Source organism: Arthrobacter rhizophilus (genome assembly GCF_026241105.1).
GTDB lineage: Bacteria > Actinomycetota > Actinomycetes > Actinomycetales > Micrococcaceae > Arthrobacter.
On sequence record NZ_JAPFFT010000025.1, the window covers coordinates 1 to 55,415 of the forward strand.

The 55,415-nt window shown below is 64.5% G+C and carries 54 protein-coding genes and 1 pseudogene (1 of these 55 running past the window's edge); 32 read left to right on the forward strand and 23 right to left on the reverse strand.

The genetic code is table 11. The features are described 5' to 3' along the window. Nucleotides 1–133: 133 nt before the first annotated feature. Both OOZ51_RS17695 and OOZ51_RS17700 read right to left on the reverse strand, forming a co-directional pair. Complete coding sequence (locus OOZ51_RS17695) at nt 134–826, reverse strand: SRPBCC family protein (RefSeq protein ID WP_265981085.1); 693 nt, start codon at nt 824–826, stop codon at nt 134–136. Next, entirely contained in the window at nt 819–1,460 is a 642-nt protein-coding gene (locus OOZ51_RS17700; RefSeq protein WP_265981086.1) for an ArsR/SmtB family transcription factor, read from the reverse strand. The genes OOZ51_RS17695 and OOZ51_RS17700 overlap by 8 nt, the downstream gene beginning before the upstream one ends. Before the next feature lie 104 nt (nt 1,461–1,564). On the opposite strand from OOZ51_RS17700, the gene OOZ51_RS17705 reads away from it, so the two are divergent. Both OOZ51_RS17705 and OOZ51_RS17710 read left to right on the forward strand, forming a co-directional pair. After that, the gene (locus tag OOZ51_RS17705; RefSeq protein ID WP_265981137.1) at nt 1,565–2,512 is read left to right on the forward strand and encodes an RluA family pseudouridine synthase; all 948 of its coding nucleotides are present in this window, start codon (nt 1,565–1,567) and stop codon (nt 2,510–2,512) included. A 362-nt stretch (nt 2,513–2,874) separates the two neighbouring features. Next, on the forward strand, nt 2,875–3,315 hold the full coding sequence (locus OOZ51_RS17710) for an SRPBCC family protein (RefSeq protein ID WP_265981087.1): 441 nt from the start codon (nt 2,875–2,877) through the stop codon (nt 3,313–3,315). Nucleotides 3,316–3,364: 49 nt separating this feature from the next. On the opposite strand, the gene OOZ51_RS17715 is transcribed toward OOZ51_RS17710, so the two are convergent. Continuing rightward, nucleotides 3,365–3,796: an ester cyclase gene (locus tag OOZ51_RS17715; RefSeq protein WP_265981088.1), complete on the reverse strand. Its 432-nt coding sequence runs from the start codon at nt 3,794–3,796 to the stop codon at nt 3,365–3,367. A gap of 116 nt (nt 3,797–3,912) precedes the next feature. Beyond that, nucleotides 3,913–4,431 carry an O-acetyl-ADP-ribose deacetylase gene (locus OOZ51_RS17720; protein ID WP_265981089.1) on the reverse strand — a complete coding sequence of 173 codons (519 nt, stop codon included), beginning with the start codon at nt 4,429–4,431 and terminating at the stop codon, nt 3,913–3,915. Between the two features lie 57 nt (nt 4,432–4,488). On the opposite strand from OOZ51_RS17720, the gene OOZ51_RS17725 reads away from it, so the two are divergent. Beyond that, a complete protein-coding gene (locus OOZ51_RS17725; RefSeq protein WP_265981090.1) occupies nt 4,489–5,112 on the forward strand; it encodes a DedA family protein in 624 nt (207 codons plus the stop codon). A gap of 18 nt (nt 5,113–5,130) precedes the next feature. Here OOZ51_RS17725 and OOZ51_RS17730 read toward each other — a convergent pair whose 3' ends face one another. Next, the gene (locus tag OOZ51_RS17730) at nt 5,131–5,436 is read right to left on the reverse strand and encodes a hypothetical protein (RefSeq protein WP_265981091.1); all 306 of its coding nucleotides are present in this window, start codon (nt 5,434–5,436) and stop codon (nt 5,131–5,133) included. A 126-nt stretch (nt 5,437–5,562) separates the two neighbouring features. Continuing rightward, nucleotides 5,563–6,678, reverse strand: a complete 1,116-nt coding sequence (nicT, locus tag OOZ51_RS17735; RefSeq protein WP_265981092.1) for a Nickel transporter NicT — start codon at nt 6,676–6,678, stop codon at nt 5,563–5,565. Between the two features lie 138 nt (nt 6,679–6,816). Between nicT and OOZ51_RS17740 the strand changes: the two genes are divergently transcribed. From OOZ51_RS17740 to OOZ51_RS17785, 11 genes are read left to right on the forward strand one after another with little or no spacing between them, the layout of a single operon-like run. Continuing rightward, entirely contained in the window at nt 6,817–7,146 is a 330-nt protein-coding gene (locus tag OOZ51_RS17740) for a hydrogenase maturation nickel metallochaperone HypA/HybF (RefSeq protein ID WP_265981093.1), read from the forward strand. Between the two features lie 3 nt (nt 7,147–7,149). Next, nucleotides 7,150–7,998 carry a hydrogenase nickel incorporation protein HypB gene (hypB, locus tag OOZ51_RS17745; RefSeq protein ID WP_489667154.1) on the forward strand — a complete coding sequence of 283 codons (849 nt, stop codon included), beginning with the start codon at nt 7,150–7,152 and terminating at the stop codon, nt 7,996–7,998. A 30-nt stretch (nt 7,999–8,028) separates the two neighbouring features. Next, entirely contained in the window at nt 8,029–9,087 is a 1,059-nt protein-coding gene (locus OOZ51_RS17750) for an NADH-quinone oxidoreductase subunit B family protein (RefSeq protein ID WP_265981095.1), read from the forward strand. A 30-nt stretch (nt 9,088–9,117) separates the two neighbouring features. After that, complete coding sequence (locus OOZ51_RS17755; RefSeq protein WP_265981096.1) at nt 9,118–10,911, forward strand: nickel-dependent hydrogenase large subunit; 1,794 nt, start codon at nt 9,118–9,120, stop codon at nt 10,909–10,911. Nucleotides 10,912–10,918: 7 nt separating this feature from the next. Next, a complete protein-coding gene (locus OOZ51_RS17760) occupies nt 10,919–11,863 on the forward strand; it encodes a NifU family protein (RefSeq protein WP_265981097.1) in 945 nt (314 codons plus the stop codon). A gap of 1 nt (nt 11,864) precedes the next feature. Next, the gene (locus OOZ51_RS17765) at nt 11,865–12,563 is read left to right on the forward strand and encodes a DUF5947 family protein (RefSeq protein ID WP_265981098.1); all 699 of its coding nucleotides are present in this window, start codon (nt 11,865–11,867) and stop codon (nt 12,561–12,563) included. Beyond that, nucleotides 12,560–13,213 (forward strand): DUF6084 family protein, encoded by a 654-nt coding sequence (locus OOZ51_RS17770; protein WP_265981099.1) that lies wholly within the window; start codon nt 12,560–12,562, stop codon nt 13,211–13,213. Before OOZ51_RS17765 ends, OOZ51_RS17770 begins: the two co-directional genes overlap by 4 nt. A 2-nt stretch (nt 13,214–13,215) precedes the next feature. After that, nucleotides 13,216–14,712 carry a hypothetical protein gene (locus OOZ51_RS17775; protein WP_265981138.1) on the forward strand — a complete coding sequence of 499 codons (1,497 nt, stop codon included), beginning with the start codon at nt 13,216–13,218 and terminating at the stop codon, nt 14,710–14,712. Then, nucleotides 14,712–14,831, forward strand: coding sequence for a DUF6893 family small protein (locus tag OOZ51_RS22555; RefSeq protein ID WP_416346406.1), 120 nt, complete (start codon nt 14,712–14,714; stop codon nt 14,829–14,831). Before OOZ51_RS17775 ends, OOZ51_RS22555 begins: the two co-directional genes overlap by 1 nt. Before the next feature lie 26 nt (nt 14,832–14,857). Then, a complete protein-coding gene (locus OOZ51_RS17780; RefSeq protein ID WP_265981100.1) occupies nt 14,858–15,403 on the forward strand; it encodes a hydrogenase maturation protease in 546 nt (181 codons plus the stop codon). Nucleotides 15,404–15,415: 12 nt separating this feature from the next. Further along, nucleotides 15,416–15,691 (forward strand): HypC/HybG/HupF family hydrogenase formation chaperone, encoded by a 276-nt coding sequence (locus OOZ51_RS17785; protein ID WP_265981101.1) that lies wholly within the window; start codon nt 15,416–15,418, stop codon nt 15,689–15,691. A gap of 6 nt (nt 15,692–15,697) precedes the next feature. On the opposite strand, the gene OOZ51_RS17790 is transcribed toward OOZ51_RS17785, so the two are convergent. The 3 genes from OOZ51_RS17790 to OOZ51_RS17800 all read right to left on the reverse strand — a co-directional run bounded on the left by OOZ51_RS17790 (nt 15,698) and on the right by OOZ51_RS17800 (nt 17,673). Further along, nucleotides 15,698–16,264: a hypothetical protein gene (locus OOZ51_RS17790; RefSeq protein WP_265981102.1), complete on the reverse strand. Its 567-nt coding sequence runs from the start codon at nt 16,262–16,264 to the stop codon at nt 15,698–15,700. Next, on the reverse strand, nt 16,261–16,824 hold the full coding sequence (locus OOZ51_RS17795) for a hypothetical protein (protein WP_265981103.1): 564 nt from the start codon (nt 16,822–16,824) through the stop codon (nt 16,261–16,263). Before OOZ51_RS17795 ends, OOZ51_RS17790 begins: the two co-directional genes overlap by 4 nt. Nucleotides 16,825–16,899: 75 nt before the next feature. Continuing rightward, complete coding sequence (locus OOZ51_RS17800) at nt 16,900–17,673, reverse strand: DUF6390 family protein (RefSeq protein ID WP_265981104.1); 774 nt, start codon at nt 17,671–17,673, stop codon at nt 16,900–16,902. Nucleotides 17,674–17,676: 3 nt separating this feature from the next. Here OOZ51_RS17800 and OOZ51_RS17805 point away from each other — a divergent pair, with 3 nt between their 5' ends. Genes OOZ51_RS17805 through OOZ51_RS17815 form a run of 3 tightly spaced genes read left to right on the forward strand, consistent with a single transcriptional unit; the run spans nt 17,677 to nt 20,891 of the window. After that, on the forward strand, nt 17,677–18,966 hold the full coding sequence (locus tag OOZ51_RS17805; protein WP_265981105.1) for an ABC transporter substrate-binding protein: 1,290 nt from the start codon (nt 17,677–17,679) through the stop codon (nt 18,964–18,966). Then, nucleotides 18,959–20,122, forward strand: coding sequence for a FecCD family ABC transporter permease (locus OOZ51_RS17810; protein ID WP_265981106.1), 1,164 nt, complete (start codon nt 18,959–18,961; stop codon nt 20,120–20,122). Before OOZ51_RS17805 ends, OOZ51_RS17810 begins: the two co-directional genes overlap by 8 nt. Next, entirely contained in the window at nt 20,115–20,891 is a 777-nt protein-coding gene (locus OOZ51_RS17815; RefSeq protein ID WP_265981107.1) for an ABC transporter ATP-binding protein, read from the forward strand. Before OOZ51_RS17810 ends, OOZ51_RS17815 begins: the two co-directional genes overlap by 8 nt. A 178-nt stretch (nt 20,892–21,069) precedes the next feature. Here the strand turns inward: OOZ51_RS17815 and ppc are convergent, their stop codons facing one another. The 6 genes from ppc to OOZ51_RS17845 all read right to left on the reverse strand — a co-directional run bounded on the left by ppc (nt 21,070) and on the right by OOZ51_RS17845 (nt 30,074). Beyond that, complete coding sequence (gene ppc, locus OOZ51_RS17820; RefSeq protein WP_265981108.1) at nt 21,070–23,868, reverse strand: phosphoenolpyruvate carboxylase; 2,799 nt, start codon at nt 23,866–23,868, stop codon at nt 21,070–21,072. 165 nt (nt 23,869–24,033) lie between these two features. Beyond that, nucleotides 24,034–25,203 carry a hypothetical protein gene (locus tag OOZ51_RS17825; RefSeq protein WP_265981109.1) on the reverse strand — a complete coding sequence of 390 codons (1,170 nt, stop codon included), beginning with the start codon at nt 25,201–25,203 and terminating at the stop codon, nt 24,034–24,036. Beyond that, entirely contained in the window at nt 25,200–26,477 is a 1,278-nt protein-coding gene (locus tag OOZ51_RS17830; RefSeq protein WP_265981110.1) for a glycosyltransferase family 2 protein, read from the reverse strand. Before OOZ51_RS17830 ends, OOZ51_RS17825 begins: the two co-directional genes overlap by 4 nt. Continuing rightward, a complete protein-coding gene (locus OOZ51_RS17835; protein ID WP_265981111.1) occupies nt 26,478–27,383 on the reverse strand; it encodes an ATP-grasp domain-containing protein in 906 nt (301 codons plus the stop codon). It lies immediately after the preceding gene. Continuing rightward, on the reverse strand, nt 27,383–28,297 hold the full coding sequence (locus OOZ51_RS17840; protein WP_265981112.1) for a PIG-L deacetylase family protein: 915 nt from the start codon (nt 28,295–28,297) through the stop codon (nt 27,383–27,385). Before OOZ51_RS17840 ends, OOZ51_RS17835 begins: the two co-directional genes overlap by 1 nt. Nucleotides 28,298–28,418: 121 nt before the next feature. Next, nucleotides 28,419–30,074 (reverse strand): zf-HC2 domain-containing protein, encoded by a 1,656-nt coding sequence (locus tag OOZ51_RS17845; protein ID WP_265981113.1) that lies wholly within the window; start codon nt 30,072–30,074, stop codon nt 28,419–28,421. Nucleotides 30,075–30,273: 199 nt separating this feature from the next. On the opposite strand from OOZ51_RS17845, the gene OOZ51_RS17850 reads away from it, so the two are divergent. The 3 genes from OOZ51_RS17850 to OOZ51_RS17860 all read left to right on the forward strand — a co-directional run bounded on the left by OOZ51_RS17850 (nt 30,274) and on the right by OOZ51_RS17860 (nt 34,983). Next, complete coding sequence (locus tag OOZ51_RS17850) at nt 30,274–31,596, forward strand: Ig-like domain-containing protein (RefSeq protein ID WP_265981114.1); 1,323 nt, start codon at nt 30,274–30,276, stop codon at nt 31,594–31,596. Nucleotides 31,597–31,873: 277 nt separating this feature from the next. Beyond that, nucleotides 31,874–32,710 carry a DUF1684 domain-containing protein gene (locus OOZ51_RS17855; RefSeq protein ID WP_265981115.1) on the forward strand — a complete coding sequence of 279 codons (837 nt, stop codon included), beginning with the start codon at nt 31,874–31,876 and terminating at the stop codon, nt 32,708–32,710. Nucleotides 32,711–32,871: 161 nt separating this feature from the next. Further along, a complete protein-coding gene (locus tag OOZ51_RS17860; protein ID WP_265981116.1) occupies nt 32,872–34,983 on the forward strand; it encodes a DUF6807 family protein in 2,112 nt (703 codons plus the stop codon). 54 nt (nt 34,984–35,037) lie between these two features. Here OOZ51_RS17860 and OOZ51_RS17865 read toward each other — a convergent pair whose 3' ends face one another. From OOZ51_RS17865 to OOZ51_RS17875, 3 genes are read right to left on the reverse strand one after another with little or no spacing between them, the layout of a single operon-like run. Next, nucleotides 35,038–35,877, reverse strand: a complete 840-nt coding sequence (locus OOZ51_RS17865; RefSeq protein WP_265981117.1) for a sugar phosphate isomerase/epimerase family protein — start codon at nt 35,875–35,877, stop codon at nt 35,038–35,040. Next, nucleotides 35,874–37,088: a dihydrodipicolinate synthase family protein gene (locus OOZ51_RS17870; protein WP_265981118.1), complete on the reverse strand. Its 1,215-nt coding sequence runs from the start codon at nt 37,086–37,088 to the stop codon at nt 35,874–35,876. The genes OOZ51_RS17865 and OOZ51_RS17870 overlap by 4 nt, the downstream gene beginning before the upstream one ends. After that, nucleotides 37,088–38,257 carry a Gfo/Idh/MocA family protein gene (locus OOZ51_RS17875; RefSeq protein WP_265981119.1) on the reverse strand — a complete coding sequence of 390 codons (1,170 nt, stop codon included), beginning with the start codon at nt 38,255–38,257 and terminating at the stop codon, nt 37,088–37,090. The genes OOZ51_RS17870 and OOZ51_RS17875 overlap by 1 nt, the downstream gene beginning before the upstream one ends. Nucleotides 38,258–38,426: 169 nt before the next feature. On the opposite strand from OOZ51_RS17875, the gene OOZ51_RS17880 reads away from it, so the two are divergent. The 3 genes from OOZ51_RS17880 (at nt 38,427) to OOZ51_RS17890 (ending at nt 41,524) form a co-directional block, all read left to right on the forward strand. Beyond that, nucleotides 38,427–39,512: a LacI family DNA-binding transcriptional regulator gene (locus tag OOZ51_RS17880; RefSeq protein WP_265981120.1), complete on the forward strand. Its 1,086-nt coding sequence runs from the start codon at nt 38,427–38,429 to the stop codon at nt 39,510–39,512. 216 nt (nt 39,513–39,728) lie between these two features. Then, complete coding sequence (locus OOZ51_RS17885) at nt 39,729–41,123, forward strand: MFS transporter (protein WP_265981121.1); 1,395 nt, start codon at nt 39,729–39,731, stop codon at nt 41,121–41,123. A 68-nt stretch (nt 41,124–41,191) separates the two neighbouring features. Next, the gene (locus OOZ51_RS17890) at nt 41,192–41,524 is read left to right on the forward strand and encodes an L-rhamnose mutarotase (protein ID WP_265981122.1); all 333 of its coding nucleotides are present in this window, start codon (nt 41,192–41,194) and stop codon (nt 41,522–41,524) included. Between the two features lie 182 nt (nt 41,525–41,706). Here OOZ51_RS17890 and OOZ51_RS17895 read toward each other — a convergent pair whose 3' ends face one another. Beyond that, nucleotides 41,707–42,930 (reverse strand): acyl-CoA dehydrogenase family protein, encoded by a 1,224-nt coding sequence (locus tag OOZ51_RS17895; protein WP_265981139.1) that lies wholly within the window; start codon nt 42,928–42,930, stop codon nt 41,707–41,709. Between the two features lie 47 nt (nt 42,931–42,977). Then, nucleotides 42,978–43,769: an SDR family NAD(P)-dependent oxidoreductase gene (locus OOZ51_RS17900; RefSeq protein WP_265981123.1), complete on the reverse strand. Its 792-nt coding sequence runs from the start codon at nt 43,767–43,769 to the stop codon at nt 42,978–42,980. A gap of 110 nt (nt 43,770–43,879) precedes the next feature. On the opposite strand from OOZ51_RS17900, the gene OOZ51_RS17905 reads away from it, so the two are divergent. Together OOZ51_RS17905 and OOZ51_RS17910 are read left to right on the forward strand one after the other, a co-directional pair. Beyond that, a complete protein-coding gene (locus OOZ51_RS17905) occupies nt 43,880–45,061 on the forward strand; it encodes a glycoside hydrolase family 76 protein (protein ID WP_265981124.1) in 1,182 nt (393 codons plus the stop codon). A gap of 169 nt (nt 45,062–45,230) precedes the next feature. Then, nucleotides 45,231–45,758 carry a hypothetical protein gene (locus OOZ51_RS17910; RefSeq protein ID WP_265981125.1) on the forward strand — a complete coding sequence of 176 codons (528 nt, stop codon included), beginning with the start codon at nt 45,231–45,233 and terminating at the stop codon, nt 45,756–45,758. An 8-nt stretch (nt 45,759–45,766) separates the two neighbouring features. Here OOZ51_RS17910 and OOZ51_RS17915 read toward each other — a convergent pair whose 3' ends face one another. Further along, entirely contained in the window at nt 45,767–46,369 is a 603-nt protein-coding gene (locus OOZ51_RS17915) for a YdeI/OmpD-associated family protein (RefSeq protein WP_265981126.1), read from the reverse strand. 87 nt (nt 46,370–46,456) lie between these two features. Between OOZ51_RS17915 and OOZ51_RS17920 the strand changes: the two genes are divergently transcribed. The 6 genes and pseudogenes from OOZ51_RS17920 to OOZ51_RS17945 all read left to right on the forward strand — a co-directional run. Further along, entirely contained in the window at nt 46,457–47,125 is a 669-nt protein-coding gene (locus tag OOZ51_RS17920) for a VOC family protein (RefSeq protein ID WP_265981127.1), read from the forward strand. A 222-nt stretch (nt 47,126–47,347) separates the two neighbouring features. Next, nucleotides 47,348–47,887: an NUDIX hydrolase family protein gene (locus OOZ51_RS17925; RefSeq protein ID WP_234754938.1), complete on the forward strand. Its 540-nt coding sequence runs from the start codon at nt 47,348–47,350 to the stop codon at nt 47,885–47,887. 90 nt (nt 47,888–47,977) lie between these two features. After that, a complete protein-coding gene (locus tag OOZ51_RS17930) occupies nt 47,978–49,042 on the forward strand; it encodes a DUF6707 family protein (RefSeq protein ID WP_265981128.1) in 1,065 nt (354 codons plus the stop codon). Between the two features lie 61 nt (nt 49,043–49,103). Beyond that, nucleotides 49,104–49,829 carry an SRPBCC family protein gene (locus tag OOZ51_RS17935; protein WP_265981129.1) on the forward strand — a complete coding sequence of 242 codons (726 nt, stop codon included), beginning with the start codon at nt 49,104–49,106 and terminating at the stop codon, nt 49,827–49,829. A 96-nt stretch (nt 49,830–49,925) separates the two neighbouring features. After that, a complete protein-coding gene (gene tgt, locus OOZ51_RS17940; protein ID WP_416346407.1) occupies nt 49,926–51,215 on the forward strand; it encodes a tRNA guanosine(34) transglycosylase Tgt in 1,290 nt (429 codons plus the stop codon). Between the two features lie 148 nt (nt 51,216–51,363). After that, nucleotides 51,364–52,287 (forward strand): annotated as a pseudogene (locus OOZ51_RS17945) (type IV toxin-antitoxin system AbiEi family antitoxin domain-containing protein); the annotation flags it as partial. 104 nt (nt 52,288–52,391) lie between these two features. Here the strand turns inward: OOZ51_RS17945 and OOZ51_RS17950 are convergent. Then, a complete protein-coding gene (locus OOZ51_RS17950; RefSeq protein ID WP_265981141.1) occupies nt 52,392–53,918 on the reverse strand; it encodes a DUF6297 family protein in 1,527 nt (508 codons plus the stop codon). Nucleotides 53,919–53,920: 2 nt separating this feature from the next. Next, entirely contained in the window at nt 53,921–54,607 is a 687-nt protein-coding gene (locus tag OOZ51_RS17955; protein WP_265981130.1) for an ABC transporter ATP-binding protein, read from the reverse strand. Between the two features lie 303 nt (nt 54,608–54,910). Here OOZ51_RS17955 and OOZ51_RS17960 point away from each other — a divergent pair, with 303 nt between their 5' ends. Beyond that, a protein-coding gene (locus OOZ51_RS17960) for a queuosine precursor transporter (RefSeq protein WP_265981131.1) crosses the window boundary here: on the forward strand, nt 54,911–55,415 show its 5' portion. It continues 197 nt past the right edge of the window; 505 of the gene's 702 nt are visible here — the first part of the coding sequence; its start codon is at nt 54,911–54,913; its stop codon lies off the right edge, out of view.

The following is a 55,415-nucleotide window of genomic DNA, read 5'->3' on the forward strand; positions in this document are numbered from 1 at the left end:
CGGCCCACCCCCGGAAGCCTGGATCAATCAACCAACCCAAACCAACGAACTGTCACAGACAGCTTGATAAATTCCGAGTTCCCGCGTCGCCAGACCATCCGCGCGTCGCCCGGCGTTTTGAGCGTCGAAGCCTTTACGCGTACACCTTCTCCAGGAACCCACCCCAGCCCTTGGCGGTCAGTTCGGTGTCGCCGTTGCCGCTGAAATCGTGCACGGTCATGCCCACGGGGGCGCCGAAGGAGTTGCGGCCGAAGAAGCGGTAGAGCGCGTCGGCCGTCCGCAGGCCCAGGAAGTGCTGGTTGGAGAAGTCAACTTCCCCGCTCAGCCGCCCAACGCCGTCGACGTCCACCTCAACAGCGGAACCCTGCGGAACGCCGTCGACGCCGAGCGCCTTCTTCAGCTGCACGAAGCCGTCGGAGGTCTGCGAGGCCGCCGGGCCCTGGATGTCCGTGAAGACCACGGGCTTGCCGTCGAAGAACTGCAGGTACTGGCCCAGGGTGTGCAAGTAGAACTCGGTGTGCTTGCTGGCGCCGTCGTACTGTTCTTCCCAATTGTCCGCGAAGATCCCGCTGTGGACATAGTGCAGTTTGGCCCGGCCGCCGTCGAGCGGTTCGAGTACGTGCTCCAGTTGGTTGAACCAGCCGTCCGGCCCGTCCATCCGGGTGACAAGGTGGCTGGGGTATTCGTCCACGGTTTTCACGGCCGGCCATTCATCGGTGGGGAACATCCATGCCGAGGTGTCCTGGGCGACAGCCTGCCAGACCCGTTCAGGAGTGCCGGGCAGTTCGGTGTCGGCCACGATTTCGAATTCACGGTTGTCAGTCATTGTCCTGTTCCTTTTCTGGAGAGTGCTGTGTGTTTGTTTTGAGTGCGGGATGAAGTACGACGACGAGGCGGTGCTTGCGTGCGCCGCTCACCGTTCCCCCCGAAGCAGCGGCTCCGCCGTCGTGGTACTTGTCCACGAGGCGGGTCACCGCGACGCCGAGCTCCTCGGCAAAAGCGGCGCGGTCCGAGGCCGAGCGGAAGGTGATTTCGCCGTCGATCGCGAAGCTCGCAAGCTTCTTCTTGGCCGCGGCGGCGCCCGCTATCAGCTTGCCCATCTCCTGGACCGTCCGGGCCGCGAGGGCCAGGAGCCAGAAAGCGGAAAAGCGATCCGAGAAGCGTCCGGGATCCGGCGCCACAGACGCGAGCGCCACTGGCGAGATCAGGTACGACGCCGCCGTCGCGCGCAAAACGCGTTCGGTGACGTTGCCCTTCTTCCGTTCCTCCACAAGCTCGACGAGCCCATGCCGCTCAAGGGCCTTGAGATGGTAGTTGACCTTCTGCCGGGGCAGGCCCACCTTGACCGCCAGCTGCGTGGCGGAACCGGGCTCGGCCAGCTCCTGCAGAATGCGGGTGCGGATCGGGTCCAGCGAAGCTTCCGCCGCGGCGGGGTCCTCGATCACTTCGATGTCCAACATGCTTCCATTGTGCTTACCGACAACTTTTATTGTCAAGAACTTTTTTTTCGTCGGATGCTCACGGGAGTTCCGCACTTAGCGGCCGCCGGTAGAATGGATCGGTGATGCAATCCCCCCTTCCAGTGCGCGACGGCGTCAACGCCACCCGTCTGCGCCTCCCGGACGGGGGGCCTTGGGACACCGCGATGGACTACATGATGCACCGCTGGGGCCACATCGATCCCCAAGGCATCGAGGACAGGTTCGACGCCGGTGAAATCGTCGGCGAGGGCGGCGCACCCCTTGACCGCCAGACTCCCCTCGAAGAACACACCTTCATTTGGTACTACCGCACCCTCCCGCCGGAGACTCGCATGCCGGTGGAGATCGACATCCTGCACCAAGACGAGCATCTCCTGGTGGTGGACAAGCCCCACTTCCTGCCCACCACCCCGGGCGGGACCTACATCCAGGAATCAGCGCTGGTCCGGCTCCGGAACCAACTGGACCTGCCAGACCTGATCCCGATGCACCGACTCGACCGCATGACCGCCGGTGTCCTGCTGCTCTCCACCAACCCGGAGACCCGCGGCAAGTACCAGGTGCTCTTCGAAAAACGGCAGGTGCAAAAGGAGTACGAGTGCGTCTCGGCGGCGGCACCCGCCGCAGGCTTTCCCGCCGTCGGGTTCCCCGCCGTCGTGCGCAACCGCATGACCAAATCCCGCAGCTACCTCCTCGCCGAAGTCGTCGACGGCGAACCTAACGCGGAAACCCGCATTGAGCTGCTGAGAACGTTCGACGGCGGCACTCACGACGCCGGCGTGGCTCGCCGAGCGCTCTACCGGCTTGAGCCCCACACCGGAAAGACCCACCAGCTTCGGGTGCACATGGCTTCGCTCGGACTGGGAATCGTGAACGACGCGTTTTACCCCGAGCTCCTGGACAAGGCCCCGGACGACTACTCCAAGCCCCTGCAGTTGCTCGCCCGCGGCATCCGCTTCGTGGACCCCATCAGCAAGCAAGCCGTGGAATACCGAAGCCGCCTCGAGTTAAGCGAAGACCGCCCGGCCTGACGCCACCCTCCCCCAACGCTCGCTCAGGTATGAGGGCCCAATCCCCAACGCTCGCTCACCTCTGGCGCCCTTTCCGCCAACGCTCGCTCACCTAAAATAAGGGACATGTCCATCTTGGGGTCATATCTGCAGAAGGGTTGACCGCACGGGCGGCCTATCTGCAGGAGGGTTGACCGCACGGGCGGAATATCTGCAGGAGCGTCCGGCCAAACACCCACATATGTGATCGAGGGTCGGCGTGGACACCCGGTGCGGCGCCGAAACCAAGGTGCGTTCCGCACCCAGAGCGAGCCCGGCGTATAAGCTCAATCTTGCCGGCCCGGCAACCGCTGGCGGTGTTCGATCTCGCGAAAAGGAACCACATGGCCCACGCTGAAAACGAAGTCTCGATCAACCGCCCCGCAAACGACGTCTACGCCTTCTTGGCGGACGGGCTGAACAACAAGCTCTGGCGTCCGGCCGTCAAGACTGTTGCCCTGGCGAGCGGCGAAGCAGGCGCAAAGGGTGCCGTGTACTCCCAGACCTTGGCAGGCCCCGGCGGCCGTTCGATCGATGGCGATTACGAAATCGTCACAGCCCAGCCCGGCAAGCGCCTCGATTTCCAAGTGATTGCCGGACCAGCCCGCCCGACTGGATCCTTCACCTTGGACGAAACCAACGGCCGCACCACGGTGCGCTTTGCCTTGGATCTTCAGCCCAAGGGCTTCATGAAACTCATGGGATCCATGATCACCAAGACCATGGAATCGGAAGTCGGACAGCTTGGACAGCTGAAGACTGTTCTTGAAGAGGGCCCCGCCTGACGCCCCGCCAACGCACATGCGGGGCCCAAAGTGAATAAGCAACGCGTGACTATGCCCCCGGCATCATGCCGAGCTGAACCATCATTCCGGCGACATCGGGGTGGGCACTGAACGAGGTGATCTTGCCGTCCCGGACTGAAACAAAGTAGGTCCCGGTGCCCTTGACGCTCTTTCCTGTTGCAGGCACTTCCATGCCTCCAACCACGAAGGGGCCGGTGTTTGTGCCTGTGAATTCTATTTCGCCGGCTACAGCGTCCTCGCTCACCACTCTATTGGTGCTTCGGACATGCATATCGGGAAACGCGGTGAACCATGTCTCCATGTATTGCCGCACTTGGTCCGTCGAATGTAGGGCCTCGGGCAGCGAAACGTCGGACAGCGTGAAATCATCCGCGAACATGCCAGCGAAGTCGTCGGCTTTGTGCTGGTCCCAGGCCGCTAAACCCTGTTCGTCCAGCTGCCGAACTTCTTCGATCAACATCACGCACCTCCCTAAACTCGGCCCCGGCAGGGAGAGCCGGGACTCTGTTTTTTGATCTTAGGACGGGCGCGTGACAGCGACAATGAGCTGCAGAAACCATTGGTCCCCGACGGCAGTCAGGGCCCAAACACGCTCCGAAACACTTCGGCAGTCTCGGCGCTGAACAGCACAAATTCCACGAGTTCCAACCCACTGGAGCTTTCGGCACCAACCCGGCCGACGGCGTCGAGCGCCACAGTGGCGACCTCCTCCGCGTCCCAGCCGTAGACTCCCGCGCTGATCGCGGGGAAGGCAACGGAACGCGCTCCGAGGGACACCGCCACTCCCAGGCTCTCGCGGAAACACGACGCCAAAAGTTCCGGATCGTTCTGGCCGGCGTGCCGGTTGGGGCCAACGGTGTGGATCACCCATCGGGCAGGCAATTTGAAGCCGGGAGTGGCCACGGCCTGGCCCACCGGCAGGCCATGCGGGTACCGCTCGCGCACCTCCATGCATGCCGCGAGGAGCTCCCGGCCGGCGGCGCGGTGGATGGCGCCGTCGACCCCGCCGCCGCCCATCAAAGACGAGTTGGCCGCGTTGACGATCGCGTCGACGTCGCGCGTGGTGATGTCACCTTGCAGGATCTCGAGCCGCATGGCGCCAGTCTTCCACGGCACTCAGGCGAATGCACCAAAGTGGGGTAATTTGAGGCCATGGACATGACCACCGCTGAAGGCTGGGGAGCTGCGATCTATTTCTGGATCATCCCCATGGTGGTGGGCAATGCGATCTTGCCACCCATACCCTCCGGAATGCTCGTGATCACCGGTGGCGCGCTGGCCGCTGAGGGCCGGGTGAACCCGTGGCTGTTGGGTTTGTTGGCCGCCGGCGCGTCCTGGCTGGGCGACATCCTCGTTTTCCAACTCTTCAAGCGCCGGCTGGGACATGTCCTGGACCGCTGGGTTTGGGGCCGCAAGGTCCACCGCGGCATCCATCAGGCCATCGCCAAGGCCGGCCGCTCCTCCACTTACGGCGCGATCATCGGCGGCCGGTTCATACTGGGAGGGCGGCTCGCGGCGTCGGCAGCCGCGGGAATCGCCGAGGTTTCCTCGCGCGGGTTCAGCCTCTGCGCCGGCTTGGGCGGGCTGTTGTGGGCGGCGTGGCAGACCGGACTGGGTTACTTTGCGGGCTCGACGACGAAGCTTCCGTTCTGGGCAAGCTCCCTGATCGGCGTCGGCGTGGGACTGCTGATCGGCATCGTCGTTGGCGTGATCGTCACGCGCAAACGGGGCGACCGCTCACCGGTGGACGAGCCGGGCGAGCCGCCGCACCTTTAGGCGCTGCCGCCGTCGGACTCAGATCGGCGACCATTTCCCCCGCTTGCGGCGCAGCACGGATAGGTTCCCTGTGAGCGCTACGCGTTCGACGGCGTCGCGCATCATGGCTGCCGACGTGCGGGCCTCGCCGTTCTCACCCGGATAGTCGCGCGGCTCCACGAGGAAGCGAAGGCTGATCTGGGCGACGCCACCAACAATGTCCAGCTGATTGGATTCGACATGGTGCCGCGTTTCCAAGGCCTCGAGCGCAGCGGCCATCACCGACTCCGGCGGATTGCCTAGCTTGAGCCCGGTGATCTTCAACTTGGTCTGGAACGAAGGCATCCCTCAACCCTAAACGCTCACTCACGTGTGGCGCCCCCGCCGGAAACGCTCGCTCACTTGGTGTTAGCGAGCGTCGCGGGAAACACCCACAAAAGTGAGCGAGGGTCCCAAGGAACCAACCCTCGCTCACATATGAGCCTTTCCAGACCAACGCTCTTCGATGTGAGCCCACCTCCAGATGCCCAACGCGAGAATCCACGTCACGATGAACAGCCCCACGATCAGGTATCCGACGGCGTTGAGGTCCAGTCCGCCGACCGCGGCCAGCGGGCCGGTGCTGATCCCGGTCCTCTTGACGAGGATCGAAACGAGCTCGACGGAACCGATGCCCAGCGCCACGGCGACGGACAGTCCTGTGATCACGATGTTGTAATAGGCCCTGCGGACAGGCCTGGACAACGCCCATCCGTAGGCGAAATTCATGAAGACGCCGTCAATGGAGTCCAACAAGCTCATTCCAGCGGCAAACAGCACCGGCAGCGTCAGGATCGCGTACCAAGGAAGAGTGGAGGCCGCCGCCCCACCCGCAAGAATCAGCAGGCTCACTTCCGTAGCGGTATCGAATCCGAGGCCGAACAGCAATCCCACGACGTAGACCTGCCAAGGCCGGCTGATCAGGCGCGTGACCCTGCGGTACACCCTGTTCAAAAGTCCGCCGTTGGCTGACAACGCCTGGTCAAGCTCGACGGCGGTGTACTCACCTCGCCGCATGCGGCGGACAGTCTTGACGATGCCCAGGAGCACTCCGAGGTTCAAGATGCCGATGGCGTAAAGGAATATCCCCGAGACAGTTGTGCCGAACAACCCGAAGAAAGAGTGGAGTTCCGTGCCGGCCGTGCTCGTGTTGTCCGCAAGGTTTCGGATGCCCGCGGCAAGCAAGGCACACATGCCGAAGACAATGCTGGAGTGTCCCAAGGAAAACCAGAATCCCACGGACATCCGCCGCCGGCCATCGTTGCAGAGTTTCCGGGTGATGTTGTCGATCGCGGCAATGTGGTCCGCGTCGAAGGCATGGCGCAGGCCGAGGGTGTATGCGGCCACGCCGAGGCCTACGCCGAAAGCCCCTGCAGGAACACCGTGGACGCTTCCTGATGCAGTCACCGCGACGAGCATGCCCCAGCCCACCGCATGCAGGAACGCGACAAACACGGCCATGCCACCGATCGACGCCCGCTCGGGTCGCGTGAGGCCGCGGTGGAAGCCGCTCATCCTGGCTGGTCGCGTAGCTGCCGTTTGCTTCATGGTTCGAGCCTCGGGTCCCACATGCGATGCAGAGCGATTGAATGGCCTGCCCTAGCTAGCGGAAGTATACGCCGGAGTCAAGTTGAGTGGTTGCGCTTTGTCCGGAGCAAGCCTATCTTGGCAACAAGGAGTGCCAGCATGCACGAACTCTCAATCACGCAGAGCCTTGTTTATGCCGTTCTGGAATGTACCGGAGAACGGCCGGTCACCGGCGTGAATCTTCGAATTGGACCGCTTTCCGGCGTGCTACCTGACGCCATGCGTTTTTGCTTCGACATAGTTTCCGCAGGCACCTCGCTCGCCGGAGCACAACTGAAGATCGATGAACCAAAAGGCCAGGCTCGATGCAGGAGCTGCGGCACGGAATTTGAACTAGAGGACCTAATCCTGCTGTGTCCCTGCGGAAGCGCCGACGTCGAAGTGCTCAGCGGCCGCGAACTCATGGTGATGTCTGTGGAGGTGGCTTGAGGTATGTGTACTACATGCGGATGTGGCGACGAGACTAACACCAGGGTCTCCACCCTGGATGGGACTCAACCCATCTTGGAGCACCAACACCCGCATGAGCACGAGCACCCGCACCCCCACGAACACCCCCACACCCACGAGCACCCCCACACCCACGAGCACCAGCCGGTAACCATCACGCTTGAGCAAAACCTGCTCGCCAAGAACGATCTGCTCGCAGCGAGGAACCGCGGCTGGTTGGCGGGACGCGGAATCCGGGCGCTGAATGTCATGAGTTCCCCGGGCGCCGGCAAGACCACCCTCCTGGTCCGGACGCTGACGGACCTCGGCGGGCAACTCCAGGCCGGCGTCATTGAGGGGGATCAGGAAACGTCCTTGGACGCAGACCGGATCCGGGCCGTAGGCCGCCCGGTCATCCAGATCAATACAGGAGCCGGCTGCCACCTCGACGCCGATATGCTCCAGCGCGGCCTTGACGCCCTGGATCCTCAGCCCGGTTCCACGGTTTTCGTTGAGAACGTAGGCAACTTGGTGTGCCCTGCGCTCTTTGACCTCGGCGAAACGGCCAAGGTCGTCATCATTTCAGTGACGGAAGGCGATGATAAACCGCAGAAATACCCGCACATGTTCATGGCAGCGGATCTGGTGATCGTCAACAAATCGGACCTGCTCCCCTATGTTGACTTCGACGTCGACGATTGCCTGCGGCAGATCCGGCAGATCAACCCGCGTGCCGATTTCCTGGTCCTCTCCGCCACCACCGGTGACGGCCTCGCCGCTTGGTATGACTGGCTAGACGGCTCAACATCCCGGTCAGATTCCTTGACTGAATCTCTATCAGACGCACATTGAGCCCGATTCGGGCCGCTGAAAGAGGCAACGATGCCTACTGAAACTTCCCTCAAGGCCGAAGAAGCCCTTATTCACGTGCTGTGGATCAACGCCGGACTCAGTTGCGACGGCGATTCGGTCGCCTTGACGGCGGCCACGCAACCAAGCGTCGAGGAGATCGCGCTCGGCGCCCTGCCCGGCCTGCCACGCATTGCCATGCATTGGCCCTTGATCGACTTCGAATGTGGCCCCCAGGAGGGAGCCGACGACTTCCTGGAGTGGTTCCGGAAAGCTGACCGCGGTGAGCTGGAGCCGTTTGTCCTGGTGGTTGAGGGGTCCATCCCCAATGAAAAACTGCACGACGACGGCGGCTACTGGTGCGGGTTCGGAAACGACGTCAATACTGGCCAGCCGATCACTACAAGCGAGTGGTTGGACCGCCTCGCGCCGAAGGCCACCGCGATCATCGCCGCAGGAACATGCGCAACGTACGGCGGCATCCATGCCATGGCGGGAAACCCAACGGGCGCCATGGGGGTCCCTGACTACCTGGGCTACGACTGGAAGTCCAAGGCCGGAATCCCGATCGTTTGCGTCCCGGGTTGCCCCATCCAACCGGACAACCTTTCCGAGACCATCACCTACTTGCTGTACCAGGCCACTGGACAAGCTCCCATGATTCCTCTGGATGACGCACTGCGGCCAACCTGGTTGTTCGGCAGGACAGTCCACGAAGGCTGCGACCGGGCCGGCTACTACGAACAGGGCGACTTCGCCACCGAGTACGGCTCCCCCAAGTGCATCGTCAAGCTGGGGTGCTGGGGTCCCGTGGTGAAGTGCAACGTGCCCAAGCGTGGCTGGATGAACGGCATCGGCGGCTGCCCGAACGTCGGTGGCATCTGCATCGGCTGCACCATGCCGGGCTTCCCGGACAAGTTCATGCCGTTCATGGACGAGCCTCCCGGCGGCAAGCTCTCCACCAACTCGATCAAGCCCTACGGATCCGCTATCCGCGCCCTTCGGCATATCACCACCCACACCCTGGACCAGGAGCCGAAGTGGCGCCGGCCCGGACGCGAGCTCCTCACTGGCGCGAAGCGCACTTGGTAACCACCTCCTCTTCCAGACAGGCGAAGCACAATGACCTCCACTATTCCAATGAATTCCGGGAGCGAAACGGGCAACAACAACCTGGTGGAGATGAACTGGGACCCGATTACCAGGATCGTCGGCAGCCTCGGCATCTACACCAAAATCGATTTCGCGAACAACCAGGTTGTGGAATGCAAGAGCACCTCCTCAATCTTCCGGGGCTACTCCATCTTCATGAAGGGTAAGGACCCGCGGGACGCCCACTTCATCACCAGCCGAATCTGCGGGATCTGCGGCGATAACCACGCAACCTGTTCCTGTTACGCACAAAACATGGCCTATGGCGTGAAACCACCGAACCTAGGTGAGTGGATAGTGAACCTCGGCGAGGCCGCCGAGTACATGTTCGACCACAACATCTTCCAAGAGAACCTTGTCGGCGTGGACTACTGCGAAAAGATGGTGTCCGAAACCAACCCCGGCGTCCTGGTCAAGGCTGAGAACACCCGCGCGCCGCACGAAGCTGAGCACGGCTACCGCACCATCGCGGACATCATGCGGTCCCTCAACCCGTTCACCGGAGAGTTCTACCGCGAGGCACTGCAGGTCAGCCGCGCCACCCGCGAGATGTTCTGCCTCATGGAAGGCCGCCACGTCCACCCTTCAACGCTCTACCCGGGCGGCGTGGGAACGGTTGCCACCATCCAGCTGATGACGGACTACATCACGCGGCTCATGCGGTACGTGGAGTTCATGAAAAAGGTCGTCCCCATGCATGACGATCTGTTCGATTTCTTCTACGAAGCACTCCCCGGTTACGAACAAGTTGGCCTGCGCCGCACCCTCCTTGGCTGCTGGGGCTCACTCCAGGACCCGGACTACTGCAATTTCGAGTACAAGGACATGACCCAGTGGGGCCGGAAGATGTTCGTCACCCCCGGAGTCGTCGTTGATGGCAAGTTGGTCACCACAGACCTGGTGCGCATCAACCTTGGCATCCGGATCATGCTCGGTTCCTCGTATTACGAGGACTGGGAAGACCAGGAAATGTTCGTCACGCATGATCCCTTGGGCAACCCGGTGGACCGCCGGCACCCGTGGAACCAGCACACCAACCCAAGGCCGCAAAAGCGGGATCTCTCGGAGAAGTACAGCTGGGTCATGTCTCCGCGGTGGTTCGACGGCCAGGACAACCTGGCGCTCGACACGGGCGGCGGACCGCTCGCCCGCCTCTGGGCAACCGCACTGGCCGGACTGGTTGATATCGGCTACATCAAATCCACCGGAAAGAGCGTGCAAATCAACCTGCCGAAGACGGCCTTGAAGGGCCCCGTATCCTTCGAGTGGAACATCCCGCAGTGGAGCAACACGATCGAGCGCAACCGCGCCCGCACCTATTTCCAGGCCTATGCCGCCGCGGCCGCCCTGCACTTCGCAGAAAAGGCGTTGGAGGAGATCCGCGCAGGCCGGACCAAGACCTGGGAAACCTTTACGGTCCCGGACGAAGCCATCAGCTGCGGCTTCACCGAGGCGGTGCGGGGTGTCCTGTCCCACCACATGGTGATCCGCGACGGCAAGATCGCCAACTACCACCCGTATCCCCCGACTCCCTGGAACGCCAGCCCCACGGACTCCTCCGGAACCGCCGGACCTTACGAGGACGCCGTGCAAGGGCAACCGATCTTCGAGGAGAACGATCGGGAGCACTTCAAAGGCATCGACATCATGCGCACGGTTCGCAGCTTCGATCCCTGCCTTCCTTGCGGCGTCCACATGTATTTGGGCAACGGCCAGACCCTGGACAAGCTGCACTCCCCCACCCAGACCCTGACCGGAGAGTAAGAACGCCATGCACGGCGGGGACCGGGCGCAGCAGGCGGGCGACAGAATCAGTACCCTCCTCGATGCCCTCGGCGCCGGCGGAGCTGTTGCCCGCGGACGCGCCGAGGACCTCGTGCGGGAGGTGACTGACCTCTACGGCGCCGGACTCGAGCGGATCCTGGAAATCCTCGATGACCAGGGAAAGCTCGACGACGACACCCTGGGCGTGCTGGCCGCGGACGAGCTCGTGTCCGGCCTCCTGATCATTCACGGGCTGCATCCGCAGAATCTGGAACAACGGGTGGCCGCCGCGCTCGACAGCGTCAGGCCGTACCTCGGTTCGCATGGCGGCGACGTGGAGTTGTTGGACATCAGCGCCGCAGGCGTCGTGCGGCTGAAGCTGCTCGGCACTTGCCAAGGCTGCCCGTCGTCGTCGGTCACGCTCAAGTACGCCGTCGAGGAGGCGATCGAAACCGCAGCCCCTGAAGTGACTTCGATCGAAGTCGTCGAAGAGGAAAAGCACGCCGCTACGCCGGCGCTTATCCCGGTGGAGGCGCTTATGGTGCGGGTCGCCGATCACGGGCCTGCCGCCGTCGGGCACGGGTCCCGCGGGCTTTCCGGATCGTGGGAGCCGGTGCCCGAGATCGCGGGCCTTGAACCTGGCGAGGTTGCGGGCTTCCTGATAGGCGATTACGCGGTGCTGGCCTGCCGGACCGGCCAAGATGTGTACGCCTACCGGGACTATTGCCCGCGCTGCATGGGCCCCATGAAAGGGGCGGCCCTCCAGCGGGCCCTCGCGGCACCCACCGGCGGAGGCCTGCTGCGTTGTCCCACCTGCCGCGGCCACTACGACGTTCGTCGGGCCGGCGCCTGCCTTGAAGACAAGGCCCTGCACCTGGATCCCCTGCCGCTGTTGGTCCGCGACGGAGTGATGTCAGTGGCCGTCCCGGCGACTTCCGGGCAGGGAGGCTGACGTGGCAGGCACGAACGCGAATGGCTTGCCGGTCGCCCTGCTGCGGAGGATCGCCTCCGTCAGGCCAGCTCCTATTGCCGGCGAGCGCTGCGAGATGTGCGGCGAACCCATCCCCGAAGAGCATCAACATGTGGTGGACATTGAGAGCCATGCCATGATGTGCACCTGCCGGCCCTGCTATCTCCTGTTCACCGACAGCACCGCCCACTTGCGTTACCGCTCCGTTCCGGACAGGTACCTCTCCTTCCCGGACTTCGAGTTGGGTCCGGGCCAATGGGATGAGTTGGAGATTCCTGTGGGATTGGCGTTCTTCTTCCGGAGTTCCACGCTTGACCGGACGGTCGCCTTCTATCCAGGTCCCGCTGGCGCTACGGAATCCGAGCTTCCCCTCGACGCTTGGGACGCGGTGCTGGCCCGCAATCCCGCGCTTTCCGCGGCTGCTCCGGACACCGAGGCCCTCCTGATCCGCGGCCCCGGCCCCGATCGACCGGAGGCCGACTGCCATTTGGTCCCCGTGGACGCCTGCTACGAACTGGTCGGGCACCTGCGGCGCGTCTGGCGAGGGTTCGACGGCGGACAGGAGGCCCGCGAGCAACTCGCCGAATTCTTCGAGCGGATCGGCAGGCGAAGCAAGCCCCTTCGCGAGGGCAACCGGGGGCACGAAAGCAGCCGCATGTCCGTCCCGGGAGGCCCGCAATGACGGGTCTCAATTTCACAGTGCTTGACCTTCAGCCCGAGCCCTACGCCGCCGCCCCGCAATTGACGGCCCGGTTGCGGGTGACCGAGTCCACGGGGGCCGTAGTGCATGCCATCGCGCTGCGCTGCCAGGTGCGCATCCTCCCCCAGCGCCGCGGCTACGCGCCGGAAGAGGAACCTGGCCTGCTTGACCTGTTCGGCGAGCGCGGCCGGTGGCCCACCACCCTGAAGTCTTTCCTCTGGCTTCAGTGCAGCACCCTTGTGCAGGGATTCACCGGTGCCGCCGACGTCGACCTCGCGCTGCCATGCACCTTTGACTTCGATGTGGCGGCCTCAAAGTACCTCCACGCACTACGCGACGGCGAGATCCCGCTCGAGTTTCTGTTCTCGGGCACCGTGTTCACCAAAGGCCTGACGGGATTCGGAGTGGAGCAGGTGCCGTGGGACCTTGAGGCGTCTTATCGTTTACCGGTCGCTGCGTGGCACCAGTTGATGGACCTGTATTTCCCTAACACGGGGTGGATCCGCCTGGACCGGGAGGTGCTGGCGGCCCTGTCGCAGTACAAATCGGCGCGGGGCTTGACCTCGTGGGACGCGACGGTGGAAGCGTTGCTTTCCGGCAACGCTGCGGTGGCGGGAGAGCCCCTGCCATGAATATGAGCTTGAGCCTTGCGCGCGCCGTCGCGGACGCCGTCCTCTACGAGGGCTACCTTTTGTACCCCTACCGCGCATCCTCGCAGAAGAACCAGTCGCGCTGGCAGTTCGGGATCCTGGGGCCGCCGGGGGCCGCTTTGGCCGGGGCGGGCGAAGAGCCGGACATGTTCGCCGACTGCCTCCTCAGCCCGGGCCCGCACGCCGAATTGGAGGTCCACCTCCGCTTCCTACAGCTCCAGACCCGCACGGCGGAAAAAGCGGACGACGGCGGAGGGTTCAGTCCCGTGGACGAGCTCACCATCGGGGCCAAGCGTTGGCTGAGTTGGGATGAGGCGATTGAGCAGGAAGTCACTCTTGGGCCGTTTTCCGTGGCTGGGCTGATCGGCGAGGATGGGCCCTTGGCTCTACCCATCGAGATAGCAGCGGGCATCGACGTCGAGGACCTGGACGCTTCCGGCTTGGACGGCGTGGTGCCGCTGCCCGGCCGCCTGGTGCGCCGCCGTCGTGCGCTCCAGGGGGAAGTGCGGCTGGAGGCCTCCGACGCAGGAAGGGGGCTTGTGCGTTTGCGGGTGGCCGCGTCGAACACCGCTGCGCTGCCGGAGCCGATAGGCAAACAAGATGCCATCGCCGTCTCGTTCATCGGAACCCACCTGCTGTTGAGCGCTCATGATGCCGATTTCGTTTCGCTGCTTGAGCCACCGGAAGGGGCCCTTCAGGCTGCGCAATCGTGTGCCCAGCACCGTTGCTGGCCCGTGCTTGCGGGTCCGGAAGGCCAACGTGATGTACTGCTGGTCTCACCGATCATCCTGTACGACCACCCCGCAGTGGCCCCGGAAAGTTCGGTGGCCTTGTACGACTCCACGGAGATCGACGAAATCCTCACACTGCGCGTGTTGACGCTCACCGAAGAGGAGAAGGCCGAAGCCCGCGCCACGGACCCGCGCGCGGCGGCGATCATCGACCGTTGCGAAGCGATGTCCCCGGAAGAGTTGCAGCAGCTCCATGGAATCCTGCGCAATCCCCATTCCCTGGCCGAACCGTCGCTCGCGGAACCGTCCTTTGACGAGCCTCTCTTTGATTGGCCGGCGGTCCAGACTCCGGAGGGCGCCCTTACCCCGGATCCCGCCGAGGACCTCCCGTGGTGGGAGCCCGAGGCGGAGGCAAGAGTCCAGCCGGAAGCGGACGCCGTCGTGATCAATGGTGTTCCGGTGGCGCGCGGCAGCCGGGTGAGGGTCACTCCCCGAAGGCGGGCCGACGCGCAAGACCTGTTCTTCGCCGGCCAAACCGGCAGGGTCACCAGCGTGCATTTCGACGTCGACGGCAGCACCCACGTTGGTTTGGTGCTTGAGCAGGACCCTGCAGCGGATCTCCATGAAGGCTACGGCAGGTCCTTCTACTACGCGCCCGATGAGCTTGAACCGCTGGAGGCGCTGGAACCGCTTGGTCCGCTGCCGCCCGGCGGCGACCCCGAAACGCAGGAGGGAAAGGAAGGCCCGTGATGAGGGTTATAGGAATTGCCGCCGTCTGGCTGCTGGCCGCTGTGGGTCTTGGGGCGGTCTATGTGGGACTTCGTTCGATCCCGGACATCCAGCGTTACATGAAGGTGCGCCGGATGTGAACTCCGTGCCTTCTGGAGCGCCCGCCGTGTCTGCTCGGCAGGCGGCAGCCCGGGTCTTGGTGGCAGGCGTGGGCAATATTTTCCTGCGCGACGACGGGTTCGGGCCGGAGGTGGCACGGCGGCTTGCGTCCGAGTCCGATCTATTGACGGCCGATGTCCGCGTGGTGGACTACGGCATCCGCGGTATGCATTTGGCCTACGACTTGCTCGATGGCGTGGAGGTCCTGGTCCTCGTGGACGCGGTGCCTTGTGAGCCTGAGCCGTCTTTGGAAAATGGGGAGCAGGCGCGTTGCGCGGCGGGAAGCATTCGCGTTATGCAAATCCGCTCTGAAGATCTTGACGGGCGCGCGGCTTTGGACCCTCACGGTATGAACCCCGCAGCCGTGCTTGGGCGGCTTCGCATCCTCGGCGGCGAACTGCCCACAACCTACGTCGTGGGCTGCGTGCCCGCGGATGTGAGCGAGGGAATCGGATTGTCGGACCCTGTGTCGGCCGCCGTGCCCGGGGCCGTTTCCGCGGTCGTATCCCTCCTCGCCCGCCACACACCCGTCAACCCATCCGTAACCGCTTAAGGGAGTACCGCCATGTGCCTTGGAATACCTGGTCAGGTCATCGAGCTTGTTGAGGGCTACGGCAACCAGCTCGCCCTTGTGGACGTTGCAGGGGTCCAGCGGAAGATCAACATCGGGCTCCTGGACGACGGTCCGCTGGAGCCCGGTACCTGGGTTCTCATCCACATGGGATTTGCCCTGGAACGGGTGGATGCTGAAGGCGCGGAACTCGCCCTCAGCGGCCTGGAGTTGATGGGCCAGCCACGGGAGCCGCAAGCGGGAGCCAGCCAGGCCGCCGTCGAGGGCTGACCGCCGTCATGGCTCGATGGACGGACCAGTTCCAAGCACCTCCTGCGTCACTTTCGCCAGTACTTGGGGTTCGGCAGCAACCTCAAGCTCACCCTTGGCCAGAGTCAGCCTCAGCACGCTCCAGCCCGGAAACAGATGGCGGTGGTGAGTGCGATCAGCTAGCTCTGGCTGTTGAGTGAGTTCCACGACGTCGAGCGTTTTGGGCCTGCCCAGCGGAACGTCGGTGCCGTCCATGGTCTCCTGGAAAACAATCTTTCCCGGACCGCAGCGGGCAATGCCACCTGCCCACAGGTCTCCCAACGATCCGGGTGCCGAACCCGGATAGCGTATATGCACGATGCTGATCCCTTGTTCGTCCAGTGCACTCTTCCTTTTCATTTGCGCGCGCATAAGGAGGAACCACACCGCAGCCCACCACCCGATATTAAATACGACCATGAAGAGTGCGCGAGGCCAGGGAACCCCCGTGGCCAAAGAGACAAGGAAGACCACCACGGCAGTGACGGCAAGGAACCAGGGTAAGAGAAGCTTCCTGTGGAGCCAGATCCAGTCCCTCGGGCTTGCGGAAGTCAAGGCCCTGACCTCGATTGACCCGTTCGGGCCCTCAGGAGCACCCATACGATGACTGAAAAGACTAGGGCCATGAGCCCGACTGGAATCAGGGCGGCCGACCAGTCCATTAGTCCGGTGAGGGCTGAGATTGCCGCACCTCCAGCGACGATGACGATACCCGCAACTAAGAGGGAAACCCCGATCCGTTTCCAGGTTTTCGCATCACGTTCGCTGAGTGACGCGGTCCTGAGGTTCGCCGCGGACGCCGGTTCGAATAGTTGGGACAATCCCATGCCAAGAAACATGCTGTAGAGGGTGGGAGTCGGACTCCGTCGCGGGCTGGCGATGCTGAGAATCAGGAGCACCAACCCCGTTCCGCCTAGGACAACGGAACTCGCGTACTTCCATCGACGGCGCGTCAACATCAGACGGTCTCGCCTGCTCCGACCGATCAAAATGACCACTCCGGTTGCCCCGAGAAACACGTGGGCGACGGCAACCAAGATTCGCGTGAGCGGGTCGACGGCCGGTCCAACCACCAGCCAAATCAGCGACGCCACGGCGATCCCGATGATCGTCACGCTGGCCGCGACTCTGACTATTGGCTGCCATCTTTGATCGCCAGCGGCAGCGTCAGGCCCGATTGAGTTCCGCATCTAGTGTTCTAGCGCGATCGCGGCGCCACGGTGTTCAACGCCCGTGTTGGCGATCTTGAGATGGCGCGCCGTGAAGTGCTTCAGCTGCTGGAGTTGATGCGGAGTGAGCCGGTCACACACCCAGTCCCAGTGCAACGAGACGGTGTCGCCAACGCTCAATCCGGCGATGAATCCGGTCCCATTCACGGCAAATTTGGCCGACTCCACCGCGGGTTCACCGACGCCTAGCGCCACTCCGTCCCACACAAGGGGCCTCGAACTGACCACGGCCTCGTCGCCGGTGATGGCCAAGACCTCACCCCACCGGATCCGGCACCGGTCAAGCACATTCAAAGCGGTTGCGTACCGTCGCTCGTCACGGAGCAGGCCCAGCCAAGGATAGATCTCAAAGACATGGAAGCTGTGGTGCGGCACTCCGCCTGCCAGTACGCCTTCAACCAAATGCGGGAACTGCAGGCCAGTGCGGGCCCGGAACCGATTTTCCATCGAGTTCCCGATGTTTGTGATGCCCACGGAATCCAACAGGCTGTTGCCCACCCAATAGGCCTCCACTACGCGGGCATCGAGCGGATCCGCTATCCCGGTGGAACCCGCGATGAGTTCAAGGTACGGCCACGCCCCCGCGAAGCCTTTGGCGAGTTGCCGTAGCCCTTGATCAGTGACGCCGGATTGGCCGTAGTGAAGCAGCGCATCACTGTCCGGAGGCCCGCAGCTGCCCCGGGCATTCGGCGGATAAGCGTAGCGGACAAACAACTGCGCACCATCGACGATCATCGCGTGGCCACCTTCTACAAGGGTCTCTTGAAAGTAGCACCGGGGCAGACCCGGGACAAGGGATTCGCGGTCCTCCGCAGCCGCAAAATCGTTGACACCCAAACCCTACGAGCGGATGCTGTGAAGACCGACGCACAGAGGGGTCAAACCATGGGAACCTCCGAGCTAGACCGCCGCACTGCCCTCCAGATCCTCGTGGCTGGCGGCTCCGCCACCTTCCTTGCCGGATGCAGCGGCCCAGCCGGCTCCGCACCGCCGTCGTCCGCTTCCGCAGTGTCGTCCGCATCCAGCATCAGCGTCACCGACCAGCGCGGCAAGACGGCAACCTTTGCCCGCCCGGTCACGCGGGTTGTGACCATTCCGATGCCGGCAGCATCGCTGCTTGTCGCCGTCGACCAAAGCTCGGATCACCTGGCCGCCATGCACAACGTTTCGTGGATGGCCATGCGCGACGGCGTCATGGGGACCATGTTTCCCGGCGCCCTGAACATCCCGCACGATATCGCCGCGCAGGACTTCACTCCGAACGTAGAGAGCGTGCGCGCCCTGAATCCCGACGTCGTCATCCAGTGGTCGGACGCGCAACTGGTCGAACCGCTCGAAAAAGCAGGGCTCACCGTCATTGGCCTGAAAAACACCGGCACCCAGCAGGACGTGGACGCCTGGATCACGATGTTTGCCGCAATGCTGGGAAAACCCGAGCGCGCCGTCCAGATCAAGGCGCGGAGCGACCAGGAACTGGCCGCCATCCAGTCGCAGGCGGCTGCACGTACCCCCAAAGGCCCCAGCGTCCTGTACTTCAACAGGTTCACGGGCGGCCTCAAAGTTGCGGGCGCCAACAGCTACAACGACTTCTACATCAAGCTCATCGGGGCTACCAACCCCGCCACCGGAAAGGACCCGCTGCCGGGCTCCGGGATGATCGGCCTGGACGTGGAACAGGTCCTGAAATGGGATCCGGAAGTCATATTGTTGGGTAACTTCGACAACGCCATGCCACAAGATATCTACTCGAACCCCGTGTGGCAGAACGTTTCCGCCGTGCGCTCCCGCCGGGTCTATAAAGTGCCCCTAGGCGGGTACCGCTGGGATCCTCCCGGGCAGGAGTCGCCGCTCATGTGGCATTGGCTCGCCGATATCGCCTTCCCCCAGGAAAAGTCTCCGCTCCGGAGCAAGGTCAGCGACTACTTCCGCTTCCTGTACAACCACGAGCCCACAGCCGACGAACTGAACAAGATCCTCTGGACTTCCAACAACAGCGCTTCCGCCAACTACCAGCAATTCAATGCTTGATGAAACCAGCCCTCCCCGCCTGCGTCGCCGCCACGAACCCAAGCAACGCGGTCTGAACCGCACCGGCTCAGGCAGCGCGCGCCGTCGTCGTCCGCTCTCACGGGAACGAGCCGGGCTGGGACCCCGCGACCAGCGGCGCGAACCCACCGTCGTTGTGCCCATCGCGCTGGCCGCCGTGTTCCTCATCGCGGCAGGACTGTTGGCGCTGGCAGTAGGCCGCTACAGCGTTCCCCTGGGGCACGTCGTCGAGATCCTGGCCTCCCGGTTAGTCCCGTTCCCTAACGAAACGAGCAGCACAGAGCAGAACGTCGTGCTGCTTGTCCGGATGCCCCGAATCCTGCTCGCGGCGCTGGTGGGCGGCGGACTGGCGCTCGGCGGCGCAGCCCTGCAGGCCGTTTTCCGCAATCCCTTGGTTAGCCCGGAAATCATCGGCGTCTCGGCCGGGGCGTCTTTCGGCGGCGCGCTCGCGTTGCTGCTGGGTCTCGAGTCAGCGCTCCTGGTCACCGGCTCTTTTGCATTCGGCATGATCGCCCTTGCAACCTTGTTCCTGATCACTTCGGGCCGCGGGGGGACGCCGATGTTGATGGTCGTGCTCGGCGGCGTGGTCACGGGATCGTTCTTCTCGGCCCTCGTCGCATTGGTGACGTATGTCGCGGATCCGAACACCACCCTGCCCGCCATCGTGTTCTGGCTCCTCGGGAGCGTGGCCACGGCCACCTTCACCAAAGTGCTGGTTGCCGTGGTCCCCATCTTGGGCGGCGCCGTCGTACTGTTGGCCCTACGCTGGCGGATCAATGTGCTTTCCTTGGGCGACGACGACGCCGCGGCCCTGGGCGTGCGGCCGCGGCCGCTGCGCTGGGTGGTGCTGCTTGCGGTGGCGCTGATCGTGGCCGGAGCCGTCGCCGTCAGCGGCGCGGTGAGCTGGGTGGGCTTGGTGGTTCCGCACCTTGCCCGCATGTGGGTGGGGCCTGACCACCGGGTGCTGCTTCCCGTGTCCTTCCTGCTCGGCGCCACCTATATCGTCTTGGTGGACACGGTGGCCCGGACGGCAACCGCCGGTGAAATCCCCCTAGGCGTCCTCACGGCGCTGATCGGCGCACCCGTGTTCTTCCTGCTCCTTCGCCGCAACCGGGAAAGGATCTGGGAGAGTGCTTGAGCTGGACCAGGTGGGCTTTGGCTACAACCAGCGGAAATGGGTCTTTCGGGACGTGAGCTTCAGGGTGTCCCCGGGCACGGCAACCGCAGTGTTGGGACCTAACGGAAGCGGTAAGACCACCTTGGTTCGCTGCGCTGCCGGGCTGCTGGCGCCCGTGGAAGGGGTGGTTCTCGGGGAGCAGAGCGCGGGGTTCGTGCCCCAGGCGCATGGCAGCGCCTTCGCCCACCGCGCGCTGGACATGGTGTTGATGGGGCGGGCGAGGCATGTGGGCGTTTTCCGCACGCCGGGCTATGCCGATCGCGCCGCAGCCTTGGAAGCCATGGAACGAGTGGGCGCCGCCGACCTCCAAGACCGGCTCTTCCCCACCCTGAGCGGCGGTGAGCAGCAACTGGTTCTGATAGCCCGGGCCATCGCCGCAGGCTCACCCCTCTTGGTCCTCGACGAGCCGGTCACCGGCCTCGACCTGAAGAACCAGGTGCGGGTCTTGACGCTGCTGCGCGAACTCATGGCCGATGGCATGGCGTTGCTCCTGAGTACCCATCATCCGGACCACGCGATGCACCTTGCTAGTCAGGTAGTCCTCTTGGGCCGAACCGGCGCACGCGCCGGCCTCGCCTCTGAGCTGCTAACCGACACCGAGCTTTCGCGCCTCTACGGCGTTCCCGTCAGCACCCTGTCGTATTCCGACGACGGCGTGCCCCGCATGACGATCGTGGTGGATTACGGGCCAAATGTGCAGGAGCGTTCCGGCGAACGCCCGCATAAGTGAGCGAGCGTCGGACCCGGGTGACGCCCGCTCACGTATGAGCCCTTCCAGCCCGACGCTCGCTCACATATGAGCCCAAACGGCGGCACCCTCCTGCAGATGATCTGCAGGAGGGTGCCCGAAAACGCCCATATAAGTGAGCGAGCGTCGGAAGGTAGGGGACAAAGGGGGAGGGAACCGGCTAGCCGGTGTTGCGGAGGCCGGCGGCGACACCGTTGACGGTGATGAGCATGGCCCGCTGGAGGCGTTCGTCGATCTCGGCGCCGGAAATGGAGGCTTCCCGGACGCGGCGCAACAACTCCACCTGCAGGTAGCTGATGGGGTCGAGGTATTGGTCGCGGATTTCGAGGGAGCGTTTGAGTGTCGGCTGGGCTTCCAGGAGCTCGGTCTCGCCGCTCAGGAGCTCCACCTCTGCGACCGTGAGATCGTACTCAGCGCGGATCGCCTTGAAGAGATGGTGGAGCTCTTCCGGAACCAGCGAGGACACATAGTGCCCGGCGATGTCCATGTCCGTCTTGGCCAGGGTCATCTCCACGTTGGAGATCACCGACTGGAAGAAGTGCCAGCGCTCCATCATCTCCGCGAGCTCAGCCGTATTGCCTGCCTCGCGTGCGGCCTTGAGGCCCGACCCCACGCCGAACCAGCCCGGAACGATCTGCCGCGACTGCGTCCAACCGAACACCCACGGGATGGCCCGGAGACCACCCAATCCTGCGCCGGAATCGGGGCGCTTGGAGGGCCGCGAGCCGATGTTCAGGGATCCGAGCTGCTCCACCGGCGTCGAGGCCAGGAAGTACGCGGGCAGGTCCGGATCGTCGATCAGGGTGCGGTACCGGGCAAACGCGGCATCGGAAATGATCTCCATGACCTGGCCGTAGCGTTCGCGCTCATCGTCGGAGGTGCGCGGGGTGCGGTGCAGCGCGGAGCCCTGCATCACGGCGGCCAGGGAGAGTTCCAGGTTTTCGCGGGCGAGCTCCGGCAGGGAGTACTTGTCCGAAATGACTTCGCCTTGCTCGGTGAACTTGATGGCGCCTTCGAGCACGCCATTGGGCTGGGCCATGATGGCGTCGTAGGTGGGTCCGCCGCCACGGCCTACGGAGCCTCCGCGGCCATGGAACAACCGGACGTTTACGCCGTGCTTGGCGGCGACGTCGCGCAATTTGCGCTGGGTTTTGTGGATCTCCCACTGGCTGGTCATCACGCCGGACTCCTTGTTGGAGTCCGAGTAGCCGAGCATGATCTCCTGGACATCCCCACGCAGCCGGACGAGCTCGCGGTAAGAGGGATCCGAGAGCAGCAGGTCCACGATTTCGGCCGAGGCACGCAGCTCTTCCACGGTTTCAAGGAGGGGGGCGAATCCGATCTTGGCATAAGGAGCCGAGCCAAAGAGATCGATTAGCCCGGCTTCGCGTGCAAGCACCGCGGCGGCAAGGACGTCGTCCGCGCCGCGCGTCATGGAAATGATGTAGGTCTCGACGACGTCCGGCCCGTAAGTCTGGAGGGCGTGGCGGATGCTGCGGAAGACGTCGTACGTGCGGTCGCCGTCGCCGTCGAGCTTGATGGGGTGGCCGGAGAGCGGCCGGCGCGAAGCCAGCTCCGCGCTCAGCCGCTCGAAGCGTTCGGCGCGGCTCAACTCCCCGTAGGGCGTCCTGACGCCGAGCCGGTCCACCAATTGCCCGACGGCGTCGTGGTGGTAGTCGGCATGTTCACGGATGTCGAGGGTCGCCAGGTGCAGCCCGAACGAGGCGATCGCGCGGCGGACGCGGGCCAGGGCGCCGTCGGCCACGAGCGCGGCCGAGTGCTTGCGTAGCGAGGCTTCCATCAGCTCGAGTTCGGCCAAAAGCTCCGAGGTTGAGGCGTAGTCGCGGCCGGCTTCGTGGTAATTGGACGCAGCCACGCGGCGGCCGGTGTTGATGAGCTTGGCCTTGATGCACGTCAGTTTGAGGCGGTACGGCTCCTGCGCGTTCAGCTCAAGGATGCGCTTGTCCAGGCCGGGCAGGTTCCTGAGGTCGACGGCGATCGAGTCCAGGAGGTCTTCTTCCGTATCCACCAACGCGGTGGAGTTCGAGAGGACTGAAATCAGTTCGTCGATCATCGAGATGCTGATCCGCACGGCATGCTGGTTTTGAAGCTGCAGGATTTCGCGCGTGACCGAAGCGGTGACGTTCGGGTTGCCGTCGCGGTCTCCGCCGATCCAGGAGCCGAAGCGGATGGGGGCGCTCTGCGCGGGCAGGACCACGCCGTGCTCACTCAACAGTTCAGTAAGGTCCGTGAGCATTTCCGGCATGGCGTCGGTCAGGATGCTGCTCAGGTAGTAGATGGCGTTGCGGGCCTCGTCCACCGGGGTGGGACGCACTTGGCGCAGTTCGTCCGTCTGCCACATCTGGTCGATGATCTCGGCGAGCCGGCGGTCCTGGCGACGGCGGGCGGCCGTGCCCTCAAGGGTGGATTCGGCCAGCACGTCTGAGAGCTTACGGATCTTGTCCAGCACGGAACGGCGGGATGCCTCGGTGGGGTGCGCGGTGAAAATGGGGCGAACGTCCAGCTCATTGACGACGTCCTGCAGGGCCTGGGTTCCTGCCTCATCGGCGATCTCGGCCACGGCTTTGGCCAACCAGCCGTCCTTTTCCTGGCGTGTGCGCAGTCCGCGGACGCGGTGCACTTGCTCGGCGGCGTTGGCGAGGTGGAAATAGAAGGCGAAGGCGCGGACCAGCTCAGTGGCTTCCTCAAGCGGCAACGAGGCGAGCAGCTCCCGGACCTGGGCGACGACGTCGTGCGCGCTCCACGGGCCGGTGGCGTCAGCGCCGCCCCGGGCGGCTTCCTTGGATTCCTTGGTGAGCAGGCGTACCTGCTCGACGAGCTGCAGCAGCTCCGGGCCGTGCTGGCGGACCAGCGACTCTCCGAGAAGCGTGGAGACGCGGCGGACGTCGGCCCGGAGTTCCGCGGCAAGGTCGGTGCTGAGATGTGCAGTGTCAACCATGAAAAATACCTTCTGGCGTTGGGTGTGGCCCGTACACTGCGCTGGATACTGTGAGCCGGATTACTAATATTCCTAGGGAATCTTACCCGCAGCGGCTCCGGCGGTGGCAATCGGTCTCAAATGTTGTCGCCCCTCAACTCGGCGAGCGCAACAGGCGACTCGACCTCACCGTGCCCACGCCCGGCGGAGCGCGTCCCAATGCCCGTCACCCATGAGGCTGGCGGGCGTGACCGAAACCGATGCCGCACCGCCGTCGGCCGCCAGACGCAAGGTCCGCTCCAGCTCATCCGGAGAGATGGAGCCATCCCCGGACCACAGTCCGATAGACAAGGAATACCGCGTCCCGGCACGCTGCCGCAGCGCCTTGACGAGCTCTTCCGTTCCTGGTGACCGCTCGTTGTTGAGGCCCACGTACTCCCACACATGGATCCGGTCCAGTTGCTCCAACAGGAGGTCATAATTCTGGCCACTGTCCGCGCGGTCCGCACTGGCGGACACGCTCGGAGAGCGGACATCCATGTCCAGGTCCACTCCAAAAGGTTCGACGGCGGAGCGGACTTTGCGCACGATGTCCGCCATCGCGTGAGTGCGCCAAGCGGTCACCTCCGCGGCGGCAGTGTCTATGGTTCCGTCCGCGCGGCGGGGCCAATCGCTCCGGTGCATGGCTGATGTGAAGTCCTGCAGATCGTCCGGGCCGAAGGTGTATTCATCGAACATGAGCTCGGTCAGGTTGACGGCGGTGGGCCGGTACCTCTTGGCCACAGCCGCCGCCAGCTCCGCCAGCCGGGTACCTGCAACTCCGGTCCGAAGCGAAGAAAGACTGGCGAAGCTGCCGGAAGCCTTGCCCACGGGGTTGCGGCCAGCCAAGGAAGGATCGGCAGTGATGGCTTTGTCCAGCAGGACGTCGATGGTGAGGATGACGTCCCTCTTCTGCGCTGTGCCGGATTGGTCGAGTGAGCCGGATTGGTGGAGCGGGCCGGATTGCTGGAGCGGGCCCGGCTGCTGCAGCGCCGCGATCGATTCGGCCACAAAATCGCGGCCGGTCCGTTTGACCTCGGCGGACGCGGATTCCGGATGCGCTTCCCAGGGAAAGGCGGTCCAATCGGTCCGCCCGACGGCAATGGACACCGCCGTGGCCTGCACCTGGTCGAGCCGCCCACCCAGCTGCTTCAGGTGGGCCGGGTCCTCGGCCGCCACGTCTTCGAACCCAAGGTTGACCATCCGTTCGGCGGGTCGGGGCTGCTCTTCCGTGGCGCAAGCGCCCAGGAGGACCGTTGTGGCAAGGAGGCCAGCGAGCGCTGCAGGCCGCGCGAGTTCTACCGAATAGCCGCTCAAGCGCGGGACATTTCGGGAGAGCTGATGCCGGAGGCAGGCACCGACACCACGCCGGTGCGTTGGAGCTTGTTCCACCGTGCAGGGCTTCCCCTGAGTTCCTTGCCCACGGCACTGGCTAGCGCAAGCCCCACAAAGACCGAATAGAGCGGCCACAACGGCAAGGTCCACACATAGCGCAGATCGCGCCAGGAACGGTTCAGGCCAAGGGAGATGACAATCAGCGCCAAGGAAACGAAGAGTCCCAGCCAGCCCAGGATGGCGAGCACCTCGCCCGGCACCGGACCATGACCAACCAGATACAAGTAGGGCAGCACGGCCAGTACCAGGAGCTGCAGGATCGGGATGATCACCATGGTGACGGTGTTGAACACCAGGAACGCGCCGAAGGACCCGTACCGGAGGTTTCCCACCATGCCGAAGTGGATCCGGAGGGTCTGCAGGAGTCCCCGGGACCATCGGACCCTTTGCCGCCACAGCCCGCGGACGGTGGATGGAGATTCGGCATAGACCAAAGCCTTGGGCTGGAAACAAACCCGGTAGCCGGCTTTGTACACACGCCACGTCAGCTCGAGGTCCTCGCCGAGCGAATCTTCGTGGAATCCACCCACACTCCGGACCAATTCACGACGGAAGGCTCCCATGTTGCCGGACACGATTGGCAGGCAATGCAGGAGGGACAATGCCCTGCGCACAAGTCCTGTCCCCACGTGGCTCAGGACGGCCAGCATGCGGGTCTGTACACGGTCCAGGTTGACCGGCCTGTCGTCGCCACACACTGCACCGACATCCGGGTGGTCGAATGCCTGGAGCATGTGCAGAAGGGTGTCCGGCGCGAAGATCCCGTCGGCATCGACAAACATCAGGATGTCGCCGTGGGACGAGGCAATCCCGCGGTTCAACGCCGCGCCCTTCCCGGCGTTGGCCTGCGTGACAGAGCGGACCCTGTCATGCTCGGCAGCGAGAGCGGCCATGATGGCGGCCGTCTCGTCGGTGGAACCGTCATCCACCAGAATCACTTCAAACCTGCGGTACCGGCTGGCCAGGATGGATTCCACGCACTTGGTGATCACAACGGCCTCGTTGTAGCCCGGGACGATCACAGACACGAGCGGTTTCTGGTCGAGCACCGTCAGCGAGTCCTTGGAAGACCGATCGCGGTAGCGCCAATTGAAAAACATAGCCAGTGGAACATACGCGATCTTGACTGCTCCGAAGCCCAGGATGATGAGGCCGCTGATCCGGACGAACTCCAGCAAAAACTCCAGGAAGGTCACTCAGACCATCCCGGCAATCGCGCTGTCGCGCAACTTGCGAAGGACTCCATCAACCAGTTCGGGAGCCTGCGCGCTGTTGGCTCCGAATCTGGCGTTCACCTCAAGGATTACCGGGGTACTGTTCGGCATTCGCCGGATGTCGACGTCGGCGGGTCCAGTCAGTCCCAGGACCCCGACGGCGGTAGCAGCGAGGGCCGCAACATCACCGGCTGCCGGGGGTTCCACCCTTTTGACCGAGACGGCGTTGCCGACGCGTCCCTCCTTGAGCTCGGTCTTTTCAAGAACCACCACGACGTCGTCCGGGTCGCTGTCCGGTCCGTGCCGCAAAACCACCGGCGCGTACTCAATACCGGGCGCGAAACGCTGAACGATCAGCGAGCGGTCCAGCTCGTCCCAATGTCCGGCGTCGGGAGCGTTTTCAATAAGCTGCACTCCCCTGCCGCCGCGCGAAACGCGCGGCTTGATCACTATTGAACCGCCCAAGCGGTCCATGGCGTCCTGTGCCGAGACGAAATCCACAGGGAGCCCGAATTCCGGAACGCTAATTCCGGCAGCCTTGAGCGCCGTCATGGTCAGGTATTTGTCATTCGCTGTGTGGACCGCCAAGCGTGGAGCGATCAACACCTCGACCCCGGCGCCGAACAGGGCCCGGCCTTCGGACACCTGGGGAAGTTCGTCGCTTACCGTAGGCACCACGAGGTCGACGCCCCGTTTCGCCGCCAGATGGCACAGGGTCTGCACGTAGTCCGGGGAACTGGCCGCGGGCACTACAAGCGTGTCGCTCGCCAAACCGGGGTGGACCGCTTCCATGTCCACACCCAGGACGTAGTGTCCGCGTTCCATCAATTGCCTTGCCAGCGAGGATCCGGCCGGCCCGCCTACGCCGGTCACCAGAATCCTGGCCATCAGAATTCCCCCACCGCTGAGCCGAGCAGGCGCACGGGCTCAAAACCCTCGGCATAGGAGGTCTTGACCTGGGAGCCGCGGAAGGCCGCGAGACTGCGGACCCGTTCTGCGCTCATATATGGTTTGCCCTTCTGGTTCCGGTGCATGGCCACCGCATGGATCTTGACGTCCACGTAACCTTCGATATCCACGAACACGCTCGGGTTGAAATGCCGGGTGGACGACGGACTTTCAAAACACAGGATGGAGGAATGCTGGCGCGCCGCCCGCATGGTGGCCGCATGAACGGCTTGGTGGTCCTGGTGGTAGTCGTTCCCGGAATGGGTAATGACAACATCCGGCCGGAAGGCGCTCATCAGGTTTTCAATGACCTGCACCATTTCCTGCCCGTGATCGGACAGGCTCGTGTCCCGGAAGTCATGGACCTGAACCTCGGAAGCCCCCATGAAATCCGAGCCCGTGGCCGCCTCCGCCACCCGGACCGCACTGTCGCCGCCCCTGCCCCCGGTGCTCATCACCACGGTCCGTACCTCATGGCCAGCGTCCACCAGCTTCGCCAAGGTGGCTCCGCACGCCAATTCCAGGTCATCCGGGTGCGCACCGATCGCCAGGACCTTCCTGCGCTGCGCCGCCAGGGAGTGGTCGATCCGCAGGGTCGGGGCCACCAGCGCACCAATCACCACCCCGGTTCCAGCCAGGAGAACCGCTACCTGCAACCACGCCTGCTGGTCCGGGAAAAGACAGCACAACACCAAAGCCGCAATCATCCCGACGCCAAGAGCCGCCGTCGTTCTCCTCAAACGGTGAGGTGTCTTGAACTTGCGGATGAACCACTGCTGGCCCGCCGGAACCATCGCCCAATACACCGCGGCCGCGCCGACAAAGCCAGCAACGGCGAACATCGTTGCCTTCATTTCTCCCCTAAAACATGCTTAGTGCCTACTACCCGCCTTCGGGCACTGCCGATGAATTAGTGAGCCGGATGGGCACTTCATGACGCCGCGGGCGTGGGGAATTTCCCGAGCGGTACTTCCGTCAGAACTTGTTGTAGAAGGTGTTCGTTTCAATCCCTGTCCCACTCAAGCCATACGTCAAGGTGCGGCTATGCCAGTAGTGCGGGATGGTGACGTTGAACGTGAACTTCAATTCGCCAGCCTGCACCGAATTCGTGGCGCAACTGATGCTGGAAGGATCCAACGGCTTCGGCGAGCAGGTCCAGCCCGCGGGCGCGGTAACGGAACTGCTCGAAATCGAGCCACGCTTGTTGACCGAAAAGTCGGCGGCGGCCTTCCCGAGTCCACTCCCGGGCGACAGGGTGAAGATTGGTTCGAGTGTTGCGCTGGTCGGGTCCGCACCCGAATCTGTCCGGCTCGCGGTACCGCTGACTTTCGCACGATTTGGCGTCAGCGTCGGCGTCGGGGAGGGAGTCGACGACGGCGAGGGGGTCGGCGTCGGGGTTGAGGTTCGCGACGGCGTCGGCGAGGGGGTCGACGCCGGCACGGAAGTGGGTGCGGGCATGGCGGACCGCGCGGGCGCTGGCGCCGGAGCTGGAGCCGGTAACGCAAACGGGGGCTCAGCGATCACGGGCGGTTCCGGAACGCTCGGCCACGCCGGAAGCAGCGGCGGCTCTGGCGACGCAGTGACGACGGGCGCGGGCGCCTGGGGCTGTGCCGCCGTCGACGTCGACGTGGGCCGGGGCGGCTGGGTGGTTCGTACCTCGGCATCCTGATACGCCCTCGGTGCAGGCTGGCCGGTCAGGACCTCGACGATGCCGAGAGCGCCCACCACCAGCCCCACCGCGAGCGCGGCCAAAATCGACATCACCAAGGGCTGCGAGATCCCGGCGACCCCGGAAGCCGCGGGGACCCCAGGTAGGTGGCCCACAACTCCCAGCCCTGAGACCTTCCCTCCCCAGGCGGCCAATGGGACACCTGTGATCAAGGGCAGGAGCACGGCCCGCATGGTTCCCTGGACGTCCTTAAGGTCCAGCAGCACCGCCGTGCATTTGGCGCAACCATCAAGATGGTCCCGTACTTTCGCCGCGGCCGATTTGGACAGGCCACCGCGCACGTAGGATCCCAACTGGGAGACGAATTCCGTGCAGGCGCCCTGGGCAGTCTCGCTGACATGCATCTGCAGATACTGGCGCCGCAGCCCTTCCCTCGCCCGCATGCCAAGCGCGGAGACGGCGTTGGGCGAGAGCCCAAGGATCGGAGCGACGGCGGCGGGTTTCATCCTTTCCACGTCCAAGTACCACAATGCCGCCTGCCACCGTTCCGGCAACGAGCGGAACGCCCGGGCCACCGTGTGTGATTCGAAGGCCTGGATCGCGGGATCGTCCGGCGTCATTTTGTGGTCAAGGACAGTCTCATCGCTGGTCGGCAGCGTGCGGCCGGCTTTCCGGTTCTTGTGGTGGGAAAGCCGGGTCACCGCCGACAACAAGTACGCACGGAAGAAGTGTTCGGGCCCTTTGCCCGCCACCAGGCTCTGCAGAACGGACTGGAATGCTTCAGCAACAACGTCGTCGGCGTCGCTGAGGTTGTCAACGTTTTTGCGAGCCACAGTGGAGGCGATGGAGACGTGCCGAGCGTACAGCCCGTCATAGGCATCCAGGTCCCCGCTACGGACCATGGCGATGAGTTGACCGTCGCTGGCAGCGTCGGCCGTTGAAGCGGTAGTACTAGGAGCCATTAACGGCTTCCCAAAAGGCGTGGAAATTCTTGACCATACACACAAAGTGGCCGGAACCCGCCAGTCATGACGCGGTTTTGGAAACTATTTTTCCGGGGATTTACGGTCCACTGGGATCCGTCGGCCCGCCGTCATGAATGGGTAGCTCGTTCCACTAAACCTTCAGCGACCCAATCCAGGGGGAATCGAAAGGACTCGCATGAGGAACCATATCCATCACAAGAACGCAGCCAAGAATACGGAGCTTCCCAGGGCTTTGCCCGCAGCTTCGCTAGCGGCGCTACTGGCGGCTTTGCTCGGAGCCTTGCTCGCCGCCGTCGGGCTCTTTTCGCCTGTCCAGGCGGCCCAAGCCGCCGTGGTTCCGAACGCGATAACCTCCGTCAGCACCACTTCGACCGTTGGCGATCAATGGTCGCAAGTGGATTTCACGTGCCGGTGGGCGGTCCCGGATGGGTCCCAGCCGGGCGACACCTTCACCCTGCAGCTTCCACCGCAACTGCGTTGGTTCGGTCCAACCGACTTCGACCTGAAGAACCCTTCGGGGGAGACCGTAGCCACAGCCCATGCATCCGACTCCGGGCTGGTTGTCTTCACACTGGGCAGCTTCGTCGCCTCGCACCAGGGAATCGGGGGCACCTGCAGTTTCAGCACCCTCTACACGGAGAAACCGACGTCGGGAGGAACAACCCAGCTTGATTTCCAGGTTGGCTCCACGGTTATCCGCGTTCCCGTGACTATCGACCAGCCGTGTCAACAAGATTGCGTTCCCAAACCGCCCACCACCCCGGAAAAGGGCATGTGGTGGTCGGATACGGCCCAGACGGAATTGAAGTCCGTCTTCCACTTGCCCGCGACTACCTTGCCAACGAGCGACGTCACCATCACCGACACGCCTGGTCCGGGCACCCAGATCGATTGCAGCCAAATCGTTCCGCGCGTGGGCACGGCCTTGGACCAGGACGGCAACATTGCAACTCCGAGCGATGAGGCCGCCTATCCTGCCGTGATCGCGTGCACGCCCTCCCTGTTGACTGTCACTTGGACGGGCCTGCCGAACGGTGAATTGGTGCAACTCTTTGTCGTCACAAAGGTCACCGATGGAACCCTTGATACTTACACAAACTCGGGCCACGTCACCGTCGCGGGGAAGGATACGCCCGTGATGGTTGAAGTCCGCCGGACCAGCGCCACTGGAACGGGGAATGGATCTGCGGTGCCGTCGCCGACGCCCTCCGTTGCCAGCCCCACACCCACCCGCGACGGAGCCACCGAGCAAGCTACTCCCCCGCCCACCGAAACTCCGCCCACCGAAACTCCGACGACCGGAACACCTGCTCCGAGCACCGCTCCGGTGGCCAGCCCGTCCGAAACACCAGCCCAGCCCCAGCCAACAGCCGCGCCACTGGCATACACCGGCGCTGGTGGCACCGCAGTCATCCCGCTGGCGGTCATGCTCCTGGCCGTCGGAACGGTGCTTGCCTTGCTTGGCATGAGGAGATCAGCGAAGCGACGGGCCCACTGAGCCTGTCCGCGCTTGCGTCCCGCGCCCGGGCCCAACTGACCGGCAGTTGTTGTCGTTTAGAGCCCCCTAAACGACAACAACTGCGGGGGCCCACGCCGCCAGGGTTCCCTGGCCGTGGGGCCCCACCGGCGAGGGTCCCTGCCTGAGCTTGCGAAGGTTGGGAGCCGGTGGGGACTTGCGAGGCGAGGGTGGCGGTGGGGACAGTTGGGTTCCGGGAATGGCGGCGAGAGGTGCATGGTTAAGCCAACGACCAACCCGCCGAACCGCTGGAGGAACCATGAGCACAACAGCCCCCGCAACCGATGCCCAGCTGGAACGTTGGCAGCGTTTCCGCAACGGCCGCAACGCCGCCCTCGCGGCCGAACACGGCTGGCTGACGCTCACGTCCTTCCAGTGGCTCGAATCGGCGCCCGCCGCCGTCGAACTAGTCCCGGGACTCTGGTCAACCGACGGTACGACGGCGACGCTCACCGCGAGCGCGGCCGACGGACTCACGCTCGTGGAGACGGGAGCTCCCGTGGACGGCACGATTTCGGCTACCCTCCAGGATGAGGAATCGCTCATGTGGGTGCAGTTCGGCGGCGCGGACGGAACCCAAGTGGTGGTGGAACTCGCCATGCGCGCGGACAAGTACGCCATCCGCACCAGGGACGATTCCTCGCCGGTACTAACGGAATTCGAGGCCGTCCCCACCTATGAATACAACCCGGACTGGGTGCTTGAGGGACGTTTCGAGGCTTACCCGGAGCCCGTGGATGTTCCTATCGGGACGGCCAACCCCTTGGTGGACGGGGTGCACCGCTCCGTGGGCGAGATCGTCTTCCGGGCGCCGGGCCTTCCCCACCAGATCCGCCTGCACGCTGAAGCCGAGAAGCTCGGCGCCCTCAACGTGACGTTCCACGACGAAACGAACGGCAACACAACGGACGAATGGCGCAAGCTTGCCGTCTCGCGCCCCCGGCACGATGGCTCCGTGGTGCTCGACTTCAACCGCGCCATCAACTATCCCAGCGCCTTCACCCCGTATGGCACGTGCCCCATGCCCGTGGCAGGAAATTCGATCGACGTGGCGGTCGAGGCCGGGGAGAAACTGCCGGCCGGCCGGATCGTCTAAACACAGTCGTCTGAATACAGTCGTCTGAATACAGTCGTCTGAAGCGACGGCGTTACATCTTTCATCGGGCAAGGTACACTCTTATTGGAAAGCGCTTACCAAGCGCCCTTGAAACGACACCGACGTCAGCAACCCCACCCCGGGGACAGATGAGGAGAGCCATGGGCACCCTGTCCACGCCCGTCCCGGCAGAACACCAACAGCCCCATCATGAGCCCAGCAGGGTGGCCCTTGTGGGGGTCCACGGCTTCGGCGCGCACCACCTGCAGAACCTCGAAAGGCTCCAGGCCAACGGCGTCGTGCGCCTTGTTGCCGTAGCTGATCCGAATCCGCCTGCCCCCGGCGCCCTCCCGCCCGGGACCGCCGTATTCAGCAACTTGGACGAACTCCTGGCGGGAACCCCCGCGCTGGACCTGGTCATTGTGGCCACGCCCATCCAGACCCACGCACAACTCGCACTCACAACCCTCCCCCACGCCGACTTGTACCTGGAGAAGCCCCCAGTCGCTTCCCTCGCCGATTTCAATCGCCTGCAGGAAGCCGCCATCGCGGCCGGCAGAAGCGTCCAGGTCGGCTTCCAAAGTCTTGGATCCCGAGGCCTCCAGGCGATCGAGGACCTACTCGCGGCGGGAGAGATCGGCACCCTCCTGGGCATCTCGGCCACCGGACGCTGGGTGCGTGACCGCGCCTATTACAAGCGCTCACGCTGGGCGGGCAAACGCAGCCTGGACGGCGTGGACGTCGTGGACGGGGTGGCAACCAACCCCCTGGCACACGCCATCGCCACCGCGCTGAGGATCGCCGGGGCGCGGACGGTAGACGATCTTGCCTCCGTGGAAACCGACCTGTACCGCGCCAACGACATCGAATCCGATGACACATCCGTGATCCGCATCCGCACCGCCGCAGGCTTGCCCATCACGTGCGCGCTCACGCTGTGCGCTGCCGAATCCGTGGAACCGTACATCACGCTGCAGGGCAGCGAAGGCACCGCAGTATTCCATTACACCGAAGACCGCCTTGGCGTCAGCTCCGCCACCGGGGAGCGCGAAACCGTATACAGCCGGGTGGACCTCACGGAGGACCTGCTGGAGCATCGTCGCCACCCGCGCGCGCCGGTTACGGGACTGATCAGCCCCGCAACCGCCGCGCCGCTGATCAGCCCGCTCGCGGACAGCGGCGCCTTCATGCAGGTCCTGGAAGCCATCCGCACAGCGGAATCCCCGGCGCTGATCCCAGAGCAGTATGTCGTCTGGGAGGGCGAGGGTGATGCCGCCCGAGCGGTGATCGTCGGAATCGAAGAGGCGCTGGAACGCGCGACGGCGGCGCACGCCACCTTCAGCGAACTCGGCTTGCCATGGGCGCGACCGGCCGCGGTCGACGTCGAAAGGCCGGTTTTGGGCCTGCCCGACGGCGGGGAACCGGGCGCCTCAGTGATTGAAACCAGCCAGGGCTCCGCCGTCGTCTTGGCAACACTGCAGAGCGGTGCCGGCCTTGCCGCGCGGCTTTCGCCGCGGCCTTACCTGCACCCGGTCCGCTCGCTCGCTGGAGTCACGGTCACCGACCATCTGCCGGCGGACCACCCCTGGCATCTTGGCGCGGGATTCGCCCTGCAGGATGTGAACGGCACCAATTTCTGGGGCGGCAAGACGTACACCCGCGCAGCGGGCCGTTACGAAGAACCGCAGGACCATGGCCGCATCATCGAACTGTCAGCAACGTCCGGTCCGGGCCTCCTGGAGCAGGAATTGAGCTGGCAGGCACCGGACGGCAATGAACTCCTCCGGGAACGCAGAACTACGCGCTCCCGGCTGATTGACCCTCGCACGTGGCAACTGGACCTAGCAACAGAACTGACCGCCGTCGTCGACTCCACGCTGGGCGGCCCCGGTTCAAACGGCGCCCCCGGAAGCGGCTACGGCGGCTTCTTCTGGCGCTTGGCTGCCTGCTCCGGGGCAGAAGTCTTCACAGCGGATAGGCACGGCGAACCGGAAGTCCACGGCTCCGATTCGCCGTGGCTGGCATGGACAGCGGACTTCCCTGAGGGCCCCGCCAGCCTGGTGTTCGCGGCTCCGGCCGAGGCCCCGGATCCTTGGTTCGTCCGGATGTCGGATTACCCCGCAGTGGGTTCGGCCCTGGCCTGGGACCGGCCTGTGGAGCTTGCCGCCGGCGAATCCTTGGTCCGCTCCTTGACGGTGTGGATCGTGGACGCCAAGCTGGCGCCGGCCGAGGTTGCCCAGCTGACAGCCACCCGGGGTTCCGCCGCACGATAGACGTGCAAGAAGGCGGGAGCACGCAAAGTGCCCCCGCCTGTTTGCGCCGGGTGTTTACGCGTATGGGAGCACGAGCTCCGCGTAGCGCTGCTTCATGGTTTCCAGGACCGCGTCGCCGTCGGCGTCCCAGATGTCCTGGTTGAAGATTTCCACTTCGATGTCGCCCGTGTAGCCAGCGTCGCGTACCCAGGTGCCGATCGTCGTAAAGTCGATCACGCCGTCGCCCATCATGCCGCGCGAGAGCAGCGCGTCGGCGGCGATGGGGAGGTTGAAGTCGCACACTTGGTAGGACGCGATCCGCTGTTCCCGGCCAGCCCGCTGAATCTGCTGCTTCAGTTCCGGATCCCACCAGACGTGGAAGGTGTCGACGGCGACGCCGACGGCCCTTGCGTCGAAAGGTGCGGCGAGGTCAAGCGCCTGTCCGAGGGTCGAGATGAGGGCACGGTCCGCCGCGTACATCGGGTGCAGCGGCTCAAGGACCAGCCGGACCCCATGCTCGACGGCGAAGGGCACCAGGTCCTCGAGGCGATCGGCCACGCGCTGGCGGGCTGCGACGACGTCCTTTTCTCCCCGCGCCAGGCCGCCGACCACCAAGAACAGCTCCCGGGTATCCAGCGCCACGGCTTCGAGGACGGCTGCCCTGTTATCGGCCAGAGCGGCTGCCTGCCCCTCGGCGTCGGCCGCTGTGAGGAAACCGCCCCGGCAAAGGGACGATACGCGCAGTCCGGCATCCTTGATCAGTTTGGCCGCCTTGTCCAGGCCGGTGTCGGCGACGATGTCGCGCCACGGCCCGATCGCCGGAATGCCGGCACGGACGCAGCCGTCCACGGCTTCGGCGAGCGTCCATTTCTTGGTGGTGGCGCTGTTCAGCGACAATCTGGAAAAGTCGCTCATGCGCCCACTCCGTTGATGCGAAGGTAATCGGACATCCGGAAGGCGGCCAGCGCGGGATCGCACAGGAGTCCGGCCTGGTCGGCGAGTTCGAAGGTGCGGGCCAGGTGGACCACGGAGCGGCCGGAGTGCAGCCCGCCGACCATCTGGAATCCGGGCTGTTTGCCGTTGAGCCAGGACAGGAAGGCGATCCCGGTCTTGTAGTAGAACGTGGGGGCGCTGAAGATGTGCTTGCCGAGATCGCGCGTGGAGTCGAGGATGGCGCGCGCGTCCGCAGCGTTTCCGGCGTCGTACTTCTGCAAAGCGACCGAAGCGGCAGGGTAGATCGCGGCGAAGATGCCCAGCAGCGCGTCCGAGTGGTGGGTGCCGTCGCCGTCGATCAGTTCCGGGTAGTTGAAATCGTCGCCGGTGTAGAGGCGGACGCCCTCCGGCAGGGCGGCGCGCAGGGCAACTTCGTGCGAAGCGTCCAGCAGCGAGACCTTCACGCCGTCCACTTTGTCCGGGTGGTCGCGGATGAGGCCCAGGAAGGTCTCGGTTGCTTCGGCGACGTCGTCCGAGCCCCAATAGCCGGCCAGCGCGGGGTCGAACATGGTTCCGAGCCAGTGCAGGATGACCGGCTGGTCCACTTCGCTGAGGAGGGTGGAGTAGACGTGCAGGTAGTCATCCGGGCTCGTTGCCACTTTGGCCAGCGCGCGGGACGCCATGATGATGACCTTCGGCCCGGCTTCGCTCACCACCGCGATCTGTTCGCGGTACGCCTCCAACACGGCCTTGATTCCGGCAGGCCCCTCCGGAACAGAGTCCACGTCCAGCTGGTCCGTTCCGGCGCCGCAGGAGACGAGGTCCCGGACACTCTTGCCGGCGGTGGCCGCGCTACCGGACGCGACTATGGAGGCCGCTTCGATGCCGGTGCGCTTGATGAGTTGCTGGGTGGCTGCCCAGTCCAAGCCCATGCCGCGCTGGGCCGTATCCATCGCATCGGCAACACCCAGGCCGTAGGACCACAGCTCGTGCCGGTACGCCATGGTGGTGTCCCAGTCCAAGTGCGCCGGGGCGCCCGGAGTGTTGTCGGCGGTCGCTTCGGGAATGACGTGTGCCGCCGCGTAGGCGCGCCGGGACGTCAACGGCACCGTCGGCCTGGCCCACGACGTGGCCCGCTGCACCTTGTAGAGGCGGGTCCCGCCGTCGTGGTTTGGAAGAAGAAGGGAAGTCATCAGAGCACGATCTCCGGGATATCAATGGTGCGGCGCTCGGCCGAGGACTGCAGCCCGAGTTCGGCGAGCTGCACGCCGCGGGCGGCCGACAGCAGGCCGAAGCGGTGCTCGCGGCCGGCGACCACGTCGCGCAGGAATTCTTCCCACTGCAGCTTGAAGCCGTTGTCCAGATCGGCGTTGGCGGGGACTTCCTGCCATTGGCTGCGGAAGGACTCCGTGACGGGCAGGTCCGGGTTCCAGTCGGGCTTGGGCGTGTGGGCGCGCTGCTGCGCAACGCATTTGTTCAAGCCCGCGACGGCGGAACCGTGCGTGCCGTCGATCTGGAACTCCACGAGTTCGTCCCTGTAGACCCGGACGGCCCAGGAGGAGTTGATCTGGCCGATGACTTCGTCTCCGCCCAGGGTTTCAAGCTCGAAGATGCCGTAGGAGGCGTCGTCGGCCGTGGCCTTGTATTCCTTGCCGGCTTCGTCCCAACGGGTCGGGATGTGGGTGGCGGTCTTGGCGTTGACGCTCCTGACCTTGCCGATAATGCCTTCAAGGACGTAGTTCCAGTGGCAGAACATGTCCGTTGTCATGCCGCCACCGTCTTCCTTGCGGTAGTTCCAGGACGGGCGCTGCGCTGCCTGGATGTCGCCTTCGAACACCCAGTAGCCGAATTCGCCGCGGATCGAGAGGATCCGGCCGAAGAAGCCCTCATCAACCAGCCGGCGCAGCTTGACCAGGCCCGGGAGGTACAGCTTGTCATGCACCACGCCTGCCGTGACGCCGGATTCCTTACCGACACGGGCAAGCTCAATGGCCTCCTCCAACGTCGCCGCCGTCGGCTTTTCGGTGAAGATGTGCTTCCCGGCGCGCATGGCTTTCTTCAGCGTCGCGGCGCGGAGGCTGGTCATCGACGCATCGAAAACGACGTCGACCGTGGGGTCATTGATGACGGCGTCGAGGTCGGTGGACCACTCGGAGACCTTGTGGAGTTCGGCGAGCTCGCGGATCTTCGCCTCGTTGCGGCCCACCAGGATCGGCTCAACCTGAACCTTGGTGCCGTCCGCCAGCGTGAAGCCACCAGCGTCCCGGATGGGGAGGATGGACCGCAGCAGGTGCTGGCGGTAGCCCATCCGGCCGGTGATGCCGTTCATGGCGATGCGGATCGTCTTTGTTTCGTAGCCCATGAGTCCTCTTCAGATGGAAAGCAATGAAGTGGGAAAGCGCATTCCCACTTCATTCATGATGACACGCAGCTACGCGTCTGGCAATCGCTTTCCCGCAGGGAGCCATGACTGCAATAATCGGATGTTGCTGAAAGTGCCCGAGCTTGAGGCTTTTGAAGAGGAGTTGTCCGTGACTGCAAGCACGCTGTCCGAAGTGGCCAAACTGGCCGGCGTCTCCCCCGCCACGGCCTCCCGGGTGCTCAATGGTTCCACCCGAACCCCCGCACCGGAGATCGCCGAGCGCGTCCGGCAGGCGGCCGACACCCTTGGCTACATTGCGAATGCGCAGGCCCAGGCGCTGGCGAAGTCCAGCACGGGGCTCATTGGCCTGATCGTGCACGACATCGCGGACCCCTATTTTTCCGCCATAGCGCAAGGCGTCCAGGCCGCAGCACGGCAGGAGCGCCGCATGGTGCTGCTCGCCACCACCAACGGCACACCCGCTGAGGAGAAGGACGCTGTCGTCGCCTTCGCTGCACGGCGTGCCGAGTCGATCGTCATCGCAGGATCGCGTTCGACACGTTCCGAAGACGCCCATGCGAACACCGAGCTAGCCGCCGAATTGGACCGCTACTGCCGCAACGGGGGGCAGGTGGGCGTCGTAGGGAAACCGATTCTGGGCGTCGCCGAAACGGACAACTACTGCACCATCACCGTGCCTAACGAGCAACTTGCGCGGGATCTGGCGCAGGAATTGGCGCACACCCACAAAGGGCCGTTCGTCATTGTGGCCGGGCCAGAGGGACTGGCCACTTCGGATGAGCGCGTCGTGGGATTCCAACGCGGCTTGTCCGACGCCGGCCAGCCCGCCGCGGATGTTGTGCACGTCCCGTTCAACCGGAACGGTGGCTTCGACGCCGGCATTGAGCTTGCCTGGCGGATCAAGGCGTCCGACCAGTCGGCGCTGGAGCAGCGCTTGTGCATTTTCGCGACGAACGACGTCATGGCCATCGGGGTGGCAGCCGCGTTGAGGGACCGGGGGCTCAGGGTCCCCCATGACGCCAGCCTCGCAGGGTTCGACGACATCGAATGGCTCCGGGACTTCCGGCCGGCGCTTTCCACTGTTCACCTTCCCCTTGAGGAGATCGGCAGGCTCGCCACTCTCGGAAGCTCGAACGAGCGGAAGGCAGGCGAGGAACCCGGCCCCCTCTCCCCCGTCACCGGCAAAGTGATGCTGCGACGTAGCACCGAAACACCACACTCGGCCCGGGGGTAGTCCCCGAAGCCCCGGCCGTTGTGACCGGCGCAACAATTCAGCCTTGACAGCGGGGCCGCGCGGGTGTCTTATGGAAAGCGCTTACCAGATGGGAAAGCGCATACCAAGCGGCAGTTCAGGCCAATTCTTGCGATGGCGCCCCCCTCCGGCTGGAAACCAAACCCCAAAGATGGGGTGGCATCCAGTGGCCCAACGACTTGTCCAAAGGAGGACAATATGAAGATCGACGCGAGTACACAGCGAAGTTCAGCCGGACCTCGCCAGTCCAGCACCTCGAAGAAGGCCGCGGCCAGCGGCTGGATCGGGAGCGCCCTCGAGTACTACGACTGGTTCATCTATGCGCAGGCCGCTGCGCTGGTGTTTCCCGGCGTTTTCTTCCCCGCGGGAAATCCGACCGTGGCCCTTATCGCCTCGCTGGGCACCTATGCCGTGGGCTACGTTGCCCGCCCGATTGGCGCATTCGTCCTCGGGCAGTGGGGTGACAAGCACGGCCGCAAGAATGTTTTGGTCTTGGCCATGTTGATGATGGGCGCGTCGACCTTCGCCGTTGCACTGCTACCCACCTACGGGCAGGTCGGCCTCCTTGCTCCCGTCCTGCTGGTTGCGGTCCGACTCATCCAGGGCTTCGCAGTGGCGGGCGAACTGAGCGGCGCCAGCGCCATGATCGTGGAGCACGCGCCCTTCGGCCGCAGGGGCTTCTACGCGAGTTTCGCGCTCCAGGGCACTCAAGCCGGCCAGATTATCGCAGCCGCGGTCTTCCTTCCGCTCTCTGCCATGCTCTCTGATGAATCGTTCAAATCCTGGGGCTGGCGCATTCCGTTCCTCCTCAGCGCACTCGTGGTGTTCGCCGGATACATGATCCGCCGCCGGGTCGAAGAGACCCCCGTCTTCGTGGAGGAAAAGGCTCACCAAGAGATCGCGAAGGCACCAATCGTCCGCGTATTGCGGGAAAACGGACTCAACGTGGTGCGGGCAGTCTGCATGACCCTGGTGAACGTGGTCGGCGTCACGGTGGCAGTCTTCGGAGCGGCGTACGCCACCCAACCGGGTTACGGCGTCGGAATGAGCACGAGCGTCTATCTCTGGATCCCGGTCCTGGCCAACGTCGTCGCGCTGGCCCTTATCCCCTTGTTTGGAGACCTGTCGGATCGCTTCGGCCGCCGGCCCCTGATGATCTTCGGCTCGCTGAGCTCCGGCGCGCTCGCCTACGCCTACCTGTACGCGGTCAGCCAGAACAACGTCATACTCACCATCGTTCTCTCGATCCTCATGTGGGGAACCCTCTACCAAGTCTGGAATGCAACATTCGCCAGCTTCTTCCAGGAACTCTTCCCTTCCCGCACCCGCGTCACCGGATTCGCCATCTCACAGAACATCGGCCTCGTCATCACCGCATTCCTGCCGAGCATCTTCACAGCGATCGCCCCGCCGGGGTCCTCGAATGTGCCGCTCGTCATCGGCTCCATCTGCTTCGGAATCACGATCATCGGAGCTGTTGCCGCCTGGTCCGCCCGGGAAACGTACCGTATCCCGCTCAACCAGCTGGGCACGCCGAACGCGACGCCGGTGCCCCGCGAGGAGTACAACCGGCTCAGGAGCGGCACCCGGTAAGCTGCGCGATTATGACGGCGATTCGCGGTCTTTTGGATGAAACGATTCACAGAAAGAGGAGAATCCCCATGCGCGTCTGCTTCCGTTCCTCGGTCAAATCCAGCCAGATTCCCGAATACCGGCGCCGCCACGCTGCAGTGTGGCCGGAGATGCTCCGTGAACTCAAGGCAGCCGGCTGGAATAACTACTCGCTGTTCCTCGCCGACGACGGGCTGCTAGTGGGATACGTGGAATGCGACGATTTCGACGCCGCACGTGCCCGCATGGCCCTGACCGATGTGAATGCCCGCTGGCAGGCGGAAATGGCACTCCTGTTCGAACACGACGCACGGGCACCGGACCAAGGCTTCCTTCAACTCACGGAAATCTTCAATCTCGAGGACCAGTTGTCTGGGGGCTAAGGCCTCAGGCACAGTCCGGGGACTAAGGTTTCAGGCACAGACCGGCCGGCTGAGGTTTCAGGCACAGACCGGGGCTTGTTTCCCGTCGCCGCGCTACAAGCTCCGGCCTGGAAAACAAGCCCCGGAATGGCGAGCCCCGGGCCCGGGGCCGAAAAACCCCGGGCCCCGTCAACCGGACCGCGTCAAACGATCGCGGAAACCCCGGTGACGGCCCGGCCCACAATGAGCGAGTTGATCTCGAACGATCCCTCGTAGGTGTAGATCGCTTCGGCATCGGCAAAGATCTTGGCCATCTTGTAATCGGTCACAATGCCGTTTCCGCCCAGGATGGACCGGCCCATCGCCACGGTTTCGCGCATCCGCGCGCTGCAGTACGACTTGGCCAGGGCTACTTGGGCCATTTGGGCGCCGCCGTGCCGCACTCCCTTGCTGTCCGTGTAGATATCCTCCTGCAGCTGGGCAATCCGCACCATCATGCCCATGCTGGCCACGGCATTACCGAGCATGTCCACCAGTTGCTGCTGGATGAGCTGGAACTTCGCCAGCGGCCGGCCGAACTGCTGGCGTTCAAGCGCGTATTGACGGGCGACGTCGAACGCCGCCAACTGCTGCCCCACGGCCTGCCAGGCCACCATGAGCCTGGATCCGCGCAGCAGGTGGTTGGTGTCGGCGAAACTATTGATCCCCGCGAAGCGGTCCGCCTCGGCAATCCGGACGTCCTTGAGGACGATGTCGGCGTTTTGCACGGTGCGCAGGGCGATCTTGTTTTCGATCTTGGTGCGCGTCACGCCGGGAAGGGTGGCGTCCACGACGAAACCCCGGACGGCGCCGTCGGCCTCGTCCCGGGCCCAGACCAGCATGTGATCACAGAACGTCCCGTTGCCGATCCAGCGCTTGGCGCCGTTCAGCACCCAGTAGTCGCCGCCGTCGTCGGCTCCCCCGGCGACCCGGCGCGCCATCGTCTGCATGCCGCCGGCCACATCGGAGCCGTGGTCCGGCTCGGTGAGCGCGAAAGCGCCGGTGGTCCGGAGGTTGGAGGCGTCGTCGAGGTACCGGTCCTGCTGGTCCTTGGAACCAAACTCGTAGAGCGCCTCGATGAAGAGGTCGTGGTGGACCATGAAGAACGTGGCAATGGAGGTGTCCACGCGCGTCATCTCCGCAATCACCAGCCCTGCGAACAGGTTGCTGTAGCCGCGGTGCGTTGGGGTGCTCAGACGAAGGGCCGCGAGCTTGGGCAGGATGTGCGCCGGGAACTCGGCTTTGTCCCACCAATCCTTGGCATAGGGGGCGATTTCCGTGGCCAGGAATTCCCGGAGCTCGTTGAGTTTGCGCTGTTCCTGGACGCTGAGGAGCGATTCGAAATCGAAAAAGTCCGCCGAAGGCAAAGAAACAGGCAAGGAGGGCAGCGAACCAGCCGAATGTTCGACGGCGGCCGCCAACTTGTGCGTCTGGCTCACTTTGGTGCCATCCGGATAGCGCCGTCGAGGCGGATGGTTTCGCCGTTGAGCATGGCGTTTTCCACGATGTGCGCCACAAGGTTGGCGTATTCGGCGGGACGGCCAAGACGGGCGGGGTGCGGTACTTGCTGGCCCAGGGAGAGCTGCGCGCCTTGCGGCAGGCCGGCCAGCATGGGGGTTTCGAAGATGCCTGGCGCAATGGCCATCACTCGGACCAGCAAGCGCGCGAGTTCACGGGCCAGGGGCAAGGTCATGGCGGCCACGGCTCCCTTGGAGGCCGCATAGGCGGGCTGACCGATCTGGCCGTCGAATGCCGCCACGGAGGCCGTGTTGATGATGACGCCGCGTTCCTCACCGCCGAGTTCGGTGGACGCAGGCTCGTTCTGGGCCATCGCGGCAGCGGCAAGTCGGATGACGTTGAAGGTACCTACGAGGTTGATCTGGATGACCCTGTTGAAGATCTCCAGCGGCAGCACGCCGTCCTTGCCGAGCACCTTGCCTGGGGTTGCCACGCCCGCGCAGTTGACCAGGATCCGGAGCGGGCCCAGGGCGACTGCGGCGTCGACGGCGGCCTGCACTTGCTCTTCGTTGGTGACGTCGGCGGGGACGAACACGGCCCTACCGGCAGCCCCTGAGGCGTTGAGTTCGGCGGCGAAAGCCTCGCCAGGAGAAGAGTGGAGGTCAAGCAGCACAACCGAAGCTCCGGCGTCGAGCAATCGCCTGGCGGTGGCGGCCCCAAGTCCCGAAGCCCCGCCGGTAATCAACGCAACTGCGCCTTTGATGTCCATCCATCCTCCTCGATGCAGAACCAAAATCCGTTAATGAATGTTAACTGAATCACTTTGATTGTGCACTGCGGAGGGCTCAACGGCCAAGCGCGGAGAGTTAGGCTGTCACCATGTCCGCCCCCGACACCTCGCAGGGCACCTCCGGAACACCGGACTGGGCCGCACGAGCCGACGACGCCGCGCGTTCGGTCACCCGGCATTTCGGACGGCGCCTCCTCTTCCTTCCCGGAACACACCTCGCTGCGTCGATCCGGCCCTCCAGCCGATTTCCGGGTCAGCCGTGGAACTACTGGTGGCAGGCGCAATACGCCGATTGCCTCGTGGACACCGGGTTGCGCGAATTGGCCGAAGGATCAAGGTTCGACGGCGGCGACCGGCCCAGCGCAGGCCGGCTCGCTTCACGCCTGGTCACCAGCATCCGGCTTCGCAACTCCCTGCGCTACGTGAACAGTTACTACGACGACATGGCATGGCTGGCCCTCGCAACGCTGCGCCTGGACGGCCTGGCCGAGAGGGCGCACAAACCCGGCCGCGGCCGCAACGCCCGGTTGCAGAAAAGCCTGTCCCCGCAGTTCGAGTCTGCCTCCACCGACGATCTGGGCGGCGGCACCTTCTGGAGCAAAAAGCGCGATTTCAAGAACACCCCCGCTACGGCCCCGGTGGCCCTGCATTTCGCCCGAACCGGCAAGCCGCAGCGGGCCCAAGGGCTCCTGGACTGGCTTCACGCCACGCTCTTCGAACCCAACCGGGGCCTCTACCTTGACGGTGCGCGGATCCAGGAAGGCAAGTTGGTCCTGGCGGACGAGATCTACACCTACAACCAGGGCCCAGTGCTCGGCGCCCTGCTGGAACTGGGCGGAGCAGCGAACCTGGCACGTGCTGCCGCCCTGGTGAGCTCGGTGGCCGAACATCTGACCGTCCATGGAACTGACACTCAGGCGAGGCTCGTTCTTCGCGGCGAAGGAACCGGCGACGGCGGTCTTTTCACCGGGATCCTCGTCCGCTATCTGGCGCTCGCCGCCGGGGACATGCGCTTGCCCGCGGCCATCCGCGCTACCGCCCGCCAGTTAGTGCTCGATACCGCGGAGGCGCTGTGGGCGGGGCGAACTGTGCGCACCGTGCGCCCGGACGAAGCCGCCGACGGCGGCGGCTGGCTCATCTTCTCGACGGAACCACTGCGTCCGGCCGCCAACGCGTACCCGGCGGGCACCGCCGTCGAGCTCTCCACCCAACTGCAGGCGTGGATGGTGCTGGAAGCCGCGGCGCGCATTCAATCATCGATTGCTCCGTGAGCGTCGTTTTCAGCCTCCAAAACGTCACTTACGGGGGCCCACGCCAGCGAGGGCCCCGGCCTGAGCTTGCGAAGGCTGGGAGCTGGTGGGGAGCAATCGACGGGGGTAGAGGCTTCGTCACACGCACATTTCCGGCCTGCCTGTCGGTGCCGCGGCCTAGGCTGGAGCTGTGAATCCGATCCCGAGTCCGTTTCCTGTCACAGTGGTCGCTCCGCCGCCGGAATGGTGGCAGATTCTTGGCGCGCTCAGCCCGCTCGCTGTCCTTGCTGCGGCGATCGTTGCCGCGATCGTAGGCCTCCTGTCCCTGCGGCAGAAGGCGCGGGCGGACGACAGGTCCGAGTGGTGGCGCCGCGCTCAATGGGCGCTGGACGCGTCACTGTCCCGCAGCCGCTCCGAGGCCGAAATGGGCCAGAAAGCCATCGAGCTTCTGGGCCAAAGCGAGCTCGCGTCGCGGGAGGAACTCGCGCTCCTCAAAATCGGCACTGAGGACGCCATCCTGGCAGCTGCCAAGGCATCTGAAACCCGCACCCTTACCCCTTCGCAACGTCCGGATTCGGTGAGCCCCGAGGACCGCAAAGTGCAGATCGCCGCCGCCAAGGCCAGGGTCATGTTGGACCGGCGGCTCAGCGAGGACACCCCAGGCTGGATTGTTGCGCTGTCCCAGGAGAAGCCCGAAAAGCCCGAGAAGCCCGAGTAAAGTCCCGGCTACTCTGCCACGGCCGGCTTTTTCTTCTGCGGATACGGGGTCTCCTGCCTCGCCAGCATCTCCACGAAACCAGCGATCTTCCTGGCCCGCGTCTCGGCCTTCTTCACCGAGTTGGTGCGGTAGATCAGGGCAAAGCGATTGACCGACGTCAGCACGTCGAACATCTCCTGGGCTGCCGGAACCGCGGAGATGGCAGCAGCGAGGTCCCCCGGAACTTCCGCGTCCGCCTGGCCCACGTATGCAGCCTCCCAGCGCCCGTCCGCCTTGGCGCTTTCCACGGCGGCCCATCCAGCCGCGGTCATCTTCCCTTCGGCTTCCAAACGGGCAATGTGACCCACATTCCGTTTGGACCAGGGGCTCTTTGGGCCGCGACGGGTCATACGCTGGAAGACGCTTTCGTCGTCGCGCCTTCTGCCTTGGCCGTCGATCCAACCGAAACAGAGGCACTCATCCAGGGCAGCGGCATAGTCCAGTTCCGTCACGTTGCCGCCCTTTTTGTGCAGCACCAGCCAGACGCCGGGGCTATCGGCACCATTCTTTTCGAGCCAGGCCCGCCATTCGGCAGCATCTTTGACAATCAGTTCTTCAAGTTCAACAGCCATGGCCCCATTCTGGTGCCAGCTAGGCTGAGACGAAAGCCCACCCGCTGCTCCGACCCACGCGGTCCAGGCCCACGCCCCGGAGGATCCATGCTGCGCGTCCGTCCCATCCAGTTCACGTCCGACGTCGCCGGCTGGAAACACCTTCTTACGGCGCTGGGGCTGGTGTGCGTCTTGGACCGCGGGGATTGGTTGGAGTTCGACGCCGGATCGGGCCGGGTGGCCTTGCACCGGACTTCCGCAGACTCGCCCGACGACGGCGCGACCGCGTTCGGCGTCGAGGTCGGGCACCTGGCCGAGTTCGCCCGACGCACCATGGCCGACGGGACCCGTGCCGAACTGTTCGACGCCGGTCACGGCCAGGCCGTCCGCATCACTGCAGGCGACGGCTTCACGTTCCTCGCGGACAAGGCGACCAGCGGCGCGACCAGCCCGGACGCCGATCCGGGGCTCGCCGTCGTCGGGACCTGGCTCACGCCGGATGTGCCGGGGGCCGCGCAGGAACTGCGCAACATTGGCGCAAGGCCGCGGCGGGCGTCTCCGGACGCCGCCGATTTCAGCACGAAAAACGGCGGCATCCTTTTGGTCCGGAAGTCACCCGAGACTGCCACGGGAGGCCTCGCGTTCGAGTACGACGGCGACCTCGCGGCACTCGAGGTCCGGCTCGCCGCCGCCGGACTCGCCGCGGCCCGAGCCGGCTCAGTCCTCGCGGTCCCGGACCCGCTCGGCAGGACGATCAGTGTGGCCGGGCCCGCCTAACCAAACCCTCGCTCACCTTTATGGGTCTTTCCCCCGACGCTTCTGCACATCATCTGCAGGAGCGTTCCGCCGTTTGGGCTCATAAGTGAAGGAGCGTCGCCCGGTTTGGGCTCATAAGTGAAGGAGCGTTCAGGGAATCCTGATCCGGCGAATCGCTCGACTAAATCCTGGCTGTCTGATTCGTACGGCGTGGAACGGCATTGGATGGGGTAGAACTTAACCATGAGTGTTCGTACCCCTGATCCCTACTCCGGCTGGCTTTCCGATGAAGACCTCTTCGAAGCCCGCGGCCGCCTCCCCATGGTTTACGTGGAGGCGGTTCCCGTGCGTCTGGATCCACTCGGATTCGTCAACGAGGTAGGTACCCTGCTTCAGGGCGACGCCGACGGCGCCATGGTCCGTTCCTTCGTTTCCGGCCGCGTGCTCTACCGCGAAACCATCCGGGCCGCGCTGTTGCGGCACATGGAAAAGGACCTCGGGCCGCTGGCCTTTCCCCAGCTGCCTGTCAGCCCCGTGCCGTTCACGGTGGCCGAATACTTCCCGGCTCCGTCGCAGACCGGTTTCACGGACGACCGCCAACACGCCGTGTCGCTCGTCTACGTCATCCCCGTGACGGGCGAATGCGAACCGCGCCAGGACGCCCTCGAGCTGACGTGGATGACCCCCCAGGAGATCCTCAGCGACGACGTGCAGCAGGAATTCAGCGGCGGTCGCGGCAATCTGGTGCGCCAGGCTTTGGCTTTTGCCGGCGTCGGACAGTAGCGGCAGCGGCGGGTAATAGCCACCTCCCCGATTTGTTCGATGGGTTTTATAGACTGTTGGGCGGACCCCAAGAGAACCAAAGGACTTCCGATGACTCACAGCCCGGCCGACCAGCAGTACCGTGAAAAGCAGGCTGGGGCCCTGCAAATCGGGGACTACCTGTTCCTCCCAGGGGATGGTCCCGCAGGGGAAATCACGCAAATAGAGCTCGAACACGACGATTTTGGTGTGCCTGCTCTCGTCCTGGTCACCACCCTCGACGGCAGAAACGTGCGGATCGCCATCGGGTCCAGCGTCCCGGTCGGCGAGGCGGCTGTCACTATCGACGACGACGCGCTGGCAGAGGAAGATCCTGCGCCGCTCTTGAAGCCGGTTCCCGGCGACGCGCCCGACGCCGTTACCTCCGACGGCGGCGACGCGCCCGACGCCGTTACCTCCGACGGCGGTGACGCACTCGCGGACACGGTTCCCGCCGTCGTCGTACCTCCTTTGCCCGCGGTGGCACCCATCGTGAGCGGGCCCAGCGGGCCGGGCCCCGCGCAGCTCGCGCTGATCCCGGAACCGACGGGTTCCCCCGAGGACGTGGTGGCCGCCGCTGCCGAGGCGCACCCGGGCAGGAACGGCGTCGCGGTACTGAGCGAACGCCTCGTGAAGGGCATCAACACGAAGTCCGGAAGCTGCCTTCGGGACCTGAGCGACCTGGCCCACGATCTCTTCATCGAGTTGCGGGATCCGGACCATGCCCTCGCAGTGGCCGACATCCTCAACGTGCTTCCCTACGACGGAAACCGCGACCGGTGGATGTCCGTGGAGCGTTCCCTCGCACTTTCCAGCTTCATTTGCCGTGAGCTCGGCCAAACGGAACGCGCCGAGGTCTACGATCAACTCCTGCAGGCACCGGACACCTTGGAGACAGACCCGTTCAAGGCCAGGATCAACGCCAAAGTCCGCCAACGTGGGCTCAACGAACCGAATCTGTACGACAAGGAAATCTTCCGCTCCATCGACAACGGCAACCGCGATGCCGAGCGCGAATGGCGGTTGCTCCGCCTCGAAACCCTGCTGTTCCTGCGCTCGCACGGCGGCTCGACAACCCTTGGCGTGGGCGAACTCGATCACCGGATCGCGAACGAGCTCGAGGCTGTGCGCGCGTAGGCGCCAGCGGAGGATTCCGCAAGACCTGTCGCGTTCGCTCCAACGGCGGTAGATTCGGGCCATGACGAACAATCTGAGCGTTGTGGTTAATGCCGACGCGCAGCAAGTTTGGACTTCGCTGCGTGAACCGTCGCTCGTGGCTCAATGGCACGGCTGGGAGGCCGATGAGCTTGGCGACGAAATCAACCAAATCTATTTCACCCCCAATGTGGTTGAAAATTCCGACCACACGAGCCTCACCGTGAATGGCGGGGACGTCTTCGAACTCACCCCGGTCAGCGGCGGCACCGAGGTCCGCGTAACGCGGGCCGCCTTGGACCACGATTCCGAATGGGCCGCGTGGGACGAGGACATCACCCAGGGTTGGCTGACCTTCCTGCACCAGCTCCGGTTCGCTCTGGAACGCCATCCGCACGGGCACCGGCGCACGCACTTTGTGGCCCTGCCCGGCGGTAGCGGCTCTGGCATCCAGAAACTGGGGCTGGCCGACGTTCCAGCTCCTGGGGAGGAATACTCGCTGACGTTGCCCACGGGCGAGGCCCTCTCCGGCAAGGTCTGGTTCCGGAGCAATCATCAGGTAGGCCTGACCGTGCACAGCTATGCAGAGCATGGGGACGGGCTGCTGATTGTGGCGGACCAGCCGGTGATCCCGGAGAAAAGGCCCGACGGCGGCACTGTCGTGATCGCGTCGACCTACGATCTGGGTGCCGCCAGCCTGGACTCGATCCGCTCCCATTGGGACAGCTGGAAGGCTGAGAACTACCCCACAGAGGTACATTCGCACTGACGATTCACGCTCCGGGGCTGGCAGACTGTAACGGTGCCAGCCGATTCCTCCCTGCCTCATTCCGGGTCTTACTCCGAGTCCGGTCCTTCCGCGCTCGTGGCTGCCCAGCAGTCCGCGTTTTCCTTCGAGGTGGTCGCGCGGCTCGGCGAAACGCGCCGGCCGTCGTCGGGCCTTTCGAACGCCGACGGCGGCAGCCGTCACGACCGCGGCAGGCGCGGAGACTTCCTGGGCCGTACCGGCACCATCACCACACCGCGCGGCCAGATACAGACGCCCGCGTTTATCGCCGTCGGGACGAAGGCCACGGTCAAGGCAGTGCTGCCCGAATCCATGAAGGAGCTCGGTGCGCAGGCGTTGCTGGCCAATGCCTACCACCTGTATCTGCAACCGGGCCCGGAAATCCTGGACGCGGCGGGCGGGCTCGGCGCGTTCATGAACTGGGATGGGCCCACGTTCACCGACTCGGGCGGCTTCCAGGTGATGAGCCTCGGCTCGGGATTCAAGAAGGTCATCGACATGACGTCCGTGGACACGTCCGGGCCCGACGACGCGGTGGCCCCGGGCAAGGAGCGGCTGGCGCATGTGGACGAGGATGGCGTGTGGTTCAAGTCGCACCTGAACGGGGACCGGCACCGTTTCTCGCCGGAGATTTCCATGCGGGTGCAGCACCAGATCGGCGCCGACATCATGTTTGCCTTCGATGAGCTGACCACCCTGCAGAACTCCCGTGGCTACCAAGAGGAATCATTGGAGCGGACGCGTCGCTGGGCCGAGCGCTGCGTGGTGGAGCATCAACGCCTGACTGCTTCCCGGGTGGGGAAGCCGTACCAGGCATTGTTCGGCGTCATTCAGGGGGCGCAGTACGAGGACCTCCGCCGGAAGGCATGCCGGGATCTTGGCGGGATGCCCTTTGACGGCTTCGGCATCGGTGGCGCCTTGGAGAAGGAAAATCTCGGCACCATTGTGCGTTGGTGCAACGAGGAACTTCCCGAGAACAAGCCCCGGCACCTCCTAGGAATCTCCGAACCCGACGACATTTTCACAGCCATCGAAAACGGTGCCGACACCTTCGATTGCGTCTCCCCCACCCGCGTGGCACGCAACTCGGCGTTCTACACGCCGTCCGGACGGTTCAACCTTGCGGGGGCTCGCTACAAGAAAGATTTCGGACCCCTGCAGGACGGCTGCGACTGCTACACCTGCGCCAACTATTCGCGGGCGTACATTCACCATTTGTACAAAGCTCACGAGATGGTCTCGGCCACGCTCATTTCCATCCACAACGAGCGCTTCGTCGTGAAGATGGTGGACGACGCCCGCCTGGCCATCGAGTCCGGGGACTTCTTCGAGTTCAAGGCCGAGACCTTGGGGCGGTACTACTCTTAGCTCCCGGTCGCCTCCGGCCGAAATCGCTGGAACGGTGCCGGTTCGCCGGAGCGTTCGGGCGACCCGGGACAGTTCCGGCGACCCCACGTTTTCCACATAGCCGACTAAGCAGCTTCCGCGGGCCTCCGCCGCCCGCGAGGCTGGATCAATGACGCCTTCCCAGCGACCTTCGCTCCCGGACAAGGGAAACCTTTGGCGCACCGATCAACTCAACGCACATGGGCTTAATTCCCGTGCAATCCAGCTCTTGCTGCGTCGCGGCAAGCTAGTCCGGCTACGGTACGGCTGCTATATCCGGGCCGCGCTCTGGGAGAAGCAATCCGCCTGGATCCGCAGCACGCAACTGATTTACGCCCACGCGCATGGAACGCTTACGACGTCGGCGGGAGACTTCGTATATAGCCACACCTCGGCGGCGCGGCTGCACCGCCTCTTCCTCTGGAATGTTGACGACCTCATCCACATCCTGCTGCGGGTCCGGCCGTCCAGCGAGCGCCTCGGCAAGGACGTCCGCGGACACACACGGCCTTTCGACGAGACGGACATCGTGACAATCGGAAACTTGCGGGTCACCTCCTTGGAGCGGACGGTGGTGGATTGCGCCATGCTACTCAGCTACAAGCAGGCGCTGGTGCTCATGGACCATGCACTCAGGCTTGGCGCTGATCGTGCGCAAATGCAGGCCATGGCCGACGCATTGGATGGCCGACGCGGCATCAGGAACCTTCGAAAGGCCCTGGTCAACGCCGATCCGCGATCAGAGTCCGCCGGCGAAACCTTGTGCCGCGAACTCATCTCGCGGCTGAAGTTGCCGATGCCTGAACCGCAGGTTGAGGTGCAGAGCCGGGCAGGTCGGCATCGGCTCGACTTTGCCTGGCGGGAGGCAAAGGTCGCGTTGGAATTCGACGGAAAAGCCAAGTACTTCGATTTCAAGCCAACAGCCGAGGTGATTTTCCAGGAGCGGCGCCGGGAGAAGGCCCTGAGCGAGGACGGCTGGCGCTTCGTCCGCGTGGAATGGAAGCACCTCTTTCGCGAGCAGCAATTCAAGAACCGGGTACTGAACGCCCTCCGTCGCCAAACCAGCCTGCCACCGTCGAGATCGCCGGAACGCGCCCCGGTCGCCGAAACTCTCGGGCGAGCCAGCACCGTTCCGGCGAGTTGGCGCCGAGGAGAACCTTACGGGCGGTCCGCCGTCGTCACGCCGATCACCAAGAGCACCACATTGAGCACGACGGCGGGCGTCACCAGGAGTTCGGGGGCGTTGAACAGCATGCCCAGAGCCAAAGGCACCAAGGCGAAAAGGCTCAGCACGTAGCCTCGGATCCTGGTTCCCAGCATTGCGGGCCCGCTCCGTCCAAGCTGCATGAGGTAGACCAGCTTGGTCAGGTCTTCCTGCTGGCGGAAGGCTCGTCGCAGCATCCCCGCCCCCAAGCCGCCGCCCGCCGCCGCACCCAGGACCAGGAGCTCCACCCGGAAGCCACCGGCCAGCACAAAGAATCCGGCAGCCGCCGTCGTCCACAACCCCATCAGCATGACCGGCAGCGCGACGTGAACCCAGCGTGAGGCCGTCCTGGAAATCGGGAGGAGCGCGTCGAGGCTCGGGGCCATGCGCAACTGCCAAAGCGGCCCGGCCGCCGCTGTGGAAGAGAAGATCGCCGCCGCGAGCAGCACGGGAAGCAGGATGATGGGTGAATCGAACGTCTGGATCAGTCCGGTTAGGGGAACGACGGCGAGACCCAGGCCCCAGCGCCACAATCGGCCGGGTTGCCGCGCGAGGACCGTCGCTTCCGCGTGGAAGAGCGCGCCCGCTGCGGTGCGGGGCGTGCCCGGAAGCCTCACCCTGCTCCGTTTTCCCCCGCTGGAAAGCGAGGCACTGAGTTCTCCTGTGTCCATCAATGTCAGCGCAGCCTGGACATGTCCCCTCGCGGACCCCGCCTTGAGCAGCGACGTCGTGCGGACGCTGGAGAGCTTGTTGCGCATGCCGAGCGCCGCGGCAACCAAGGCGACAGCAGGGGCGACGGCGAAGATCCAGTTGCCCTGCAGCGTCCCGAACAACATCGCGCCGAGGACTGCCGAGAGGCCTGCCAACAACCACGAGGTTGCCCGGCCTTGCTGTCGAGCCGCTCCTTGGGGCCCGGCCGGAGCCGCCAAGCGCGTCTGGGCGAACGCGGCCAGCGCGAGGATCGCCGCACCGGTCAACGCCCCGGCGAGGATTCGCCAGACAAACACAGCGGCGTTCGAGCCGCTGATGATCGCTACGGGAACGGTGGCGAGGGCACCGACGACGGCGGCGGCCAAGACTGCGCGGCGCAAGCCTCGGGCTAGAAGGGGTTCGCGGTTGATGGCCAGCGAGTACCACCAGTGCCGCTGATTCGCCGTGATGGCCAATGGCCCGAGCCGGCCGGACACCCAATAGGCCGCAAGACCCAAGAGCCCGAACCCTGCCACTAGTCCATACTCAACAGGTACGACTCCGTAGTTACCCGAAAGCAGATGCCCGCCAAAGCCATGCTCCGCTGCGGCGGTGAGCCCGTTGAGCAAACCTGTCGCGTAAATCAGGCCGACCCCGAACGTCAGGAATTGGACGTACAGCTCATTGAGCCTTGAAAGCAGGGACTGGCCGCGTGGGCGAATAACATTGCGAGTTGCACGCTCCGGGTCGAAGTCCACGAAAACCGGTGGCGTTGGGGCAGCGGTGGACATGCTCACCGTCGGATCCTCGCCACGGCTTCCTCGGTACCAACCACGCGCGCACCGCCGTCGTCGACAATCACCGCCCGGGTACACGCCGCCTGGGCGACGTCCGCATCGTGTGTGACCATCACGACGGCCGCATTCTTCTTCGCCGTCCGGGCAATCCGCTGCGCCAGAAGGCCACGCATGCGGGTGTCGAGCCGTTGCTCCGGTTCGTCCAAGACAAGCAACTCGAAAGGCCGGATGAATGCCGAGGCCAGGAGGAGCTTGCGGCGCTGTCCCGAGGAAAGCTGATCCGGAAACGCATCGGCCACCGTTTGAAGCTCGAAGAAGTCGATCTCGTCCTCCACAGCCGCATCGGGGTTGGCGATACCATGCCCGCGGGCCACGAGGGAGAGGTGCTCACGGACCGTGAGGGAATCGAAATAGGCGTCCTCGTCCAACAGCACCGAGACCTTGCTGCGAAACAGGGCAGAGCGGTCGTCCGGCATCAAGCCAAGCACGTGGGCATCGCCCTCAATGGCGGCCTGGGCGCCAATCATGGTGCGCAGCAGGGTGGACTTGCCGGCACCGTTTTCGCCCACCATCCCGAGTACCTGCCCCGAGAAAACCTCGACGTCGAGCGGCCCACACACGGGATGGTCGCCGTAGCCTGCAACAAGATTCGCTGCCGTCAAAACGGCGTTCCCTGGCTTCATCCTCTGAACCTACCGGATTATTCTGCGACTCCCCCGAGCCCCCGACGCCCGCTCACACAGGTCGCCTACCAGCCCGACGCCCGCTCAAGTTCAGAAGTGAGCGAGCGTTGCTGATTGGGGCGATCATTTGCAGGAGCGTCGTGGACTGCCGGGCGGATGAAGGGGGCTCCGCGATTCGGTGTTCCTCGATGCGAGAATGGGGGAGGTTCCGCGGTTTGCATGCGGGTCCACCACCAGTGCTAATACAGCGGGGCGCCGTGCTCACTCCGGCCGCCTGCGCGAACCACTACGAACGGACAAACGATGACGTCAGCTTCAGAATCCCAGACCCTAAGTAAACCCGCGCCGCGCTTCGCGTCGATAGGCTCCCCATACTTTGGCATCATGCTGGCATGCATGGCCGTGGTGCTGATCCTGTCCAACATCGGCGCTGCCAAAGGCGTGGTCTTCGGGCCGATCATCACTGATGGCGGATTCTTCCTCTTCCCACTCGCCTACATTCTTGGCGATGTGATGAGTGAGATCTACGGCTTTAGGGTGGCCCGCAAAGCAATCATCACCTCGTTCGCCCTGTCAGCGTTCGCATCGCTCTGCTATTGGATCATCATCGCGCTCCCCGGTTTCAATGACGACTACGGCATTGCCAAGCAGTCTGCCATCGAGGGCGCACTTGGGCCGGTCCCGCAGATCGTCCTGGCTTCGCTCCTCGCATTCCTCGCTGGCCAGACCATCAACTCCCTGATCTTGGTAAAGATGAAAGCCCGAACCGGCGAGAGGACCCTCTGGGCTAGGCTCATGGGCTCATCGG

Excerpts from the sequence above, each read along its gene's own strand:
- OOZ51_RS17695 (WP_265981085.1), bottom strand. The coding sequence starts at position 826 with ATGACTGACAACCGTGAATTCGAAATCGTGGCCGACACCGAACTGCCC.
- OOZ51_RS17700 (WP_265981086.1), bottom strand. The coding sequence starts at position 1,460 with ATGTTGGACATCGAAGTGATCGAGGACCCCGCCGCGGCGGAAGCTTCG.
- OOZ51_RS17705 (WP_265981137.1), top strand. The coding sequence starts at position 1,565 with ATGCAATCCCCCCTTCCAGTGCGCGACGGCGTCAACGCCACCCGTCTG.
- OOZ51_RS17710 (WP_265981087.1), top strand. The coding sequence starts at position 2,875 with ATGGCCCACGCTGAAAACGAAGTCTCGATCAACCGCCCCGCAAACGAC.
- OOZ51_RS17715 (WP_265981088.1), bottom strand. The coding sequence starts at position 3,796 with ATGTTGATCGAAGAAGTTCGGCAGCTGGACGAACAGGGTTTAGCGGCC.
- OOZ51_RS17720 (WP_265981089.1), bottom strand. The coding sequence starts at position 4,431 with ATGCGGCTCGAGATCCTGCAAGGTGACATCACCACGCGCGACGTCGAC.
- OOZ51_RS17725 (WP_265981090.1), top strand. The coding sequence starts at position 4,489 with ATGGACATGACCACCGCTGAAGGCTGGGGAGCTGCGATCTATTTCTGG.
- OOZ51_RS17730 (WP_265981091.1), bottom strand. The coding sequence starts at position 5,436 with ATGCCTTCGTTCCAGACCAAGTTGAAGATCACCGGGCTCAAGCTAGGC.
- nicT (WP_265981092.1), bottom strand. The coding sequence starts at position 6,678 with ATGAAGCAAACGGCAGCTACGCGACCAGCCAGGATGAGCGGCTTCCAC.
- OOZ51_RS17740 (WP_265981093.1), top strand. The coding sequence starts at position 6,817 with ATGCACGAACTCTCAATCACGCAGAGCCTTGTTTATGCCGTTCTGGAA.
- hypB (WP_489667154.1), top strand. The coding sequence starts at position 7,150 with ATGTGTACTACATGCGGATGTGGCGACGAGACTAACACCAGGGTCTCC.
- OOZ51_RS17750 (WP_265981095.1), top strand. The coding sequence starts at position 8,029 with ATGCCTACTGAAACTTCCCTCAAGGCCGAAGAAGCCCTTATTCACGTG.
- OOZ51_RS17755 (WP_265981096.1), top strand. The coding sequence starts at position 9,118 with ATGACCTCCACTATTCCAATGAATTCCGGGAGCGAAACGGGCAACAAC.
- OOZ51_RS17760 (WP_265981097.1), top strand. The coding sequence starts at position 10,919 with ATGCACGGCGGGGACCGGGCGCAGCAGGCGGGCGACAGAATCAGTACC.
- OOZ51_RS17770 (WP_265981099.1), top strand. The coding sequence starts at position 12,560 with ATGACGGGTCTCAATTTCACAGTGCTTGACCTTCAGCCCGAGCCCTAC.
- OOZ51_RS17775 (WP_265981138.1), top strand. The coding sequence starts at position 13,216 with ATGAGCTTGAGCCTTGCGCGCGCCGTCGCGGACGCCGTCCTCTACGAG.
- OOZ51_RS22555 (WP_416346406.1), top strand. The coding sequence starts at position 14,712 with ATGAGGGTTATAGGAATTGCCGCCGTCTGGCTGCTGGCCGCTGTGGGT.
- OOZ51_RS17785 (WP_265981101.1), top strand. The coding sequence starts at position 15,416 with ATGTGCCTTGGAATACCTGGTCAGGTCATCGAGCTTGTTGAGGGCTAC.
- OOZ51_RS17800 (WP_265981104.1), bottom strand. The coding sequence starts at position 17,673 with ATGATCGTCGATGGTGCGCAGTTGTTTGTCCGCTACGCTTATCCGCCG.
- OOZ51_RS17810 (WP_265981106.1), top strand. The coding sequence starts at position 18,959 with ATGCTTGATGAAACCAGCCCTCCCCGCCTGCGTCGCCGCCACGAACCC.
- ppc (WP_265981108.1), bottom strand. The coding sequence starts at position 23,868 with ATGGTTGACACTGCACATCTCAGCACCGACCTTGCCGCGGAACTCCGG.
- OOZ51_RS17835 (WP_265981111.1), bottom strand. The coding sequence starts at position 27,383 with ATGGCCAGGATTCTGGTGACCGGCGTAGGCGGGCCGGCCGGATCCTCG.
- OOZ51_RS17840 (WP_265981112.1), bottom strand. The coding sequence starts at position 28,297 with ATGAAGGCAACGATGTTCGCCGTTGCTGGCTTTGTCGGCGCGGCCGCG.
- OOZ51_RS17845 (WP_265981113.1), bottom strand. The coding sequence starts at position 30,074 with ATGGCTCCTAGTACTACCGCTTCAACGGCCGACGCTGCCAGCGACGGT.
- OOZ51_RS17850 (WP_265981114.1), top strand. The coding sequence starts at position 30,274 with ATGAGGAACCATATCCATCACAAGAACGCAGCCAAGAATACGGAGCTT.
- OOZ51_RS17855 (WP_265981115.1), top strand. The coding sequence starts at position 31,874 with ATGAGCACAACAGCCCCCGCAACCGATGCCCAGCTGGAACGTTGGCAG.
- OOZ51_RS17860 (WP_265981116.1), top strand. The coding sequence starts at position 32,872 with ATGGGCACCCTGTCCACGCCCGTCCCGGCAGAACACCAACAGCCCCAT.
- OOZ51_RS17865 (WP_265981117.1), bottom strand. The coding sequence starts at position 35,877 with ATGAGCGACTTTTCCAGATTGTCGCTGAACAGCGCCACCACCAAGAAA.
- OOZ51_RS17870 (WP_265981118.1), bottom strand. The coding sequence starts at position 37,088 with ATGACTTCCCTTCTTCTTCCAAACCACGACGGCGGGACCCGCCTCTAC.
- OOZ51_RS17875 (WP_265981119.1), bottom strand. The coding sequence starts at position 38,257 with ATGGGCTACGAAACAAAGACGATCCGCATCGCCATGAACGGCATCACC.
- OOZ51_RS17885 (WP_265981121.1), top strand. The coding sequence starts at position 39,729 with ATGAAGATCGACGCGAGTACACAGCGAAGTTCAGCCGGACCTCGCCAG.
- OOZ51_RS17890 (WP_265981122.1), top strand. The coding sequence starts at position 41,192 with ATGCGCGTCTGCTTCCGTTCCTCGGTCAAATCCAGCCAGATTCCCGAA.
- OOZ51_RS17900 (WP_265981123.1), bottom strand. The coding sequence starts at position 43,769 with ATGGACATCAAAGGCGCAGTTGCGTTGATTACCGGCGGGGCTTCGGGA.
- OOZ51_RS17905 (WP_265981124.1), top strand. The coding sequence starts at position 43,880 with ATGTCCGCCCCCGACACCTCGCAGGGCACCTCCGGAACACCGGACTGG.
- OOZ51_RS17915 (WP_265981126.1), bottom strand. The coding sequence starts at position 46,369 with ATGGCTGTTGAACTTGAAGAACTGATTGTCAAAGATGCTGCCGAATGG.
- OOZ51_RS17920 (WP_265981127.1), top strand. The coding sequence starts at position 46,457 with ATGCTGCGCGTCCGTCCCATCCAGTTCACGTCCGACGTCGCCGGCTGG.
- OOZ51_RS17925 (WP_234754938.1), top strand. The coding sequence starts at position 47,348 with ATGAGTGTTCGTACCCCTGATCCCTACTCCGGCTGGCTTTCCGATGAA.
- OOZ51_RS17930 (WP_265981128.1), top strand. The coding sequence starts at position 47,978 with ATGACTCACAGCCCGGCCGACCAGCAGTACCGTGAAAAGCAGGCTGGG.
- OOZ51_RS17935 (WP_265981129.1), top strand. The coding sequence starts at position 49,104 with ATGACGAACAATCTGAGCGTTGTGGTTAATGCCGACGCGCAGCAAGTT.
- OOZ51_RS17950 (WP_265981141.1), bottom strand. The coding sequence starts at position 53,918 with ATGTCCACCGCTGCCCCAACGCCACCGGTTTTCGTGGACTTCGACCCG.
- OOZ51_RS17955 (WP_265981130.1), bottom strand. The coding sequence starts at position 54,607 with ATGAAGCCAGGGAACGCCGTTTTGACGGCAGCGAATCTTGTTGCAGGC.